General features: G+C 57.2%; 56 protein-coding genes and 1 tRNA gene (2 of these 57 only partly in view). 48 read left to right on the top strand and 9 right to left on the bottom strand.

Annotation, left to right across the window (positions count from 1 at the left end):
• The 11 genes in view from EE949_RS16960 to EE949_RS16910 are tightly spaced (at most 30 nt apart) and all read left to right on the top strand, a layout consistent with a single transcriptional unit that may run on beyond the window.
• On the top strand, positions 1-157 hold the 3' portion of the coding sequence (locus tag EE949_RS16960) for a phage tail tape measure protein (RefSeq protein ID WP_122665328.1). The gene continues 1,844 nt to the left of window position 1, outside the view; only the last 157 of its 2,001 coding nucleotides appear in the window; its start codon lies beyond the left edge, outside the window; the stop codon is at positions 155-157.
• Positions 154-471 (top strand): DUF2590 family protein, encoded by a 318-nt coding sequence (locus EE949_RS16955; protein ID WP_122665327.1) that lies wholly within the window; start codon positions 154-156, stop codon positions 469-471. Before EE949_RS16960 ends, EE949_RS16955 begins: the two co-directional genes overlap by 4 nt.
• Complete coding sequence (locus EE949_RS16950) at positions 468-1,643, top strand: baseplate J/gp47 family protein (RefSeq protein WP_122665326.1); 1,176 nt, start codon at positions 468-470, stop codon at positions 1,641-1,643. The genes EE949_RS16955 and EE949_RS16950 overlap by 4 nt, the downstream gene beginning before the upstream one ends.
• On the top strand, positions 1,636-2,160 hold the full coding sequence (locus EE949_RS16945) for a phage tail protein (protein ID WP_122665325.1): 525 nt from the start codon (positions 1,636-1,638) through the stop codon (positions 2,158-2,160). The genes EE949_RS16950 and EE949_RS16945 overlap by 8 nt, the downstream gene beginning before the upstream one ends.
• Before the next feature lie 8 nt (positions 2,161-2,168).
• Positions 2,169-3,752 carry a phage tail protein gene (locus EE949_RS16940; protein ID WP_122665324.1) on the top strand — a complete coding sequence of 528 codons (1,584 nt, stop codon included), beginning with the start codon at positions 2,169-2,171 and terminating at the stop codon, positions 3,750-3,752.
• Between the two features lie 2 nt (positions 3,753-3,754).
• Positions 3,755-4,321: a hypothetical protein gene (locus EE949_RS16935; RefSeq protein WP_122665323.1), complete on the top strand. Its 567-nt coding sequence runs from the start codon at positions 3,755-3,757 to the stop codon at positions 4,319-4,321.
• Positions 4,318-5,244, top strand: a complete 927-nt coding sequence (locus tag EE949_RS16930) for a hypothetical protein (protein WP_122665322.1) — start codon at positions 4,318-4,320, stop codon at positions 5,242-5,244. Before EE949_RS16935 ends, EE949_RS16930 begins: the two co-directional genes overlap by 4 nt.
• Complete coding sequence (locus tag EE949_RS16925) at positions 5,241-5,774, top strand: DNA-binding protein (protein WP_122665321.1); 534 nt, start codon at positions 5,241-5,243, stop codon at positions 5,772-5,774. The genes EE949_RS16930 and EE949_RS16925 overlap by 4 nt, the downstream gene beginning before the upstream one ends.
• Complete coding sequence (locus tag EE949_RS16920) at positions 5,771-6,481, top strand: hypothetical protein (protein WP_122665320.1); 711 nt, start codon at positions 5,771-5,773, stop codon at positions 6,479-6,481. The genes EE949_RS16925 and EE949_RS16920 overlap by 4 nt, the downstream gene beginning before the upstream one ends.
• Positions 6,454-7,440, top strand: a complete 987-nt coding sequence (locus EE949_RS16915) for a hypothetical protein (RefSeq protein WP_122665319.1) — start codon at positions 6,454-6,456, stop codon at positions 7,438-7,440. Before EE949_RS16920 ends, EE949_RS16915 begins: the two co-directional genes overlap by 28 nt.
• Before the next feature lie 30 nt (positions 7,441-7,470).
• Complete coding sequence (locus EE949_RS16910) at positions 7,471-8,373, top strand: hypothetical protein (protein WP_162874438.1); 903 nt, start codon at positions 7,471-7,473, stop codon at positions 8,371-8,373.
• An 11-nt stretch (positions 8,374-8,384) separates the two neighbouring features.
• Here EE949_RS16910 and EE949_RS16905 read toward each other — a convergent pair whose 3' ends face one another.
• Both EE949_RS16905 and EE949_RS16900 read right to left on the bottom strand, forming a co-directional pair.
• Positions 8,385-9,665 (bottom strand): Y-family DNA polymerase, encoded by a 1,281-nt coding sequence (locus EE949_RS16905; RefSeq protein WP_122665317.1) that lies wholly within the window; start codon positions 9,663-9,665, stop codon positions 8,385-8,387.
• Positions 9,652-10,083 carry a LexA family protein gene (locus EE949_RS16900; protein WP_122665316.1) on the bottom strand — a complete coding sequence of 144 codons (432 nt, stop codon included), beginning with the start codon at positions 10,081-10,083 and terminating at the stop codon, positions 9,652-9,654. Before EE949_RS16900 ends, EE949_RS16905 begins: the two co-directional genes overlap by 14 nt.
• 98 nt (positions 10,084-10,181) lie before the next feature.
• Here EE949_RS16900 and EE949_RS16895 point away from each other — a divergent pair, with 98 nt between their 5' ends.
• Positions 10,182-10,871 (top strand): SOS response-associated peptidase family protein, encoded by a 690-nt coding sequence (locus EE949_RS16895; protein WP_122665315.1) that lies wholly within the window; start codon positions 10,182-10,184, stop codon positions 10,869-10,871.
• A gap of 1,109 nt (positions 10,872-11,980) precedes the next feature.
• Here EE949_RS16895 and EE949_RS16890 read toward each other — a convergent pair.
• Together EE949_RS16890 and EE949_RS16885 are read right to left on the bottom strand one after the other, a co-directional pair.
• A complete protein-coding gene (locus EE949_RS16890; RefSeq protein WP_122665314.1) occupies positions 11,981-12,712 on the bottom strand; it encodes a hypothetical protein in 732 nt (243 codons plus the stop codon).
• A 180-nt stretch (positions 12,713-12,892) separates the two neighbouring features.
• A tRNA-Leu gene (locus EE949_RS16885) sits at positions 12,893-12,977 on the bottom strand.
• A 108-nt stretch (positions 12,978-13,085) separates the two neighbouring features.
• On the opposite strand from EE949_RS16885, the gene queA reads away from it, so the two are divergent.
• From queA to EE949_RS16855, 6 genes are all read left to right on the top strand, one after another.
• Entirely contained in the window at positions 13,086-14,150 is a 1,065-nt protein-coding gene (gene queA, locus EE949_RS16880; protein WP_122665313.1) for a tRNA preQ1(34) S-adenosylmethionine ribosyltransferase-isomerase QueA, read from the top strand.
• Positions 14,151-14,164: 14 nt separating this feature from the next.
• Entirely contained in the window at positions 14,165-15,280 is a 1,116-nt protein-coding gene (tgt, locus tag EE949_RS16875) for a tRNA guanosine(34) transglycosylase Tgt (protein WP_087264944.1), read from the top strand.
• A 51-nt stretch (positions 15,281-15,331) separates the two neighbouring features.
• A complete protein-coding gene (yajC, locus tag EE949_RS16870; RefSeq protein ID WP_032630903.1) occupies positions 15,332-15,667 on the top strand; it encodes a preprotein translocase subunit YajC in 336 nt (111 codons plus the stop codon).
• Between the two features lie 63 nt (positions 15,668-15,730).
• Positions 15,731-17,599, top strand: coding sequence for a protein translocase subunit SecD (gene secD / locus EE949_RS16865; RefSeq protein WP_122665312.1), 1,869 nt, complete (start codon positions 15,731-15,733; stop codon positions 17,597-17,599).
• A 9-nt stretch (positions 17,600-17,608) separates the two neighbouring features.
• Positions 17,609-18,520 carry a protein translocase subunit SecF gene (gene secF / locus EE949_RS16860; protein WP_122665311.1) on the top strand — a complete coding sequence of 304 codons (912 nt, stop codon included), beginning with the start codon at positions 17,609-17,611 and terminating at the stop codon, positions 18,518-18,520.
• Between the two features lie 166 nt (positions 18,521-18,686).
• Positions 18,687-19,229, top strand: coding sequence for a glycine zipper 2TM domain-containing protein (locus tag EE949_RS16855; RefSeq protein WP_027899883.1), 543 nt, complete (start codon positions 18,687-18,689; stop codon positions 19,227-19,229).
• Between the two features lie 117 nt (positions 19,230-19,346).
• Here the strand turns inward: EE949_RS16855 and suhB are convergent, their stop codons facing one another.
• Positions 19,347-20,162, bottom strand: a complete 816-nt coding sequence (suhB, locus tag EE949_RS16850) for a type III secretion system regulator SuhB (RefSeq protein WP_122665310.1) — start codon at positions 20,160-20,162, stop codon at positions 19,347-19,349.
• Between the two features lie 415 nt (positions 20,163-20,577).
• Here suhB and trmJ point away from each other — a divergent pair, with 415 nt between their 5' ends.
• The 22 genes from trmJ to EE949_RS16740 all read left to right on the top strand — a co-directional run bounded on the left by trmJ (position 20,578) and on the right by EE949_RS16740 (position 39,931).
• On the top strand, positions 20,578-21,351 hold the full coding sequence (trmJ, locus tag EE949_RS16845) for a tRNA (cytosine(32)/uridine(32)-2'-O)-methyltransferase TrmJ (protein ID WP_122665309.1): 774 nt from the start codon (positions 20,578-20,580) through the stop codon (positions 21,349-21,351).
• Positions 21,351-22,127 carry a serine O-acetyltransferase gene (gene cysE, locus EE949_RS16840; RefSeq protein ID WP_122665308.1) on the top strand — a complete coding sequence of 259 codons (777 nt, stop codon included), beginning with the start codon at positions 21,351-21,353 and terminating at the stop codon, positions 22,125-22,127. Before trmJ ends, cysE begins: the two co-directional genes overlap by 1 nt.
• A gap of 158 nt (positions 22,128-22,285) precedes the next feature.
• Positions 22,286-22,777, top strand: coding sequence for a Fe-S cluster assembly transcriptional regulator IscR (gene iscR / locus EE949_RS16835; RefSeq protein WP_122665307.1), 492 nt, complete (start codon positions 22,286-22,288; stop codon positions 22,775-22,777).
• Positions 22,778-22,821: 44 nt separating this feature from the next.
• A complete protein-coding gene (locus tag EE949_RS16830) occupies positions 22,822-24,036 on the top strand; it encodes an IscS subfamily cysteine desulfurase (protein WP_122665306.1) in 1,215 nt (404 codons plus the stop codon).
• Positions 24,037-24,119: 83 nt separating this feature from the next.
• Complete coding sequence (iscU, locus tag EE949_RS16825) at positions 24,120-24,506, top strand: Fe-S cluster assembly scaffold IscU (RefSeq protein WP_002552476.1); 387 nt, start codon at positions 24,120-24,122, stop codon at positions 24,504-24,506.
• A 59-nt stretch (positions 24,507-24,565) separates the two neighbouring features.
• Positions 24,566-24,889, top strand: coding sequence for an iron-sulfur cluster assembly protein IscA (iscA, locus tag EE949_RS16820; RefSeq protein WP_122665305.1), 324 nt, complete (start codon positions 24,566-24,568; stop codon positions 24,887-24,889).
• An 8-nt stretch (positions 24,890-24,897) separates the two neighbouring features.
• Positions 24,898-25,416, top strand: coding sequence for a co-chaperone HscB (gene hscB, locus EE949_RS16815; protein ID WP_122665304.1), 519 nt, complete (start codon positions 24,898-24,900; stop codon positions 25,414-25,416).
• A 45-nt stretch (positions 25,417-25,461) separates the two neighbouring features.
• Positions 25,462-27,324, top strand: a complete 1,863-nt coding sequence (hscA, locus tag EE949_RS16810; RefSeq protein ID WP_122665303.1) for a Fe-S protein assembly chaperone HscA — start codon at positions 25,462-25,464, stop codon at positions 27,322-27,324.
• Positions 27,325-27,327: 3 nt separating this feature from the next.
• A complete protein-coding gene (gene fdx / locus EE949_RS16805; RefSeq protein ID WP_122665302.1) occupies positions 27,328-27,669 on the top strand; it encodes an ISC system 2Fe-2S type ferredoxin in 342 nt (113 codons plus the stop codon).
• 14 nt (positions 27,670-27,683) lie between these two features.
• A complete protein-coding gene (gene iscX, locus EE949_RS16800; protein WP_122665301.1) occupies positions 27,684-27,884 on the top strand; it encodes a Fe-S cluster assembly protein IscX in 201 nt (66 codons plus the stop codon).
• A 95-nt stretch (positions 27,885-27,979) separates the two neighbouring features.
• Positions 27,980-28,405, top strand: coding sequence for a nucleoside-diphosphate kinase (gene ndk, locus EE949_RS16795; protein ID WP_002552482.1), 426 nt, complete (start codon positions 27,980-27,982; stop codon positions 28,403-28,405).
• 30 nt (positions 28,406-28,435) lie between these two features.
• Entirely contained in the window at positions 28,436-29,584 is a 1,149-nt protein-coding gene (rlmN, locus tag EE949_RS16790; RefSeq protein WP_122665563.1) for a 23S rRNA (adenine(2503)-C(2))-methyltransferase RlmN, read from the top strand.
• Between the two features lie 26 nt (positions 29,585-29,610).
• Positions 29,611-30,369 carry a type IV pilus biogenesis/stability protein PilW gene (pilW, locus tag EE949_RS16785; protein ID WP_122665300.1) on the top strand — a complete coding sequence of 253 codons (759 nt, stop codon included), beginning with the start codon at positions 29,611-29,613 and terminating at the stop codon, positions 30,367-30,369.
• Positions 30,369-31,358 carry a RodZ domain-containing protein gene (locus EE949_RS16780; RefSeq protein ID WP_122665299.1) on the top strand — a complete coding sequence of 330 codons (990 nt, stop codon included), beginning with the start codon at positions 30,369-30,371 and terminating at the stop codon, positions 31,356-31,358. The genes pilW and EE949_RS16780 overlap by 1 nt, the downstream gene beginning before the upstream one ends.
• A gap of 3 nt (positions 31,359-31,361) precedes the next feature.
• Positions 31,362-32,471 carry a flavodoxin-dependent (E)-4-hydroxy-3-methylbut-2-enyl-diphosphate synthase gene (gene ispG / locus EE949_RS16775; protein ID WP_122665298.1) on the top strand — a complete coding sequence of 370 codons (1,110 nt, stop codon included), beginning with the start codon at positions 31,362-31,364 and terminating at the stop codon, positions 32,469-32,471.
• Between the two features lie 22 nt (positions 32,472-32,493).
• Positions 32,494-33,783 carry a histidine--tRNA ligase gene (gene hisS / locus EE949_RS16770; RefSeq protein ID WP_122665297.1) on the top strand — a complete coding sequence of 430 codons (1,290 nt, stop codon included), beginning with the start codon at positions 32,494-32,496 and terminating at the stop codon, positions 33,781-33,783.
• Positions 33,784-33,822: 39 nt separating this feature from the next.
• On the top strand, positions 33,823-34,464 hold the full coding sequence (locus EE949_RS16765; RefSeq protein ID WP_122665296.1) for a YfgM family protein: 642 nt from the start codon (positions 33,823-33,825) through the stop codon (positions 34,462-34,464).
• Positions 34,457-35,608 (top strand): outer membrane protein assembly factor BamB, encoded by a 1,152-nt coding sequence (gene bamB, locus EE949_RS16760; protein WP_122665295.1) that lies wholly within the window; start codon positions 34,457-34,459, stop codon positions 35,606-35,608. Before EE949_RS16765 ends, bamB begins: the two co-directional genes overlap by 8 nt.
• Before the next feature lie 127 nt (positions 35,609-35,735).
• Positions 35,736-37,208, top strand: a complete 1,473-nt coding sequence (gene der / locus EE949_RS16755; protein WP_027902635.1) for a ribosome biogenesis GTPase Der — start codon at positions 35,736-35,738, stop codon at positions 37,206-37,208.
• A gap of 246 nt (positions 37,209-37,454) precedes the next feature.
• A complete protein-coding gene (locus EE949_RS16750; protein ID WP_122665294.1) occupies positions 37,455-38,603 on the top strand; it encodes a pyridoxal phosphate-dependent aminotransferase in 1,149 nt (382 codons plus the stop codon).
• Positions 38,591-39,382 (top strand): amidohydrolase, encoded by a 792-nt coding sequence (locus tag EE949_RS16745; RefSeq protein WP_122665293.1) that lies wholly within the window; start codon positions 38,591-38,593, stop codon positions 39,380-39,382. Before EE949_RS16750 ends, EE949_RS16745 begins: the two co-directional genes overlap by 13 nt.
• A gap of 126 nt (positions 39,383-39,508) precedes the next feature.
• Complete coding sequence (locus EE949_RS16740; protein WP_122665292.1) at positions 39,509-39,931, top strand: hypothetical protein; 423 nt, start codon at positions 39,509-39,511, stop codon at positions 39,929-39,931.
• An 89-nt stretch (positions 39,932-40,020) separates the two neighbouring features.
• Here EE949_RS16740 and leuA read toward each other — a convergent pair whose 3' ends face one another.
• The 3 genes from leuA to xseA all read right to left on the bottom strand — a co-directional run bounded on the left by leuA (position 40,021) and on the right by xseA (position 44,301).
• Positions 40,021-41,691 (bottom strand): 2-isopropylmalate synthase, encoded by a 1,671-nt coding sequence (gene leuA, locus EE949_RS16735; RefSeq protein WP_122665291.1) that lies wholly within the window; start codon positions 41,689-41,691, stop codon positions 40,021-40,023.
• A 387-nt stretch (positions 41,692-42,078) separates the two neighbouring features.
• Entirely contained in the window at positions 42,079-42,915 is an 837-nt protein-coding gene (locus EE949_RS16725) for a peptidoglycan DD-metalloendopeptidase family protein (protein WP_122665289.1), read from the bottom strand.
• Between the two features lie 6 nt (positions 42,916-42,921).
• Entirely contained in the window at positions 42,922-44,301 is a 1,380-nt protein-coding gene (gene xseA, locus EE949_RS16720) for an exodeoxyribonuclease VII large subunit (protein ID WP_162874479.1), read from the bottom strand.
• 188 nt (positions 44,302-44,489) lie between these two features.
• Between xseA and EE949_RS16715 the strand changes: the two genes are divergently transcribed.
• From EE949_RS16715 to tadA, 7 genes are all read left to right on the top strand, one after another.
• Positions 44,490-45,269: a sulfite exporter TauE/SafE family protein gene (locus EE949_RS16715; RefSeq protein ID WP_122665288.1), complete on the top strand. Its 780-nt coding sequence runs from the start codon at positions 44,490-44,492 to the stop codon at positions 45,267-45,269.
• Positions 45,270-45,337: 68 nt separating this feature from the next.
• Positions 45,338-45,886 (top strand): sugar ABC transporter ATPase, encoded by a 549-nt coding sequence (locus tag EE949_RS16710; RefSeq protein WP_122665287.1) that lies wholly within the window; start codon positions 45,338-45,340, stop codon positions 45,884-45,886.
• A gap of 94 nt (positions 45,887-45,980) precedes the next feature.
• Complete coding sequence (gene guaB / locus EE949_RS16705; RefSeq protein ID WP_122665286.1) at positions 45,981-47,450, top strand: IMP dehydrogenase; 1,470 nt, start codon at positions 45,981-45,983, stop codon at positions 47,448-47,450.
• Between the two features lie 105 nt (positions 47,451-47,555).
• Positions 47,556-49,133 (top strand): glutamine-hydrolyzing GMP synthase, encoded by a 1,578-nt coding sequence (guaA, locus tag EE949_RS16700; RefSeq protein WP_122665285.1) that lies wholly within the window; start codon positions 47,556-47,558, stop codon positions 49,131-49,133.
• Between the two features lie 310 nt (positions 49,134-49,443).
• Complete coding sequence (locus EE949_RS16695) at positions 49,444-50,172, top strand: hypothetical protein (protein ID WP_122665284.1); 729 nt, start codon at positions 49,444-49,446, stop codon at positions 50,170-50,172.
• Between the two features lie 493 nt (positions 50,173-50,665).
• Positions 50,666-52,039 carry a multicopper oxidase family protein gene (locus EE949_RS16690; protein WP_122665283.1) on the top strand — a complete coding sequence of 458 codons (1,374 nt, stop codon included), beginning with the start codon at positions 50,666-50,668 and terminating at the stop codon, positions 52,037-52,039.
• Positions 52,039-52,521 carry a tRNA adenosine(34) deaminase TadA gene (gene tadA / locus EE949_RS16685; RefSeq protein ID WP_122665282.1) on the top strand — a complete coding sequence of 161 codons (483 nt, stop codon included), beginning with the start codon at positions 52,039-52,041 and terminating at the stop codon, positions 52,519-52,521. Before EE949_RS16690 ends, tadA begins: the two co-directional genes overlap by 1 nt.
• Positions 52,522-52,679: 158 nt before the next feature.
• Here tadA and mltF read toward each other — a convergent pair whose 3' ends face one another.
• The gene (gene mltF, locus EE949_RS16680) at positions 52,680-54,140 is read right to left on the bottom strand and encodes a membrane-bound lytic murein transglycosylase MltF (protein WP_122665281.1); all 1,461 of its coding nucleotides are present in this window, start codon (positions 54,138-54,140) and stop codon (positions 52,680-52,682) included.
• Positions 54,141-54,354: 214 nt separating this feature from the next.
• Here mltF and purL point away from each other — a divergent pair, with 214 nt between their 5' ends.
• Positions 54,355-56,528: the 5' portion of a phosphoribosylformylglycinamidine synthase gene (gene purL / locus EE949_RS16675; protein WP_122665280.1), read on the top strand. The gene runs 1,723 nt beyond the window's last position; 2,174 of the gene's 3,897 nt are visible here — the first part of the coding sequence; the start codon lies at positions 54,355-54,357; the stop codon falls past the right edge of the window.

Raw genomic sequence — 56,528 nt, 5'->3', positions numbered from 1 at the left:
GAACGCGGTACCGCCTGGCGGGCTGCTGACCAGCATCCAGAACAACAGCAATAGCCAGAACAAAGGCACGCACATCGAAAACATGAACATCAATACAGCCAAGCCAATGACGCCTCTGGAGCTGGAAAACATGATGGCGATGGGGGTCGGCGGATGAGCGAATACATCGATCTTCTGATCGTCGACAACGACTTGGCACTGGATCTGTCGCAGCAACCCAATCTGGTGGACGACCGCGCCTGTATCGCCCAGGACATCGCGCACATGATCCGCGACAGCGGGCTGCTGGTCACCCTGGTGGCCGAGCGCTCAACGCTGCGTCAGCGTGACTGCATCCAGCAAATGGAGCTGCTGGTGGAGGACGACGAACGCCTGGTACCGGGCACCGCGCAAATCACCCAGGTCGAGCCGGGGCTGTTCCTGGTCACGGCCACGACCCTGAAATTCGGAACCCTTGAGGTGAACCTGTGAGTGACGTTGATTTTAAGCAGGCGCTCACTGACGCCGGCATTCCGACCACCGAGGCCGCCCTGCGTACCGCATGGGAAGCGGAAGTGGTCGCCCAGGGCAGCAAGGTGGCCAACACCAGTGCCTATTCGCCGTTCTGGCGGGTGATCACGGCGCTGATCACCAAGCCGGTGATGTGGATCCTGGACTTCCTGATCGCAACGGTGCTGCCGAATTTCTTCGTCAAGACGGCGACCAGCACTTGGTTGGAAATGCTGGCCTGGGCGGTCAACGTCGAGCGCAAGGGCGCGACCAAGGCCAGCGGCCTGTTGCTGTTCACTCGCACAGCGGCCGGCGGCGCGCTGGTGGTCGAGGCCGGGACCATTGTTCAGTCGGCTTCGATCAATGGACACGTCTACCAACTGGTGACCACCGCCGCCGGCGTCTTTGCTGATGGCCTGATGCAGCTAGAAATCCCGGTCGAAGCGGTGGAAAGCGGATCCGGGTTTAACCTGGCCCCGGGTTACTACGCGATCTTGCCAGTTCCGGTACCGGGCATTGCCCAGGTGGTGAACAACGACGGCTGGCTGGCGGTACCCGGGGCGGATGCCGAACCTGACGACGAGCTGCGCCTGCGCACGCGCAATCAGTTCTCGGCGGTCAACCAGTGGCACACCGATGCAGTTTACAAGGCGATGATCTCGGCGTTCCCCGGCGTGCGTCCGGATGGCGTGTACTTTGAGCATGGGGCCCCACGCGGACCGGGCAGCGCCAATGCCTATGTGTTGTTTGAGGCCGATGTGCCGGCGGCGACTTACCTGGAGCAAATCAACGCCCATATCCGAGACGGGGGCAATCATGGCCATGGCGACGATCTGCTGGTGATGACCATGCCAGAGACCTTGCACGCGCTGCAGCTGGACATCTGGCCCCTGTCGACGCTGACGGACGATCAGCGGGAAACCCTGAAGGCCAACGCCGATCAGTTCATCCGCGCCGCGTTCCGTGAAAGCAGCGCCGCCGATTACCAGCCGACGCTGACCTACCCGCAGTCACGTTTTTCGTTCAGCCGCCTGGGCGAAGAGCTGCACCAGAAGTTCGCCGGCATTGAGTCTCTGAAGTTTGCGAACGAGGACATCATTTCCGAGCTGAGCATTCCCCGCATCCAGTCGCTGCAGGTGAATCTCGTTGATTAAGCTCAATTTGAAATTCTGGCTGGCCGGTACCGAGCTGACCAAGCTCAAGGACGCCGCCCAGTCCTGGTGGGAGCGGGTTGAGCAATGGCTGCGCTGGCCGCTGCTGCAGCTGGATGCCGAGACCTGTCACCTGGTCATGCTCGATCTGCTCGCCTGGCAGCGGGATATCACCCGTTTCAAGGGCGAGCCTGAGAGCCTTTACCGGCTGCGCGTGAAGTACGCCTTTATCAACGCCGTCGACGCCGGCAGCACAGCGGGGATGAAACGCATCCTGGTGCGTCTGGGCGTGGGGTATGTCGAGATCGAGGAGCGCCAGCCCGACCGTGACTGGGATGTGGTGCTGCTGCAGCTGAGCAACACCCAGTTGGCCAGCAATCCGGAACTGCTCCGCGTCCTTATTCAGCAATACGGCCGTACCTGCCGCCGCTACGACTTTGTGACCATCACGCCGCTAAACGCCTATGTGACCGTCGTCGACTTTAACGATAACCAGCAAACGCTGGTTGCCAGCCTGTAGGAGTTCCCATGGGAGCCAGCATTACCCTTGCAGGTGAAAACCTGATTGCCCAAAAACAAGGTGCCAAAGAGGCGCTGCGCATTGCGCGCTTCCTGTTTGCCAACGTCCCCGGGCTGGACGCTAACGCGGTGGTCGATCGGGCAGCCGCCAAGCCAACGGCCGCACAGATCGTCTACACCTACCCATTGCCCGACGAAAACGCGGGCTATGTGAATCCCAACCAGGTGGTGTACAGCTCCCAACTGGGGTCCGACGTCGGCGATTGGGACTTCAACTGGATCGGTCTAGAAAGCGACGAGGGCGTGTTGTTCGCGGTGTCCTATGTGCCGCTGCAGCAGAAGCGCCGCAACATTCCGCCGCTGCAGATCGGCAACAACGTGACCCGTAACTTCCTGGTGGCCTTCGACGGTGCCCAGGCGCTCACCGGCATCACGATCGACGCCAGCACTTGGCAGCACGACTTCACTGTGCGCTTGGCTGGCATTGATGAGCGTGAGCGCGTGAGCAACCGCGACGTGTACGGGCGCGCCTGTTTCTTCAGCAGCTCGCTGCAGCTGGAAAAGGTCGGGACTGCCTATCAGCTCAAGCCCGGTACCGCGTACATCGAAGGTATTCGTCTGGTGCTGGCAGCAGCGCTGCCGGTCGCAGTTGCCGCACTGCCGGCACAGGTCTGGCTGGACGTAGTACTGCAGCGTGAGCTGAATGATGTAGTGCCCACCTGGAAGATGGTTTTCGGTGCTGACAAGGTGGATTACACGGACACACTCGGCGCAAAGCACTACTGCGTACCGATCGCCACGGTCACCGTTGGCGGTGTGGTCGCTGACCTTCGATCAGTAGAGGCAATCAACGGCCCCCTGGTGCAACAATTTGCGCTGCGTACCGGCGATTACGCTGCCTTACGCGCTCGTGCAACCACCAAGGAAGACGTGAAGCTGGGCAACATCCCCAACGCGATCAGCGACGACGCGGAAAAAAACAGCAGCGAGATCCTGGCCACGACCAAGGCGGTCAAGTCTTTGGGCACAGCGATCGGAACTGTTATTGAAAAAATCATTTCCGGCATTACCGAGGTCGGTAAAGCCGCGAAACTTGGCACCGCTCGCAAGATCACTTTGGACGGCGCCGTTACGGGTGAGGTCCTGTTCGATGGTTCGACCGATGTGAAACTCACTGCAGCAGCGGCTCAGGCGACCGAAGTCGTCTCGGGGGGAGCAAAAGTTGCCACCCAGCTGCAGGTCAATACCGGAGAGGATGACACCGCTTATATCACCTCGAAGAAGCTTCGGTGGGGGCTGGTGAAGGGCGTTAAATACATCATTTTCCCCACTTGGATGCTCAGTTTGAAACTGGTCTGGGGGCGTCTGGAGTCGGTGGGTCTGAATCAGTCGTTCTATGCCGTGACATTCCCGATCGCCTTCACCAGTGAGGTTTTCCACATCAATACTGTGATCAGCCGCAGCACTGTGATTTCAGGTGCCGTTGCAACTGTGATCAAGCCTGACCACACCTTGACCGGCTTTGAAGTTGCCGGCGACCAAGACACCAACACCTCAATCGGCGACATCCCCTGGTTCGCCTTCGGAATCTGACTATGACCATGTATGCGACTTGGATTGACGCTGACCAGCGATTCGCCTTTAGCCTGGAGGGTGGTGATCAAATCATCACTGCAGCCCGCCATACGGAGCTTTTGCAGGCTGAGAGCAGGGGCAGCACGCTGCAGCCTGACCCAAAGACGGGTCGCCCCGCCATTGTGGGCCGTGCTGAGACAGCCGTTGAAGAGGTGGCGACCACCAGCTACAACGAGAAAGTCCAAGAAATTAACGCGGCCTGTGAAGCGCAGATCACTGCCGGCTTTTGGTCCTCTGCCCTTGGAACGCCTTATTTCTACGACAGCCAGCTAGAGGACCAGTTGAATCTGACCGGCATCATCCAGGCAAACACTGACAGCGCCTATCCCTGCCGTGATGATCAGGGCGTGAAGGTCTTCCGGGATCACACCGCCGCGCAGCTGCAGCAAGTGGGTGACGACTTCATCAAACTCAAGTTGCAGCTGCTGCAGAAGGCCAATGGACTCAAACAGGTTTTGGACAGCGCACTGGCAGCGCTCGATCTGTCCGCGATCGCCGCTGTGGTCTGGGAGTTTGAGTCGCTATGAACTGGGCACCAGTGACCATGCGCTGGCCCGAGCAGGCCACCCAATGGATGGGCGAACTGACCGCCGCCAAGGATCTGGCCGGCGGTGAGCTGGCCAGCACGGCGCTACGCTTGGCGGGGCTGGATGGGTTGGCCACCACCAGCCCAGGTCCGGTCGGTGCGGCCGCCCAGGGCGTGATCGCTGCCGGTCGCGATGCGATGGCCAGCCAACTGGGCGAAGCGCCGGCGTGCATTACCGTGACGCCGTTTCAATCGGGTATCGGCCAGGGGCAGGGCAGCCAGCGTTTCCTGTCCGCGCCCAATTTGCTGCAGGTGATGGCCGACAAACTCACCGACAGCACGGACGATGCTCGTCCGACCGAGCCGCAATACGCATTGTCGATCCTGTTCCTGGGCACCAACTACGGCCAGCTGGCCAGCACCTTGTCCCGGTTCAATGCGTTGATGCCGGTTCCTGACCTGGTGCGGGCCGAACGGCGCGCACAGCACCTGTCCACGCTCGAGGCAGAAAAGTGGGTGATGCCCAGCGCCGGGCCGTTGCCACGCTGGGCCAGTCTGCCCCTGGAGCGCTGCACCGTGCTCAAGGCAGCCAAACAGGCCATGTCCAGTCAGTTGGCCACGCTGGAAAGCTACGCGGCAGACAGTTCGCCCCTGGGCGATCTCGCTGCGCTGGCAACACGCAAGGCAGCGCAGCAGCAGGGGAGTGACCAGAAGCTGGACGACCTCAAGGCGTTGCTGGCCGGCGGTGTCGAGGACACCACCATGCGCGCACGCCTGTTGGGACCAGGTACGCCGGCCGAGCTGCGCAAGGCGCTGCTGGAGGATGACGACGCCCCGGGGCATGAATGGGTACTGTCCAGCGGCGCAATGCTGGTCGGCTCGCTCCAGGGGCTGAGCTTTGTTCGTGAACTGGTGGGCCTATGACGTTATTGCTCGATGGCCAGCAGGTGCTGGGCAAACGCATGAAGGTCACGGCAAACCTGCGTATTGAAAGCGAGGATCTGTCGGGCCAAACCAGCGGCAGCGAAAAGGCGCACAAGGGCTTCAAGCCCAAGACGCTGGCCGTCTCCCTGCAAATCGCGTTTGTTGACGCGGTCCAACTGAAAACCCTGATGCGCCTGGCAGAAGCCACCGCCAGTGGCGGTGAGCTCAAAACCTACCGGATCGTGAACGACACGGCGTCGGCCTTTGGCATGCGCCAGGTGCAGTTCACCGAGGGCGTGAGCGCCCGGGAAGACGACACGCTCGCCTCCTGGTCGGTCCAGTTCACCTTGACCGAAAAGCAGTCGAACCCGGAGAAGGTCGAGCAGCGCCGAGCGGCCAACGGCACCACAGCGCAATCAGCCGCGGGCACTGGCGTGGCCAGCGAAGATGGGAGCGGGACGGGCACGCCGCTGACCGGCTTTGAAGCCACCTTGAAGAAACTGGACAACTACCTGGGCGGCACCTCATGAGCATGAAACTGCACAAGGTGCTGACGATCGGGGGGGCGGTGTATCCCCTGGTGAAAGATGACGTACGCCTTGAGCTGGCTGGCCCGGGGCGTGCGACGTTCACCGTTCAGGCAGCGGCTGCGCTGAAAGGCCTGGTCACCCTGGACGTGGGTTACAACGACAGCCTACTGCAGCGCCATTTCATAGGCTACGTGGAAACCTCGACCGCCGCTAACGGCACCGAGCAGGTGCTGTTCTGCCGAGAGCTGGCCGCGATCCTTGCCAAGCCGCTGCCCATGAACCTGCGTCACGTTCACCTGCAGGCCGTGCTCGAGGAGGTCAGCACCAAGACCGGTCTGCGCTTTCGTGTTCCGGGCCAGGCCTACGCCCGGGTCAAGGTGCCTTATTTCTACAGCCTGGCTGCCGGATACCAGGCAATGCAAAGCATGGCCGGCGTATTCGGGATCTCCGACTTTATCTGGCAGCAGCAGGGCGACGGTGAGGTGTTCGTGGGCAGTTGGGCCGATAGCTTCTTCGGTACCCGATCGCCGCTGCAGCTGCCCACCGAACTGTTCAACGGTTACCAGGGCAATCAGAGCGCAATGATCGCAGCCTTACCAGGTCTGCGCCCGGGCGCATCATTCAACCAGGGCGAGCGGATCACCAGTGTGACCCTTGCCGGCAGTCAGATGGCAATCAAATGGAAGACGCAATCCGCCGCGCTGTAGAGCGCCAGTTCCCCGAACTTACCGGCGGCTATCACCTGCCGCGCTTTGGCCGTGTGGTCGCGGTACCGGACGCCCCAGCGGCGCAAGGACTGTGCGACGATTTCCGCCCGCGCTTTGGCGTCGACGTTGAGGTGCTGCTGCCCAGTGGCGAGCCGGATCCGGATCTACCGGTACTGACCAGCGTGCCGCTGCCTGCGCCCATGGGCGGCCAGGAAGCTGGCATGTTTGGCTTTCCGGAGGAGGGTACCACCGTGGTGATCAGCTTTGCCTACGGTCTGCCGACCAAGCCTTTTATCACGCAGATCCTGCCGCACGGCCTGAGCCTGCCCCGGGTACCGAAGGGCGATCAGGTCTGGCAACACAGCGAAGCCTGCCAGCAGCGCGTCGACGCCGATGGCAACTGGCTGCGCCAAACGGACGGCAAGATCCAGGACAAGGCCATCGAGCGCGAAGTGGAAGCCCTGGACAACACCGAGAGCTTCCAGAACCACACCAGGACAGTGGACGACCATTCCATCGAGTCAGTGGGCGGCATCAAGAAAATCGAGGCGATGGGCGCGCTCAAGCTTTTGTCAGCCGGATCCGCGAGCCTGGCAGCGGTTGACGATCTGCACCAAGCGACCGGCCGTGATCTCAACCTGGTGGTGGGGCAGAAGCACAACGCCACGGTTGGTGGCGACATGCAGGAGCGGATCGAGGGCTTACGCCGAAGCGTGGCTGGCAGCAGTCAGCACCTGCAGGCCCCGAAAACTTGGCTAGGATCACAAAGCGTTAACGTGCTGCAGGTCCTTTGTGATGTGCTGGACCTCATCGAGCAGATGAATATGCAACTATCCACCCATACGCATCTGCCAGGGCCAGCCCCATCTGTCGCTGACGCCTCAATGTTTATAAAATCTGCAGAAACTTCCTCTTTGCTTTTAACCAAGCTTGCCGCTATAACCATGTCTGGTGTTTAGAGCAAAGTCTGTAATCAAGAGGTGTACTCAATGACAGCTAGCAAGGATGTTGCTGGACTTAATACTAATGAAGATCAACCTAAAATCTCGTCCACACCAGGACCTGCTTGGATTTCCGCACTTCAAAGTCCAGGGATACTAGCGTTGCAGGAAACAATCTCAAAGTTTCGTTCTAAAATGGATTTTATTAATTCAAAGATAAATATCCCTGTTTTCAAGAACATTTCTCTGCTTACTAACACGATTGAACTCATGCGGCGTGCTAACGAGGTTAGATCCGAAAAATATCCACAAATGGCTGAGAATCTGAGAGAGGCAGCCTCATTTAGCTGGTTTTCCAGCATGCTTTTTGATTTTAGAACATGGGAAGAGTTGCCGTTTGTAGCTGATGGTATTGAGGATGCGGCTGAACGTGAAAAACTCATTGAGTCCGCATACGCAGAGGCTTATCGAGACATGATGCCTTATCTTGTGGAACGAATAGCTTCTATGTTCCCCGCTCGATCCTTCGCTGTACTTCCTGCAGCGGCTGCGCACAACCGGGGAGAATATGCATTGTCCGTTCCGGTTTTTTTGTCACAGGCTGAAGGGGTACTAAGGGACTTCACTTCCAGTGAGCTTTTTAGTGAAAGAAAAGACCCTATCACAAAGTATGCAGCTCAGCAGCGTGCGTTAATCGATACGAATGGGAACTGGCTGAACTTATCGGATGATGCCGCGTGGGCTCAGTTGAGTGGTGATCTACCTATTGGCTGGGGGCCAAAGCTTCGGAGTGATAATAACTACTCAGGATTGAATAGAAATACAACACTCCACGGCATCGACTTATATTACGCGACCGAGCGCAACAGTTTGAAAGCTTTCTCCCTGTTATGCCACGTAGCTGGTATCTTTGAGTGGATTAATAGCGATATTGAGGAGGCGCCACAATGAATGCGTCTTGGTTATGTGCATTTGACGGTCCATAACTGGTCAATTTTAGTTGTGTAGCTTTGACTCATCATGTCCCGCCTCATTCCCCAGTCGGGGTTAGTCGGGACAGTTGCTATTCGGAGCGTACCTCTGCCCCACCTAGAATTTATTTCGTCTAGAACGCCCATCACTTTCTCTGCTGCCTGTGGCTGGCAGGACGCGAAGAGGTCATCAGTGAATTCGCCTGGCTGCCGTAAATCCATCAGCAGAACTTCGGCCTTGCTGTATTTGAAGCCAGGTCGGAACAGTCGATTTACTGCCTCGGTCGCAGCCTTGGTCATCAGCCGGACGTCATTCGTGGGATATGGCAACTCAACCAAGGCCCCGTTGGCGTACTTCGCCTCGTCAGGGTTGAACATGCCAGTCCGGATGCTGACCCTGATCTTCTTGCAAAGCGAGTTCTGCGCCCGCAGCTTTTCCGCTGCGCGCTGAACGTACGTCGCCACCGCCTCTTTTATAGGCTCAATGGTGGTCAAGCGCTTGCCGAACATCCGGCTGCTGCAGATCTCCTGCTTTGGCGGTTCCGCTTCGCCCAGCTCCAGGCAGCTGACCCCGGAAAGTTCACGGACCGTCTTCTCGATAACCACACTGAATTTCTTCCCAAGTACCGTAGGGTCGGCTTTGGCCAAGTCCATAGCGGTAAGGATATTCATCGCTTCCAAATGGGCCTTCATCTTGCGACCCACACCCCAGACCTCTGACACGGCAGTGTTTCGCAGCACCCAGGCGCGCTTATGGGGATCGCAGATATCCACTACTCCGCCCGTGTAGGACTGCAGTCGTTTGGCTGTGTGGTTGGCCAGCTTAGCCAGCGTTTTGGTGGGGCCAATGCCTACACCGACCGGAATACCGGTTGATCGGTGCACTGCGGTACGGATCGTTCGGCCAAATGCTGTCAGGTCGCCGGGCATGCCGGTGAGGTCGCAAAACGCTTCGTCGATGCTGTACACCTCCACGGCGGGCACCATGGACTCGATGACAGTCATGACCCGCTCGCTGATATCGCCATACAACGCGTAGTTGCTGCTGAAGGCTTGGACACCGTGCTGCCGCAGCGCGTCCTTGATTTGGAAGTAGGGTGCGCCCATCTTCACAAACGGCTTGGCGTCGTAGCTGCGTGCGATCACACAACCATCGTTATTGCTCAGCACCACGATTGGCGTTTTCGCCAGATCGGGCCTGAATACGCGCTCGCAACTGGCGTAGAAGCTGTTGCAATCGACCAGGGCGAAGACAGGCTCACGAATTGTCATGATCGCGCACGCTGTATTTCACAACGCCCCAGATCACCAACTCGTCGCATTCCATCACATGCCGTGGCGGGTATTTGGTGTTTTCGGAGGTGAGCATGCACACGTTGTCGCGCATATGCAGACGCTTGCACACCGGCTCTGAGTTGAGCGCTGCTATGACGATATCGCCATGCTCTGCGTACAGGCTGCGATCAACGATCACGATGTCACCGCTATAAATGCCCGCCCCTTGCATGCTGTCTCCCTCGATCTTAACCAGGTACACATGCGGCGCTCGAATGTCGAAAAGCTCATCCAAGGAAAGATGCTTTTCGATGTGATCGGCGGCCGGCGACGGGAATCCCGCAGGCACATGGAAAGAATAGAGCGGGAGCTTCTCGCCCCCAGTAGACACTGGGCCAAGGACGGTGATGGTCATGATGCTAACCTAACGCTAAATACTGTATGAACGTACAGTTAACGATTTCGGCTGCTTGCGGTCAATCTCATATGTAGGACATTTCGACGGGTGACATCATGTGCGGACGCTATTCGATCTACGAACCCATGGCCCACTACCTTAAAGAGCTGGGTTCAAAACAGATTGTGATCAACGGCTATGACGAGTGGCCGATTGATCGCTACAACGTCGCGCCGAGCACCCGCGTGGAGGTCATCCGTGGATTGGAACAAGGCCTCAGCGTGGACAAGGTCCGCTGGGGATGGTCGCCTTTCTGGGCAAAGGGGAAAAGGCCTGACCCAATCAATGCCAGGGTAGAGACGGTCACTACGGGAAAGTTCTTTAAGCAGCTCTGGCCGAATGGTCGTGTGCTTGTACCCGCGAACGGTTGGTTTGAATGGGTCAAGGATCCTGACGACCCGAAGATAAAGCAGCCCTACTTCATCAGGCTGAAAAGCAAGGCTCCGATGTTTTATGGGGGGCTGGCTCAGGTAACGCTCGGCCTGGAGCCACACGAGGGGGATGGTTTTGTGATCATCACCGCCGCCAGCGATGAGGGCATGGTCGACATTCACGATCGGCGTCCGCTTGTGCTGACACCCGAATACGCGAACGAATGGCTTGAGCCTGACCTGTCACCCGAACGGGCAGCGGAGATCGCGAAGGAATGCTGTAGGCCGGTGGATGATTTCGAGTGGTACTCAGTGAGCAAGGCAGTGGGGAACGTGAGGAACCAAGGCCCTGAGCTGATAGCACCTCTAAGTTAGGAAGCCGATCCTACCAGGTCAGAAAACTGGGCTGATCCCTCGTGAGCTGTGTGTTCCGGCACTGGGGCGAGGAAAACCCGCCGAGAAACAAAAAAACATCCGAAAAAGCACTTATCCCCCTCCCGCCGACGGGCTTTGTGTCCTTTTTTTGTGCAAATCCTTGAGCAGTGCAAACCAACCTCCAGCCCACGCCGCCCGTGGGCCTCTACAGGCGATCGGCCATTTCATTTTGTGAAAGGTTTTGTAAGGAAATGAAGCGCGGTTGCACAGCGCTGCGCTGACCAGGTGAAAACGGCCAAACGCTGATACCCCCGGATTCATTGGACGAAAAATTGAAAACCGTGGGTTTCGGTGCATTTTCAAAATCTTGATAGATCAGAAAGTGCGGGTGAACTGCAATCAGTCTGGGCGGGACGTTAAGCGGTGTGCGTCAGTCGGGCCGTGGGCTGCAGCGGATATCGGGGCTGCAATCAGTTTTCACGGGGCTGCACATGCTCTGTTGCGTTTGGGAGCCGCTTTCGGACGTTTGAAAAACGGGGTTTTGATGAGATTTGTTCTCAGGGGAGAGGGGGGGAATTCTGAAAACAGCGATATTGGCTATATGACCCATCGAGCTGCGCTGCAGGCCACGTTTTCTGTGGTCTCCCGGTATTACATGGCGAAGTAATATCAAGCGATATGAGACGTAATATTTTCCTCAAACCCCCGGATTCATTGGGTTTTAAGGAATGTAAATATAGCTATTTAGAAAGGTAACAATCTAGCCAATGTATCGCTTCAATATCGCCTTTTTCAGAATTGCTGAAAGCCCAGAAATGCAAGGGTTACAGCCAATTTTCGACAGGCATATTACAGATATCGCTATTTTTTTGGGCCCCCACGGATTTTAGGATTCGGTTTCCTATAGAAGGGGGCAGCCTGGCCATTCGTGTACATCTCCCGCGTTCTGAAGGTCACTCTTGCGGCGTCTAGCAGTGGTGGACTCAAGCAAGCACGGCTACATGCCCAGGAGTGCAGCAGAGTGATGAGGTGAATTACGCATTTGTGGGAAATTGTAGTTTGCAAACTTCTTGATTTTGTACGCTACAGCACGTTGAAGTAAGGAGGTTTCAGAAGTTGTGTTCACTTGTTTTTTTATGGATGGGCAGAATTTTAAAGTTATCCAAATTAGATTTCAAATAAAAATCATGCTTCTCGGTAGATCCCTCCATGATAAGAAATCTATCACCTACCTTCGCTACCAAGCGTCTTTCTTTTGTAGAGCCAAATAATCCCGGCTCCGTCAATACCGGAAAGCGGTCATCGATCCGATCCAAATCTGCGGTGGCTACCATGCTTCCTATTCCTGATGCCAACGTGAATACGGTGAACGCAGAGGATAGCGCCCAGCCGGAAGCCTCTACGAATCCCTTCCTATCCGGGAGGTTGTAAGTATGTAGGGCTTCAACTGAGTAAAATCCAAAGAGCATGCAAAGCCAAATATTCGCTAGCGGTGTAAATACATTAGTTACTGAAATAGTAGTGAAGAACGAGAGTATAAAAGCGCCAGCGATTATTAATAGAGGAATTCCAAGAATGCAGGAAACTTGGGTTTTTACCGATACATTATGTGAAAACAAGAAATAAGCTAGAACAGCGCCAGTGACGATCAATAGTGATGTAGGGAGGGCGTAGGTTAAGGTTTCTTGAAAAGTAAGATAGTCTGCAACCCATGTGCAACCGAGCTCGTTAAAGTATCCAGCGGCATGTTTTTGGCCGAGTAAATACGCAAACGGTGCAGACACAGCTGTCACTTGACCGAGCTCAATCAACGAAGGGGATTGCTGCCTGGCGTCGACCATGGTCAAGCTCCGATCTCTGAGCGTATGGGATTGGAAATCCGTTGGCGGGTTGTGGTTCACGGAAGCATCAAGCGCCTAACCCGCGACAGCATTGGGCTAAGTAAATTTTTCTAGGGTTACGCCATTTTTACGCCAGACGAAAAAAAAGGCCTTGAAAATCAAGGCCTTTCTTTATTGAGCTGGTGCCCCGAGGGAGAATCGAACTCCCACTTCTTTCGAAAACGGATTTTGAATCCGCCGCGTCTACCAATTCCGCCATCAGGGCTCAATGGCGGCGAAGTCTACAGACGGTATTACCGTTGGTCAATCACCTTTCATGGTCAATTTTGTCTCTTTCCGCTAAACTTCGCGGCCCTGCTAGACGAACTCCATCATGCGCGTTGCTGACTTTACTTTCGAGCTCCCTGATTCCCTGATCGCTCGCCATCCTTTGGCCGAGCGCCGCAGCAGTCGTTTGTTGACCCTGGACGGGGTCACGGGCGCGCTGGCTCACGAACATTTTTCCGATTTGCTGGAGCATGTGCGCCCCGGTGATTTGATGGTGTTCAACAATACCCGCGTGATTCCGGCGCGGCTGTTCGGCCAGAAGGCGTCGGGCGGCAAGCTGGAGATTCTGGTGGAGCGGGTGCTGGACACGCACAGCGTGCTGGCCCATGTGCGGTCGAGCAAATCGCCAAAGCCAGGTTCGATGATTGTTATCGATGGTGGTGGCGAAGCCGAGATGGTCGTGCGCCATGACACCTTGTTCGAACTGCGTTTCAGCGAGCCGGTCTTGCCGCTGCTGGAGCGTGTCGGGCACATGCCGCTGCCTCCTTATATAGACAGACCGGATGACAGCGCCGACCGCGAGCGTTATCAGACGGTCTACGCCCAGCGCGCCGGTGCTGTTGCTGCGCCGACGGCGGGTTTGCATTTCGATCAGCCGCTGCTGGATGCCATGCAAGCCAAAGGCGTGGAGATGGCGTTTGTCACCCTGCACGTGGGCGCGGGTACGTTCCAGCCGGTGCGGGTCGAGAAGCTTGAAGATCACCATATGCACAGCGAGTGGCTGGAAGTCGGCCAGGACGTTGTCGATGCAGTGGCCGCATGTCGTGCACGCGGCGGCCGGGTGATTGCGGTGGGTACGACCAGCGTGCGTTCGCTGGAAAGTGCTGCCCGTGACGGTGTGTTGAAGCCGTTCAGTGGCGACACCGACATCTTTATTTTTCCGGGGCGTCCCTTCCATGTGGTCGATGCCCTGGTGACCAACTTTCATTTGCCGGAATCCACGCTGCTGATGCTGGTTTCGGCATTCGCCGGTTATCCCGAAACCATGGCTGCCTACGCGGCGGCGGTGGAAAACGGCTACCGCTTCTTTAGTTACGGTGATGCCATGTTCATCACCCGCAATCCCGCGCCGACCGCTCCCAAGGCATCGGGCCCAGAGGATCACGCATGAGCCGCACCAGTCGTATGTCTTTCGAGTTGTTGGCCACTGACGGCAAGGCGCGTCGTGGTCGTCTGACCTTCCCGCGAGGCGTGGTGGAAACACCGGCGTTCATGCCGGTGGGCACTTATGGCACGGTCAAGGGCATGCTGCCGCGTGACATCGAGGCCACTGGCGCGCAAATCATTCTGGGTAACACGTTCCACTTGTGGCTGCGTCCGGGTACCGAGGTCATCAAGGCTCACGGTGACTTGCACGATTTCATGAAGTGGAATGGTCCGATTCTGACTGACTCGGGCGGCTTTCAGGTGTTCAGCCTGGGCGCGATGCGCAAGATCAAGGAGGAGGGCGTGACCTTCGCCTCTCCTGTGGATGGCGCCAAGGTATTCATGGGGCCGGAAGAGTCGATGCAGGTGCAGCGTGATCTGGGCTCCGACATCGTGATGATTTTCGATGAATGCACGCCTTACCCGGCTGACGAAGACGTTGCCCGTGTGTCCATGGAGTTGTCGCTGCGCTGGGCCAAGCGCTCTAAAGTCGCCCATGGCGAAAGCACTGCCGCGCTGTTCGGAATTGTTCAGGGCGGCATGCATGAAAGTCTGCGCAAGCGTTCGCTGGAAGGCCTTGATCAGATCGGCTTTGATGGCCTGGCCATCGGCGGTTTGTCGGTCGGCGAACCCAAGCACGAGATGATCAAGGTGCTGGATTATCTGCCTGGCCTGATGCCTCCTGAAAAACCTCGTTACCTTATGGGGGTAGGCAAGCCTGAAGATCTGGTTGAGGGTGTGCGCCGCGGAATCGACATGTTCGATTGCGTGATGCCGACCCGCAATGCCCGCAACGGTCATTTGTTCATTGATACAGGTGTATTGAAGATCCGTAACGCGTTCCATCGTCACGATGATTCGCCTCTGGATCCGACCTGCGATTGCTACACCTGTCAGAACTTCTCGCGCGCTTATCTGCATCACCTGGACAAGTGCGGCGAAATGCTGGGAAGCATGCTGAATACGATCCACAATTTGCGGCATTACCAGCGCCTTATGGCTGGTTTGCGCGAGGCTATTCAACAAGGTACATTGGCCGCCTTTGTCGATGCCTTCTATGCCAAGCGCGGGATTCCAACGCCGCCGATGGACTGAGTCAAAACAAGTTTTTCTGCTTTTTACTTAATTATGCAACTGGAGTGCTAAATGAGCTTTTTCATCTCTCCCGCTTTCGCGGACGCTGCTGCACCTGCTGCTGGCCCTATGGGTGGCGGTTTTGAATGGATCTTCCTGGTCGGCTTCCTGGTCATCTTCTATCTGATGATCTGGCGTCCACAGGCCAAGCGCGCCAAAGAGCAGAAGAACCTGCTGGGCAACTTGCAGAAGGGCGACGAAGTGGTTACCACCGGCGGTATCGCTGGCAAGATCACTAAAGTGACTGATGACTTCGTTGTTATCGAAGTTTCCGACACTGTTGAGCTGAAAATGCAGAAGGGCGCTATTGCTGCCACGCTGCCAAAGGGCACCCTGAAAGCGATTTAAGATTCAGACTTTTACCAATCGACGGGGCGCGCAAGGCGCCCCGCGTTATAAGCGGGCGGCGTGATGCTGAACAAATACCCTCTGTGGAAATACGTACTGATCCTGGCGGTGCTGGTGATCGGTTTTATTTATTCCGCACCCAATCTCTACCCTGACGATCCAGCGATCCAGATCAGCGGCGCAAGCACTGCGCTGCAGGTGGGGCAGGCTGATCTGGAGCGGGCGAGCAAAGCGCTTGTTGATTCCGGAATCGCGGTCAAGGCCTCTTCGCTGGCCGAGAATGGCAAAGGCGGTTTGTTGCGTCTGAGCAAGCAGGAAGACCAGCTGCCAGCCAAGGATGTTGTGCGCAAGGCGTTAGGCGATGACTATGTCGTTGCACTGAACCTGGCCCCGACTACTCCGCCATGGTTGCGCAATCTGGGTGCAACCCCGATGAAGATGGGTCTGGACTTGTCCGGTGGTGTGCACTTCCTGCTGGAAGTTGACATGGACAAGGCGCTGGATGCGCGTCTGAAAGTTTATGAAGGCGAAGTCAAAAGCCTGTTGCGCAAGGAAAAGGTGCGTTATCGCAGCCTGCCGCAACTGGGTGGCGCTATTCAATTGGGTTTCAGCGATGATGCTGCCCGTGAAGAAGCCCGTGCTCTGGTTCGCAAGAATTTCACCGATTTCGAAATCACTCCGGCTGAGCTGAACGGCATTCCTGTGCTGCGTCTGGCAATGACCCCGGCGAAGATCAACGAGATCCGCGATTACTCCATCAAGCAGAACTTGACCACGGTACGGAACCGGGTCAACGAGCTGGGTGTTGCCGAGCCTCTGGTTCAGCGTCAGGGTGCCAACCGTATCGTGGTTGAGCTGCCGGGCGTGCAGGACACCGCTGAAGCCAAGCGTATTCTGGGCAAGACAGCCAACCTTGAGTTCCGTCTGGGCGCAGGTCCGGATGACTCCAAAGCCACCACCGAAATGTTCGAGTTCCGCGAAGGCGGTCGTCCGGCAGCACCGGTGGAGCGTGGTCTGATCATCACCGGTGATCAGGTGACTGACGCCAAGGCGAGCTTTGACGAGCACGGCCGTCCACAGGTGAATATCACCCTGGACGGTCACGGTGGCGAGTTGATGAGCCGTGCGACCCGCAGCAACGTGGGTCGTAGCATGGCGGTGATCTTCATCGAGCAGAAACCGACCACTACCTACACCAAACAGACTGTCGACGGCGTCGAGAAAGACGTGCCGGTTCAGACCTTCAAGGAAGAAAAGAAGATCATCAGTCTGGCGACCATCCAGTCGCCACTGGGCGCTCAGTTCCGGATTACCGGCCTGAATGGTCAGGGTGAGTCTTCCGAGCTGGCGCTGTTGCTGCGTGCCGGTGGTCTGGCTGCTCCGATGTACTTCGCTGAAGAGCGCACAATCGGTCCGAGCCTGGGTGCTGACAACATCACCAAGGGTATCGACGCTTCCTTGTGGGGCATGCTGTTCGTTTCGCTGTTCATCATGGCTATCTATCGCTTCTTCGGTTTGATCGCGACAGTTGCTCTGGCACTGAACATGGTCATGCTGCTGGCGTTGATGTCGCTGCTGAGCGCGACGCTGACCCTGCCGGGTATTGCCGGTATCGTCTTGACGATGGGTATGGCGGTGGACGCCAACGTGCTGATCTTCTCGCGGATACGTGAGGAAATCGCTAACGGCATGACCATTCAGCGAGCGATCCATGAAGGTTTCGACCGCGCCTATACCGCGATCCTCGACGCCAACCTGACGACGTTGCTGGTCGGCGGCATTCTCTTCGCAATGGGCACCGGCCCGGTGAAGGGTTTTGCGGTGACCATGTCGCTCGGGATCTTTACCTCGATGTTCACGGCCATCATGGTGACCCGCGCAATGGTCAACCTGATCTATGGCGGGCGTGACTTCAAGAAGTTGTGGATTTAAGGGGCTGCCATGTTACGTACCATTAACTTCATGGGCGTGCGCAATGTTGCGTTCGCCGTCACGATGCTCCTTACCGTTCTGGCGTTGTTCAGCTGGTTCCACAAGGGGCTCAACTATGGCCTGGACTTCACCGGCGGTACGCTGATCGAGCTGACTTACGAGCGTCCTGCCGATCTGGGCAAGGTTCGTGAGGAGCTGGTCAGCTCGGGTTATCACGATGCTGTGGTGCAAAACTTCGGCGCCACTACCGATCTGCTCGTGCGTATGCCGGGCGAAGATCCGCAGTTGGGTTCCCAGGTTGCCGATGCTCTGCGTAAAGCGGGCGGCGACAACCCGGCTACCGTCAAGCGCGTCGAGTTCGTAGGGCCGCAGGTAGGTGAAGAGCTGCGCGACCAGGGTGGCCTGGGCATGCTTCTGGCTCTGGGTGGTGTATTGATCTACCTGGCCTTCCGCTTTCAGTGGAAGTTCGCGGTCGGTGCGATCATCTCCCTGATCCACGACGTGGTCGTGACGATGGGTATCCTGTCGTTCTTCCAGATCACCTTCGACCTGACGGTGCTGGCGGCAGTGCTCGCCATCATCGGCTACTCGCTCAACGACACCATTGTGGTATTTGACCGTGTGCGGGAAAACTTCCGTTTGCTGCGCAAGGCATCGTTGATCGAAAATATCAACATCTCCACGACTCAAACGCTGCTGCGTACCGTTGCAACGTCGGTTTCGACCTTGCTGGCGATTGCGGCCTTGTGGGTGTTTGGTGGTGACAACCTTGAAGGTTTCTCCATCGCGCTGTTCGTCGGTGTAGTGGCGGGTACTTACTCTTCCATCTATATCGCGAACGTGGTGCTGATCTGGCTGAACTTGACCACAGAGGATCTGATTCCTCCTGTAGTCGCCGAGAAGGCTGACGATCTTCCCTGATCGCTGTGCTTCCCGAGAGTGATACAAAAAGGGCATGAGTTTTGAACTCATGCCCTTTTTTGTGCTCCAAGGCTTGGGTTCGTGGATTGCCGACGCTTGCGCTGAAACGGTGACGATCCCAAGTACTGCGTAGGAAAACTACGTTTGAGATGGTCAGGAGGTTCACGTGAACAAATCGTTGCTTGTTGGTGCTGTGCTGGGCGCTGCCGTTGTTACGGCTGGCGGTGCTGTTGCCACCTACAGCCTCGTTAAAAGCGGCCCGGAATATGCGGATGTGCTGGCAGTCGAGCCGGTTAAACAGCAAATAAAAACGCCGCGTGAAGTTTGCAAAGATGTCACCGTAACCAAACGTGCTCCGGTCAAGGATGAGCACCAGATTGTGGGCAGTGTGATCGGTGCTGTTGCGGGTGGCTTGCTGGGTAACCAGGTGGGCGGCGGCAATGGCAAGAAGATCGCTACCGTAGCGGGCGCTGTTGGCGGCGGCTATGCCGGTAACAAGGTTCAGGAAGGCATGCAGAACCGCGACACTTACACCACCACCGAGACTCGCTGCAACACGGTCAATGACATCAGCGACAAGGTCGTGGGTTATGACGTGAAGTACAAGCTTAACGACAAGGTGGGTCAGGTACGCATGGATCGTGATCCGGGCGGTCAGATTCCAGTCAACAAGGAAGGCCAGCTGATTCTGGGTCAAAACCAGCAATAAGTCTTGAGTCTGCGTTGATCAGAAAAAGCACCTTCGGGTGCTTTTTCTTTTCTGTGTGGCGGAAAGTGGCAGGCACAAAAAAACCGGCGCTTGGCCGGTTTTTTATGGGGCTGAATCTTAACGCTTCATCGTGGCCGGCAAGTGCGGTGCGATGGAGGTCAGAACAGCTTTGAAGCACTTGGTGTTACCAGCAACGATGTGGCCTTTCTCCAGGAAGTCGTGACCGCCTGTGAAGTCGCTGACCAGGCCGCCTGCTTCTTGAATCAGCAGTGCGCCTGCAGCCATGTCCCACTCGGACAGGCCTGATTCCCAGAACGCGTCGAAACGGCCTGCTGCTACATAAGCCAGGTCCAGGCTGGCAGCGCCTGCGCGACGGATGCCTGCGGTCTGGCCTACCAGGCTACGGAACATGCCCAGGTAGTTTTCCAGGTTGTCCATCTGGTTGTCGCGGAACGGGAAGCCGGTGCCGAGCAGGGCGCCGTCAAGGCTGGTGCGCGGGCTGACGCGCATGCGGCGACCGTTAAGCTGCGCGCCATTACCTGCGCTGGCGGTGAATTCTTCCTGACGAACAGGATCCAGAACCACTGCGTGAGCCAGACGACCTTTGTGTTTGCAGGCAATGCTGACCGCGAAGTGCGGAATGCCGCGAAGAAAGTTGGTGGTGCCGTCCAGTGGGTCGATGATCCACAGGTAGTCAGCGCCTTCACCGCTGCCTTCGTGCATGCCGGTTTCTTCACCAAGAATGCCGTGAGTCGGGTAGGCCTTGCGCAGGGCGGTGATGATCAGTTGCTCGGCCGCGCGATCGATTTCGCTGACGTAATCCTTCGCGCCTTTTTCATCGACCTTGATGGTATCCAGGCGCTCGATGGAGCGGAAGATCAATTCGCTGGCGCTGCGGGCGGCGCGCAGCGCGATATTCAGCATGGGCTGCATGGACGTTTCACCTAGGTCGTTAAAGAAAGCCGAACATTGTATTGGCTGTGTCGGAATTTTTCCAGCGCTGGTGCGAGTAATGTTGGAACGAACGGGCGTATATCTGACATTCGCGGTGTGCTCGTCGCGGGCAAGCACTGCTCCCACAGGTTGGTCGTGATCTCAAGCTCATGATGGAACTGTGGGACCGAATTCATTCGGGAAGGCGGTATTTCTGGCTACACAAAGGCTGCGAATGTCCCGTCCTTTTCTCTAATGAATTCGCTCCCACGGGATCCGGTTTGGCAGGCCGGTATAGAGTCTCCCACGTAGGCGTCCGGGTTGGCTGAGTGTCGCCCGCCGCAACCGTTCATAGCGTTCACTCCGCCTGTTCTGTAAGATTTCACCCCCTCCTACTTATCTGTGAGCGCTCCCATTGCTGCAAAACATTCGTGTTGTCCTGGTCGGTACCAGTCACCCCGGTAATATCGGTGGGGCTGCTCGTGCCATGAAAAACATGGGGCTTTCGCGCCTGGTGCTCGTTGATCCGCAGTTTTTCCCTCACCATGAAGCTGATGCTCGTGCTTCTGGTGCTGGCGATATTCTGGAAAAGGCTCAAGTGGTTGCGACCCTGGAAGACGCCTTGGTGGGGTGCAACCTGGTGTTGGGTACCAGTGCTCGCGACCGCCGCATCCCGTGGCCGCTGCTTGATCCGCGTGAGTCCGGTGTGATGGCTGCCGAGCAGGCCGGGCAGGGGGCAGAGGTCGCGTTGGTGTTTGGTCGTGAATACGCCGGCCTCACCAACGAGGAGCTGCAGCGATGTCATTACCACGTACATATCCCATCCGATCCCGAGTTCAGTTCGCTGAATCTCGCAGCGGCGGTGCAAGTGCTCAGTTACGAGGTTCGCATGTCGTGGCTGGCCGCTCAGGGGCAGCCCACCAAGGTAGAGAAAGTTGAAGTGACCTCGGTGCGCAGTGCTGACCTGGCAACCATGGATGAGATGGAAGGCTTCTATGGTCATCTGGAGTCAACGCTGGTGGCTATCGGCTTTCTTGATCCGGAAAAACCTCGCCATTTGATGGCTCGGCTGCGTCGTCTGTATGGGCGTAGCGAGGTGAATCGTTCCGAGATCAGTATTTTGCGCGGCATCCTTACCGAAACCCAGAAGGCTGCGCGTGGCGAACCTTATAAGCGGAAGGAACAATGATGTTCGAGCGTCTGCGAGAAGATATTCAAAGTGTGTTTCATCGTGATCCTGCTGCGCGCAACTCCTTCGAGGTACTGACTTGCTACCCCGGCATGCATGCCATCTGGTTGCACCGGCTGGCACACATCCTGTGGCGCAACGGCTGGAAGTGGCCTGCGCGTGTGGTTTCCAATTTTGGTCGCTGGATGACCGGGATCGAAATTCATCCGGGCGCCAAGGTGGGGCGGCGCTTCTTCATCGATCACGGTATGGGCATTGTGATTGGCGAGACGGCTGAAATCGGCAATGACGTGACGCTTTATCAGGGTGTGACGCTCGGTGGTACCAGCTGGAATGCCGGCAAGCGCCATCCGACCCTTGAGGATGGTGTTGTGGTCGGCGCGGGTGCCAAGGTGCTTGGGCCGTTTACGGTGGGTGCCGGTGCCAAGATCGGCTCCAATGCGGTGGTGACCAAGGCTGTGCCCGCAGGTGCTACCGCAGTCGGGATTCCGGGGCGGATCATTATCAAGTCCAGTGATGATGTGGAGGCCAAGCGCAAGGCAATCGCCGAGAAGCTGGGTTTCGATGCCTATGGGGTCAGTGAAGACATGCCAGACCCGGTTGCCCGCGCGATCGGTCAATTGCTGGATCACCTGCAGGCTGTGGACGGGCGTCTGGAGGGAATGTGCGAAGCCCTCAAGGGTCTGGGCAGCGACTACTGCGCCAAAGAGCTGCCCGAGTTGCGCGATGAGGTCTTTGATTGCGTAAAGGACAAGAGTGAAAGCAAAGTCGGCTGACCGGCCTTGAATCTGGGGCGTGTCATGCGCCCCAGTGTTTGCTATGATGCGGCCGCTCTTTTGTGCTTAATCCCGACTGTTTTGCTAGGTCTTATAGTTGACTTAAATACTCGGGAATAGCATACTCGCCTCTATTCCGAACCTCTGCGGTACACGCCATGCGACTGACAACTAAAGGCCGATACGCGGTAACTGCCATGCTTGACCTGGCGTTACATGCGCAGAACGGGCCAGTGTCTCTGGCCGATATTTCCGAGCGCCAGGGTATTTCCCTGTCTTACCTTGAGCAGCTGTTTGCCAAGCTGCGCCGTGGCAATCTGGTTTCCAGTGTTCGTGGTCCCGGCGGCGGTTACCAGTTGTCCCGTGACATGCACGGCATCAAGGTTGCTCAGGTTGTCGATGCGGTCAACGAGTCTGTCGATGCAACGCGTTGTCAGGGGTTGGGTGATTGCCATGCCGGTGATACCTGCCTGACTCACCATTTGTGGTGTGACCTCAGTGAGCAGATTCACGAATTTCTAAGCGGTATCAGTCTGGCCGACCTTGTCACTCGCCGTGAGGTACAAGAAGTTGCCCAGCGCCAGGATCTGCGTCGCACCAGCGCCAAGACCCAGTACCTGGATAAGATTGAAACGTCCGCCGTTGAATGAGCGTAGATGAATCAGCGGTGCGCCTGCCTGATAGGAGAGATTCAATGAAGTTGCCGATTTACCTTGATTACTCCGCGACGACCCCGGTCGATCCGCGTGTCGCTCAGAAAATGATTGAGTGCCTGACCGCTGACGGAAACTTCGGTAACCCGGCATCGCGCTCCCACGTCTTCGGCTGGAAAGCTGAAGAGTCGGTCGAGAACGCTCGCCGTCAGGTAGCCGATCTGGTTAACGCCGATCCGCGTGAAATCGTCTGGACCTCGGGTGCAACCGAGTCCGACAACCTGGCAATCAAGGGTGTCGCGCACTTCTACGCCAGCAAAGGCAAGCACATCATCACCAACAAGATCGAGCATAAAGCGGTGCTCGACACCACGCGTCAGCTTGAGCGTGAAGGTTTTGAAGTTACCTACATCGAGCCTGGTGAAGACGGCCTGATTACTCCGGCATTGGTAGAAGCCGCGCTGCGAGACGACACTATCCTGGTTTCGGTCATGCACGTGAACAACGAAATCGGCACCGTGAACGACATCGCTGCAATCGGCGAACTGACCCGCTCCCGCGGCGTGTTGTTCCATGTCGATGCTGCCCAGTCCACCGGTAAGGTCGAGATTGATCTGGCCAACCTCAAGGTTGACCTGATGTCGTTTTCTGCACACAAGACTTACGGTCCTAAAGGTATCGGCGCACTGTACGTCAGCCGCAAGCCGCGTGTTCGCATCGAAGCGGCCATGCACGGCGGCGGTCACGAGCGTGGCATGCGTTCCGGTACCCTGGCAACGCACCAGATCGTCGGCATGGGTGAAGCATTTCGTATCGCCAAGGAAGAAATGGCCGCAGAAAACGTGCGTGTCAAAGCCCTGAGCGATCGTTTCTACAAGCAGGTTGAGCATCTGGAAGAGCTGTACGTCAACGGCAGCCTGACTGCTCGTGTGCCGCACAACCTGAACCTGAGCTTCAACTACGTCGAAGGCGAGTCGCTGATCATGGCGCTCAAGGACCTGGCTGTATCGTCAGGTTCCGCTTGCACCTCCGCGTCGCTTGAGCCGTCTTATGTGCTGCGCGCCCTTGGTCGTAACGACGAACTGGCACACAGCTCGATACGCTTCACCTTCGGTCGTTTCAGTACCGAAGAAGAAATCGATTACGCCGCGCAGAAGGTTTGCGAAGCGGTCACCAAGCTGCGTGCACTTTCGCCGCTATGGGACATGTACAAAGACGGCGTCGACATTTCCAAGATCGAGTGGGCGGCGCACTAATTTAAAGCCGCCTTACCGACAGGCCATGTTTAACCTGTAGTTGCATGGCTTGCAGAGCGGCTCCCTGATAGAGGAATAGCATCATGGCTTACAGCGAAAAGGTCATTGACCACTACGAAAACCCGCGCAATGTCGGCAAGATGAACGCGGAAGACCCAGATGTTGGCACCGGCATGGTCGGCGCTCCTGCTTGCGGCGACGTCATGCGTCTGCAGATCAAGGTCAACGAGCAGGGCGTCATTGAAGACGCCAAGTTCAAGACTTATGGCTGCGGTTCGGCTATCGCTTCCAGCTCTCTGGCGACCGAGTGGATGAAAGGCAAGACTCTGGATGAAGCAGAGACCATCAAAAACACTCAGTTGGCTGAAGAGCTGGCGCTGCCACCGGTGAAAATTCACTGCTCCGTACTCGCTGAGGACGCCATCAAGGCGGCCGTTCGTGACTACAAGCAGAAGAAAGGCCTGCTGTAATAGCAGCGTCTTTTTCAAGAGGCTGGTGTTAAGTAACTGGTGTGAGGTAAGGAGTTCCGATGGCTATCAGCATGACAGAAGCTGCCGCTAAACACGTACGACGCTCCCTTGATGGGCGCGGCAAAGGTGATGGCGTTCGTCTGGGTGTTCGCACCACAGGCTGTTCAGGTCTCGCCTATGTGCTTGAGTTCGTCGATGAGGCGCAAAGCGAAGATTCCGTGTTTGAATTGCACGGCGTCAAGGTGATCATTGACCCGAAAAGCCTGGTCTATCTCGATGGCACCGAGCTCGATTTCGTCAAGGAAGGGTTGAACGAAGGCTTCAAGTTCAACAACCCCAACTCGCGCGGTGAATGTGGCTGCGGCGAAAGCTTCAACGTCTGAGGCTTATTGTGGGTACTCCTTGTCATTTCGCTCTATTCGAGCTTCAGCCGAGCTTTCGCCTCGACCTCGATCAGTTGGCGACTCGCTACCGTGAGCTTGCTCGTGAGGTTCATCCCGACCGTTTTGCTGACGCCTCTGAGCGTGAGCAGCGGTTGGCGCTTGAGCGCTCCGCCAGTCTTAACGACGCCTATCAGACGCTCAAGAATGCTCCGAAACGGGCGCGCTATCTGTTAGCGATGCGCGGCGAAGTGCCTCTTGAAGTCACTGTTCACGATCCTGAGTTTCTTCTGCAGCAGATGCAATGGCGCGAAGAGCTTGAGGATCTGCAGGACGAGGCTGATCTGGCGGGTGTCGCGGTTTTCAAGCGTCGCCTCAAGACTGCTCAGGAAGAACTGAACGAAAGCTTTGCGGCCTGTTGGGATGATGCTGCGCAACGCGACCAGGCCGAGCGCCTGATGCGGCGCATGCAGTTCCTCGACAAGCTCTCTTACGAAGTGCGCCAGCTTGAAGAGCGCCTCGACGATTAACTCCGTGCTGCTTCTGGCCGCACGCCTGTGAAATTCTGATAAAGCATGGCTCTACTGCAGATCGCCGAACCCGGTCAAAGTCCTCAACCTCACCAGCGCCGTCTGGCAGTTGGTATTGACCTGGGCACAACCAATTCGCTGGTCGCTGCGTTGCGCAGTGGCCTTTCCGAACCGCTGGCTGATGCAGATGGGCAAGTCATTCTGCCCTCTGCTGTGCGCTACCATGCCGATCGCGTCGAGGTGGGGCAGGCTGCAAAAGCCGCCGCCTCGACAGATCCATTCAACACCGTGCTGTCGGTCAAGCGCTTGATGGGTCGTGGTCTGTCCGACGTCAAGCAATTGGGCGAGCAGTTGCCTTACCGCTTTGTAGGCGGCGAGTCGCACATGCCGTTCATCGAGACTGTTCAGGGGCCGAAAAGCCCGGTGGAAGTCTCTGCCGATATCCTGAAGGTTCTGCGTCAGCGTGCTGAGCAGGCGTTGGGTGGTGATCTGGTCGGGGCGGTCATCACTGTTCCGGCTTATTTCGACGACGCTCAGCGTCAGGCCACCAAAGACGCCGCCAAATTGGCGGGTCTTAACGTGCTGCGTCTGCTCAATGAGCCGACCGCTGCGGCCGTGGCTTATGGTCTGGATCAGAGCGCCCAGGGCGTTGTTGCGATTTATGACTTGGGCGGCGGTACGTTCGACATCTCTATTCTGCGTCTCACTGGCGGCGTGTTCGAAGTCCTGGCAACTGGCGGTGACACTGCGCTGGGCGGTGATGACTTCGATCATGCAATTGCGGGCTGGATTGTCAGTGAGGCAGGTTTGTCTGCCGATATCGACCCTTCTGCTCAGCGAAGCTTGTTACAGGCGGCTTGCACGGCTAAAGAAGCACTGACCAGCGAGGCTTCCGTCGACGTCGAGTACGGCGACTGGAATGGCACGCTGACGCGACAAGCTTTCGAAACCCTGATCGAGCCAATGGTTGCGCGCAGCCTCAAGTCTTGCCGTCGTGCCGTGCGTGACGCCGGTATCGAGCTGGATGAAGTGGAAGCGGTGGTCATGGTCGGCGGCTCGACGCGCGTCCCGCGTGTGCGTGGCGCTGTAGCTGAGTTGTTTGGTCGTCAGCCATTGACGGATATCGACCCGGATCAAGTGGTCGCCATTGGTGCGGCGATCCAGGCTGATACCCTGGCTGGCAACAAGCGAGATGGTGGTGAGTTGCTCCTGCTTGATGTGATTCCACTCTCGTTGGGACTGGAAACCATGGGCGGCCTGATGGAGAAGGTGATTCCGCGTAACACCACGATCCCGGTTGCGCGTGCTCAGGAGTTCACCACTTACAAAGACGGCCAGTCCGCAATGATGATTCACGTGCTGCAAGGCGAGCGTGAGTTAATCAGTGACTGTCGCTCGCTGGCTCGTTTTGAGTTGCGCGGCATTCCGGCCATGGTGGCGGGTGCTGCAAAAATCCGCGTGACGTTCCAGGTGGATGCTGATGGCCTGCTGAGTGTCTCTGCCCGCGAGCTGGGCTCAGGCGTTGAGTCGAGCATCCAGGTCAAGCCGTCCTATGGGCTGACCGATGGCGAAATTGCCCGGATGCTCACGGATTCTTTCGCCAACGCCAGCGATGACAAGGTTGCCCGCGTATTGCGCGAGCAGCAGGTCGATGCCCAGCGCCTCGTCGAGGCAGTCGAAGCTGCGCTTGAAGTTGATGGTGAGCGCTTGCTGGATACCGAAGAGCGCATGGTGATCGACCTGCAGTTGCAGGAATTACGTGAATTGATGCAAGGCACCGATGGCCCTGCCATCGAGCAGCAGACCAAGCGTCTCTCGCAGGTGACCGATGCATTTGCAGCCCGCCGCATGAATATGACGGTAAAAGCCGCTCTGGCGGGGCGCAACCTGAATGACATTGAGGAATAACTGATGCCGCAGCTGATTTTTCTGCCCCATGCCGTGTTGTGCCCGGAAGGGCTGGTTCTGGAGGTTGAGCCTGGCACTTCCATCCTCGAAATTGCCCATGAGCATCACATCGAGATTGAAAGCGCCTGTGGCGGTGTCTGTGCCTGCACTACCTGTCATTGTGTCATTCGCGAGGGTTTTGGCTCTCTGAATGAAGCAGACGAGCTGGAAGAAGACATGCTGGACAAGGCTTGGGGGCTGGAAGCTCAGTCCCGTCTGTCCTGTCAGGCAGTCGTCGGAAATGAAGACCTCACCGTTGAAATTCCGAAGTATTCGCTTAACCATGCGGCTGAAGCGCCGCACTGATTCAAGGAAGTCTCATGAGCCTTAAATGGGTTGATGTGCAGGAAATAGCGATCCAGCTTGCCGAATTACACCCGGATGTCGATCCGCTGTCGGTGAATTTCGTCAAGCTGCGCAATCTGGTTATGAATCTGCCCGAGTTCGACGATATCCCGGACCGCGGCGGGGAAAAGGTCCTTGAAGCCATTCAGGGCTTGTGGATCGAAGAAGCAGACTAAGCTCTGTTACTTATGCAGTTAGGAAATCCCCCAGAACCCGCGTATAATTCGCGGGTTTAATTTTTCGCTTTAATCATCGTTTCTGGAGTTACACCATGGCTGTTCAACGTACTTTCTCCATCATCAAGCCTGACGCCGTTGCTAAAAACGTAATCGGCGAGATCACCACTCGTTTTGAAAAAGCCGGTCTGCGCGTCGTTGCTTCGAAACTGAAGCAGCTGTCCAAGGCTGAAGCTGAAGGTTTCTACGCTGAGCACAGCGCTCGTGGCTTCTTCGGCGACCTGGTTGCTTTCATGATCTCCGGTCCTGTTGTTGTTCAGGTTCTGGAAGGCGAAAACGCTATCGCTCTTAACCGTGAGCTGATGGGCGCTACCAACCCTAAAGAAGCTGCTGCTGGCACCATCCGTGCTGACTTCGCTGATTCCATCGATGCCAACGCTGTTCACGGCTCCGATTCCGAAGCGGCCGCTGCTCGCGAGATTTCTTACTTCTTCGCAGCTACAGAGGTAACCGCTCGCTAAGTCCTGGACTAACGAGTGAAGGGTGAATTCATGATTGCAACGACTGGCAAAACAAACCTGTTGGGTCTTACCCAGCCGGAAATGGAAAAATTCTTCGATTCAATCGGGGAGAAGCGCTTCCGTGCCGGTCAGGTCATGAAGTGGATTCACCACTTTGGCGTCGACGATTTCGACGCCATGACGAATGTCAGCAAGGCCCTGCGCGAAAAGCTCAAGGCCTGTGCTGAGGTTCGCGGTCCTGAAGTCGTCAGCGAGGACATCTCCACCGATGGCACCCGTAAATGGGTGGTACGTGTGGCGTCCGGCAGCTGCGTCGAAACCGTTTATATCCCCCAGGGCAAACGCGGCACCTTGTGTGTTTCGTCCCAGGCGGGCTGTGCGCTGGATTGCAGCTTCTGCTCTACCGGCAAGCAAGGCTTCAACAGCAACCTTACCGCCGCCGAAGTGATCGGTCAGGTGTGGATTGCCAACAAATCCTTTGGCAGCGTCCCGGCTACCGTCGACCGTGCCATCACCAACGTGGTGATGATGGGCATGGGTGAGCCGCTGCTGAATTTCGATAATGTCATTGCCGCCATGCATCTGATGATGGATGACCTGGGGTATGGCATTTCCAAGCGCCGGGTGACCTTGTCTACCTCCGGCGTGGTGCCGATGATCGACGTGCTTGCCGAGCACATCGACGTTTCGCTGGCCTTGTCGCTGCACGCGCCCAACGACGCGCTGCGCAACCAGTTGGTACCGATCAACAAGAAATACCCCTTGAAGATGCTGCTCGAATCCTGCCGTCGCTACATGGCGACGCTGGGTGAGAAGCGCGTTCTGACCATTGAGTACACCATGCTCAAGGATGTCAACGACAAGGTCGAGCACGCCGTTGAGATGATCGAGTTGCTCAAGGACACGCCTTGCAAGATCAATCTGATCCCGTTCAACCCGTTTCCGCACTCTGGTTACGAGCGTCCGAGCAACAATGCAATTCGTCGCTTCCAGGATCAGCTGCACCAGGCTGGATACAACGTCACCGTACGCACCACCCGCGGTGAGGATATCGATGCCGCCTGTGGTCAGTTGGTCGGGCAGGTCATGGACCGTACACGCCGCAGTGAGCGTTATATCGCTGTACGTGAATTGAGTAGCGAGGCGAGTGTGGCTCAAAGCGCTGCGACTCGAACCTGATCGCGAACCTGGCCGAGAGAATCTCAATGTCCGTGCGTGCCGCCCTGCTGCTCTGCTTTTTGACCGCGCTGGCTGGTTGCGTGACCACGGGTAATGTCGATCCGATGAGCACCAGCAAAGGTCGCGACGCTGCACGTCAGGCTTATGTGCAGCTGGGTATTGGTTATCTGCAGCAGGGGCAGACCGAGCGCGCCAAGGTGCCATTGAAAAAGGCGCTGGAACTGGACAGTTCAGATGCGGATGCCAATGCCGCACTGGCTCTGGTCTTTCAGGTCGAGATGGAGCCCGAGCTGGCTGACCAGCATTTCCAGAAAGCGCTGTCCTCGCGCCGGGGCGACGCACGTATCCTCAACAATTACGGCAGTTTTCTTTACGAGCAGAAGCGCTACAAAGAAGCGTATGAGCGTTTTGAACAAGCTGCCGCCGATAACCTTTATCCTGAGCGTTCGCGAGTATTCGAAAATCTGGGCATGACTGCCGTTATGCTGGGTGACCGCGAAGCTGCCGCTGCTCATTTCACCAAAGCCTTGCGCATGGATCGTCAATTGCCCCGCGCATTGCTGGAAATGGCTGAGTTGTCTTACGAAGACAGGCATTATGTGCCCTCGCGTGATTATTACGACCGGTTTAGCCAACTGAGCGAGCAAAATGCACGTAGTCTATTGCTCGGTACGCGGTTGGCAAAAATCTACGAAGATCGCAACAAGGCAGCCAGTTTTGGCCTGCAACTCAAAAGACTCTATCCCGGTACGCCGGAATATCAGCAATACCTGTCGGAGCAATGATGAAAGCGGTGCATCCCGAAGTCGTAGCAGCCACTCGCGTCAATCCTGGCGATACCTTGCGTCAGGCTCGTGAGAGTAAAAACTGGTCGCTGCCAGACGTCGCCCTGAGGCTGAATCTCACCGTAACCTCGTTGAGTAACCTCGAGGCTGGCCACTTTGAAAAACTGCCGGGTCATACGTTCGCCCGCGGTTATGTTCGTGCATACGCCAAGGTGCTGGAGCTGGATCAGGCCGCGCTGGTCACTCAATTCGATCAGTACACCGGCACGGACAGCGCTGGCAGTTCGGTGCATGCATTGGGTCGTATCGAGGAGCCGGTGCGTCTCTCCCACAATATTCTGCGGATCGTCAGCCTGTTGTTGCTGGTGGTACTGGTCGGTGGTGGTTTTTTCTGGTGGCAGGATCAGACGTCCATGCGTGGCAAGGACTCAGGTCTGAGCCTTGAGCACGTTGAAGTCGAAAGCGCTGATGGCACCACCCAGATTCATCCGCTGGACGAGCCTGAAGATCAGGCCGTTGCTGAAGCGCAGACGTCCGACTCGGCGCCGCTGGCCCTGAATCCTTCTACGCCCCCAGTACAGGCACCTGCTCAGGCCCCGGTTCAGACGCCTGTTACCCCGTCGTCGGCTACGCCTCCTGCAGCTTCGCCGACGCATAGCGCGCCTGCGACCGCTCCAGCGCCATCAGCTCCGGTAGTTGCGCCAGCCCCTGCTGCTCCTGCTGTCGCCGCTGAGGCTCCGGTTGCTGGTGCTGGCCAGTTGAGCATCACATTCATCGCTGATTGCTGGACTCAGGTCACTGACGCTGGTGGCAAGGTTTTGTACAGCGGTTTGAAGCGCAAGGGCGACACTCTGGACGTGAATGGCAAGCCACCTCTGAATGTGCGCCTGGGTGCGGCAGCTGGCGCTCAGGTCAGCTACAACGGCATGCCGGTCGATGTAGCTCCGTTCACAACTGGCGCGACTGCTCGCCTGAAGCTGGGACAATAAGTCATGCACGGTGAATCTCCGATCAAGCGTCGCGAATCCCGGAAAATCTGGGTAGGTTCGGTACCGGTAGGCGGCGATGCGCCTATCGCGGTGCAGAGCATGACTAACAGCGACACCAATGATGTCGCGGCGACGGTTGCGCAAATCAATCGTCTGGAAGCTGCTGGCGTGGACATCGTCCGGGTTTCGGTTCCGGACATGGACGCCGCTGAGGCTTTCGGTCGTATCAAACAATTGGTGAAGGTCCCGCTGGTTGCCGACATTCACTTTGATTACCGGATTGCCTTGCGGGTTGCCGAACTGGGTGTCGATTGCCTGCGTATCAATCCGGGCAACATCGGTCGCGAAGACCGGGTGAAGGCTGTGGTTGATGCCGCTCGTGATCGTGGCATTCCTATTCGCATTGGCGTCAACGCCGGTTCGCTGGAAAAAGACCTTCAGAAGAAGTACGGCGAGCCCACGCCTGCAGCGCTTGTAGAGTCGGCGCTGCGCCACGTCGAGCACCTCGAACGCCTGAACTTCAAAGACTTCAAGGTCAGCGTGAAAGCCTCGGATGTGTTCATGGCCGTAGAGGCCTATCGCTTGCTGGCCAAGGAAATTGTCCAGCCGCTGCACCTGGGTATCACCGAAGCGGGTGGTTTACGCTCAGGCACGGTGAAATCAGCCGTTGGCCTAGGTATGCTGCTCGCCGAGGGAATTGGCGATACTATCCGCATCTCGCTGGCCGCTGATCCGGTTGAAGAGGTGAAAGTCGGCTACGACATCCTTAAATCGCTGCGCCTTCGTTCTCGTGGGATCAACTTCATCGCCTGCCCGAGTTGCTCGCGGCAGAACTTCGATGTGGTCAAGACCATGAATGAACTGGAAGGGCGGCTTGAGGATTTGCTGGTGCCGCTGGATGTTGCGGTCATCGGTTGTGTGGTCAACGGCCCGGGTGAAGCCAAAGAGGCGCATGTAGGTCTGACGGGTGGCACGCCGAACCTGATCTATATCGACGGCAAACCGGCACAGAAGCTGACCAATGACAATCTGGTGGATGAGCTGGAACGCTTGATTCGCCAGAAAGCGGCCGAAAAGGTCGAAGCTGACGCAGCCCTTATCGCGCGCGGCTAAACAGAATTGCTAAGGATTTTTTGTGAGTAAGTCTCTGCAAGCCATTCGTGGCATGAACGACATTTTGCCCGATCAGACCCCGCTGTGGCGTCACTTCGAAGGCACGGTCTCGCGTCTGCTGGATAACTACGGTTACCGTCAGATTCGCATGCCTATCGTGGAATTCACCGATCTGTTCAAGCGTTCCATCGGTGAAGTGACCGATATCGTCGAAAAAGAGATGTACACCTTTGCCGATCGCAACGGTGACTCTCTGACCCTGCGCCCTGAAGGCACCGCAGCTTGCGTGCGTGCTGTGCTTGAACACGGTATTACCGGTGGCGGTCAGGTGCAGAAACTGTGGTACATCGGTCCGATGTTCCGGCACGAGCGTCCACAGAAAGGCCGTTATCGTCAGTTTCACCAGATCGGTGTCGAGGTGTTCAACCTTGATGGTCCGGACATCGACGCAGAACTGATCGTCCTGACCTGGCGTCTGTGGGGCCTGTTGGGTATCCGCAACGCAGTCAAGCTCGAACTCAACAGCCTGGGCACCAGCGAGGCGCGAGCGCGTTACCGCGATGCACTGGTCGAGTTTCTGTCCGCACGCCTCAGCGAGCTGGATGAAGACAGCCAGCGTCGCCTGAAGACCAACCCTTTGCGCGTACTCGACACCAAGAACCCTGAAACCCAGGCCCTGCTGGTCGATGCGCCGAAACTGGCGGATTACCTGGACGACGAGTCTCGCATCCACTTCGAAGGCCTCAAGGCGCGTCTGGATGCTGCGGGTATTCCGTATGTGATCAATCCGAAGCTGGTTCGTGGTCTCGATTACTACAGCAAAACCGTTTTCGAGTGGGTAACAGATCAACTGGGAGCCCAAGGCACTGTATGCGCGGGCGGCCGTTATGACGGTCTGGTCGAGCAAATGGGTGGCAAGCCTACCAGTGGCGTCGGTTTCGCCATGGGTATCGAGCGTCTGGTGCTGCTGCTTGAAACACTTGAGCAGGTCCCTGAGGAGATATCCCGTCAGGTTGACGTGTACCTGTGCGCCTTCGGCGAAGCGGCGGAGCTGGCAGCACTTGCGCTGACCGAGCGTGTGCGTGATGAACTGCCGAACCTGCGCTTGCAGGTAAACGCGGGAGCTGGCAGTTTCAAAAGTCAGTTCAAGAAAGCCGACAAGAGTGGTGCGCTGTTCGCGTTGATCCTTGGGGAAGAGGAACTGGCGCAGCAGATCATCGGCGTCAAACCCCTGCGTGGTCAGGGTGAACAACAAAATATTGCATGGGATGCTCTGTCCGAGCACCTGGCCTCCTGCGTTGTGCAGGGTTGAAGCTGATTTACAGCCGATTTAGCGAATAGGAGTATTGGGGTGTCAGGTACTGAAGATGATGAACTGGCGGCAATGAAGGACTGGTGGCAGCGTAATGGTAAACCTCTGGTAACAGGTGGTTTGCTGGCGCTGGTAGTGGTGCTTGGCTGGCAGGCCTGGACCAGATACGAAAGCAATCAGTCGCAAGGTGCTTCGGCGCTTTACCAGCAGTTGCTGGAAACCGCCCTTACGCCGAGTGGCCAGGCAGACACGGCCCGTGTTGCTGAAATCGCCCACAAGCTCAAAACCGAGTTCGGTGGGTCTGCCTATGCTCAATACGGCAGCCTGTTCGTGGCCAAGGTGGCCGTCGATAACGGCAAGCTCGATGATGCAGCGGCCGAGTTGAAACTGGTAACCGACAAGCCTGCCAGCGACACGTTGGGCGAAATCGCCCGTCAGCGTCTGGCGCGTGTATTGGCTGCACAGAACAAGGCCGACGACGCGCTCAAGCTGCTCAACGGCGATGCCGACAAGGCGTTCCTGGCCAGCCGCGAAGAGCTCAAGGGCGACCTGCTCGTACAGCTGGGCCGCACTGACGAGGCCCATGCTGCATACCAAAAAGCCAAATCCGCGCTGTCTGAAGAAGCGGCCGTAGGTGGCTTACAAATGAAGCTCGACGACTTGGCCAAAGGGGATGCGTGACGTGATCCGTTGGAAACATGCAGCATTGCTGGCTCTGGCCATTTTGGCCGCGGGTTGCAGCAGCAACAGCAAAAAGGAATTGCCACCGGCCGAGCTGACCGACTTCAAAGAAGAAGTTGTGCTGCAAAAGCAGTGGAGCCGCTCTATCGGTGAGGGCCAGGGCGAAACCTACAACATGTTGGTTCCGGCCATTGATGGCGACCGTATCTTCGCCAGCGACGTTGAAGGCTTCATTGTCGCGATGGACCGAATGAACGGTAAGGTCATTTGGGAAAAAGATCTTGAGTTGCGTGTATCCGGTGCCGTTGGCGTGGGTTACGGCATGCTCATGGTGGGAACCCTGAAAGGCGAAGTCGTCGCTCTGGACTCCAGCACCGGTGAAGAAAAATGGCGCTCTCGCGTGACCAGCGAAGTGCTGGCTCCGCCTGCCACCAACGGTGATGTGGTCGTGGTGCAGACTCAGGATGACCGTATTGTCGGCCTGGATGCAGCGACCGGTAATCAGCGCTGGATCTACGAAAGCACCCCGGCTGTACTGACCCTGCGCGGTACTGGCGCGCCGATCGTGACCAACCGCCTGGCGGTGGCTGGCCTGTCGACCGGTAAAGTGGTTGCACTGGACACCTCCAACGGCGTGCCGGTCTGGGAGCAACGTGTTGCTGTTCCGCAAGGTCGCTCCGAGCTGGATCGTGTCGTTGATATCGACGGCGGTTTGCTGCTGTCCGGTGGTACTTTGTACGTCGCTACCTATCAGGGCCGGGTTGCCGGTCTTGAGCTGGAAAGCGGCCGTGTGATCTGGCAGCGCGATGCATCGAGTTACTCTGGCGTAGCCCAGGGCTTTGGCAGTGTTTATGCCAGCCTGGCCTCCGGCACCGTCGAGGGTATCGATGAGCGTTCGTCCTCTGCCTTGTGGAGTAACGAAGCGCTGGCCCGTCGTCAGCTGGGTTCCCCGGAAGTGTTTTCCAGCTATGTAGCTGTTGGCGACATGGAAGGCTATCTGCACCTGTTGAGCCAGGTTGATGGTCGTTTCGTGGGCCGCGAGCGCATCGACAGTGACGGCCTGCGTGCTCGTCCGCTGGTGGTTGGCGACATGATTTACGTCTATGGCAACAGCGGCAAGCTGGAAGCCCTGACGATCAAGTAATGGATGTCTATGCTTGATTACGACCCCGCTTCGGCGGGGTTTGCAGCACTCTGAGTGCTGCCCCGAACTCCGGCCGCTGCCCTGCAGCGGCTTTTGTATTTTCTGAAATAACGAAGTGGAGAGCCGCATGGTTCCCGTAATCGCCCTGGTGGGTCGACCGAACGTCGGCAAGTCCACCTTGTTCAACCGCCTGACCAGGACTCGCGACGCCATCGTCGGCGATCTGTCCGGTCTGACCCGTGATCGCCAATACGGTGAGGCCAAGTGGCAAGGGCGCTCCTACATTCTGATCGACACCGGCGGTATTTCCGGTGACGAACACGGCATGGACGAAAAGATGGCCGAGCAGTCACTGCTGGCTATCGAAGAAGCCGATGTCGTGCTGTTCCTTGTTGATGCCAAAGCCGGTTTCACTGCAGCTGACCAGATGATCGGCGAGCACTTGCGCAAACGTGGCAAGCGCTCTTATGTGGTAGCCAACAAGGTCGACAACATCGACCCTGAAATGGCCCGCGCCGAGTTCGCACCATTGGGTATGGGCGATGCTATTCCGGTAGCCGGTGCTCACGGTCGCGGCATCAGCCAGATGCTGGAAATCGCCCTCAGCCAATTCCCGAAAGATGAAGGGGAAGAGGACGAGGAAGGTGAAGCCGAGGTTGTTGCTGAAGGTCAGGAAGCCAAGCGCATTCCGGGTCCGAGTGAAAAAGACGGCATCAAGATCGCCATCATCGGTCGTCCTAACGTCGGCAAGTCGACCCTGGTCAACCGTATGTTGGGTGAAGACCGGGTTATCGTCTATGACGAGCCGGGCACGACGCGTGACAGCATCTACATCCCGTTTGAGCGCAACGACGAGAAGTACACCCTGATCGACACCGCCGGTGTGCGTAAGCGCGGCAAGATCCACGAGGAAGTTGAAAAATTCTCCGTGGTGAAAACCCTGCAAGCCATCAAGGACGCCAACGTGGTGATCTTTGTGATGGACGCTCGCGAAGGTGTGGTTGACCACGACTTGAACCTGTTGGGCTTCGCCCTCGAAGCCGGTCGCGCATTGGTTATCGCCCTGAACAAATGGGACGGCATGGTCCCAAGCGAACGTGATTACGTGAAGACCGAGCTTGAACGCCGGTTGTTCTTCGTTGACTTCGCCGATATCCACTTCATCTCGGCGCTGCACGGCACAGGTGTGGGCAACCTGTATCAGTCGGTGCAGAACTCCTTCAAGTCCGCGGTAACCCGTTGGCCAACCAGCCGCCTGACGCAGATTCTTGAAGATGCGGTCAGCGAGCACGCTCCACCGATGGTCGGCAGTCGTCGCATCAAGCTTCGTTACGCTCACTTGGGTGGTGCTAACCCGCCGCTGATCGTGATCCACGGTAACCAGGTCGAGAAAGTACCCAAGTCCTACGTCCGTTACCTGGAAAACACTTACCGTCGTGTACTCAAACTGGTCGGCACACCGATCCGTATCGAGTTCAAAGGCGGCGAGAACCCTTACGAGGGTAACAAGAACACGCTCACAGACCGTCAGGTCAACAAGAAGCGTCGGATGATGTCGCACCACAAGAAAGCCGACAAGAAGCGTAGAGACAAGCGCTGATCTAACTCTGTTGGAGCCGGGCTTGCCCGCGAACCAGACGCTGCGGTGTGTCAGATTCGGCGGCGTCATCGTTCTTCGCGGGCAAGCCTCGCTCCAACAGGATCTTCATCAGTGGCTATCCTCCATCGGTAAAAAGCTTTCTCAGGAAAAGGCGCTAATAGCGCCTTTTTTTATGCGCGCGCTATGGGCTATCCTGCCTGACCCCGTGCCGCTGTGGAGCCGGGCGTAGAGCAGGAAACAGGCCCGATGATTGACAGCAAGTTGCCCAATGTTGGCACTACTATTTTTACCGTCATGTCTCAGCTCGCAGCCGAGACGGGCGCGATCAACCTGTCCCAGGGTTTCCCCGATTTCGATGGTCCCCAGGCGCTGCGCGATGCATTGAGCCGCCACGTTGCTGAAGGGCACAACCAATACGCACCCATGACCGGTTTGCCTGCGCTTCGCCAACAGGTCGCGACCAAGATTGCGCGCAGCTATGGCCGCCAGGTCAACGCTGAAACTGAAATCACTATTACTCCGGGCGCTACCCAGGCGATTTTCTGTGCAGTCCAGGCCGTGATTCGTCCGGGTGACGAAGTGATCGTTTTTGATCCTTGCTACGACAGCTACGAGCCCTCGGTTGAGCTGGCCGGCGGCCGTTGTGTTCATGTGCAACTGGATGCAAACGACTTCTCCATCGACTGGCAGAAACTGCGTGATGCGCTGAGCCCCCGGACCCGGATGATCATCATCAACAGCCCTCATAACCCGAGTGGCGCGTTGATCAGTCGTGCCGAACTGGACCAACTGGCTGCGCTGATCGCCGAGCGTGATATCTACCTCGTCAGCGACGAGGTCTATGAGCATCTGGTATTCGATGGTGTTCAGCACGTCAGCATCCTGAGCCACGAAGAGTTGTATCAGCGCGCCTTTGTGGTCAGCTCGTTCGGTAAGACCTATCACGTCACCGGCTGGAAAACCGGTTACGTGGTTGCGCCGCCAGCATTGAGCGCCGAGTTGCGAAAGGTTCACCAGTACGTCAGTTTCTGCGGCGTCACGCCACTGCAATGGGCACTGGCTGATTTTATGGCCGAGCACCCTGAGCACGTTGAAGAGTTGCCTGCGTTCTATCAGGCCAAACGTGATTTCTTCTGCGATCAATTACAGGGCTCGCGCTTCACGTTTGATCGTGTTGGCGGTACCTACTTTCAGCTTGTGAACTACGCGCAAATCCGACCGGACCTCAACGACGTGGAGATGTCGCTGTGGATGACTCGTGAGCATGGCGTGGCGAGTATTCCTGTCTCTGTGTTCTATCAGAAACCACCTGAAGGCCAGCGGCTGATCCGGCTGTGCTTCGCCAAGCGTGAGGAGACGTTGCGTCAGGCAGCGGAAAAATTATGCGCGATCTGAGTGAGCTACCAAACCTGAAGGTGGCGTTGGTCCAGACCTCGCTGGTCTGGCATGACCGCAAGGCTAATCTTGAGCACTTCGCCATGCTCCTGGCTCCCATCAAAGGCGCCGATCTGGTGATTCTGCCGGAGATGTTCACAACGGGCTTTTCCATGGCGTCTGAAACCCTCGCCGAACCAGAAGCAGGTCCCACATCCAAATGGATGCTTGAGCAGGCCAGGCTGCTCAACGCGGTGATTACCGGTAGCGTCATCGTCAAGGATGCTGATGGCAGTCACCGCAACAGGCTGTTGTGGGCTCGTCCGGACGGCGAGATGCTGCATTACGACAAGCGCCATCTGTTTCGCATGGCGGGTGAGCACGAGCATTACAGCCCTGGTGAACGGCAAGTGCAGTTCGAACTCAAGGGTTGGCGCATTCGTCCGCTGATTTGCTACGACTTGCGCTTTCCTGTCTGGAGTCGTGACGCGCAGCACACCGATCTGTTGCTCTACACCGCAAACTGGCCGGGCGCTCGACGCATGCACTGGAACCGGCTACTCCCGGCACGGGCCATTGAAAACCTGTGTTACGTCGCTGCAGTCAATCGCACCGGCACCGACGGTAAAGGCTTTGCCTACACCGGTGACAGTCAGGTGCTGGATTTCCAGGGAGAGAGCCTGTTCAACGCCGGAGAGGCTGACGGCGTTTTTGAGGTATCGTTGAACGCTGCGGATCTTGCGGCTTACCGGACAAAGTTTCCGGCTCATCTCGACGCCGATACATTCGAGATTCGCTAACCCCGCGTCGCACGCTTCCTGAGCGTAGTCTTCGGTTGCTTGAACACATGTTTCAGAATATTTCATCGAGTAGCTGAAGTTTTGATAGATACGGCCGATATGGCTGTATCAATCCAGGAGTTGGCCATGACTACCATCAATACAAGCTCGCTTGGCGTTTATTCCAGCGGTTATACAGCTGCGATCAAAACCAGCACAGACTCCAAAACCTCCGACACCAAGTCGGATGAGGCTACTTCGGTTGATGTGAACCTTCGTGGCACTGTGTATCAGACCGGCGACGAAGCGAAAGCGGGTGCCGCAGCTCCGGCAAGTCCTGCAGAGGAACAAATCGAGCGGATCCAGAAGGAGATCAAAGACGTCCAGAAGCAGCTCCTGCGTCAGCAACAGCAGCTGGCCTCGGCTCAGGCGAGCAAAAGCTCGGATCAAGAAAAGGCCGTGCAAGTCATGTCCATCCAGCAGCAGATAGCGGGTACCCAAGCCCAGCTGGCCACCCTGCAGGCTGCGTTGATTACGTTGATGAAAGGCAGTGTAAACACGACGGCCTGATTCTCGCGCAAACAAAAAGGCCCTGAAGCTTTCACTTCAGGGCCTTTTTTTGTTCGTCTGGCGTCGTTACAGGTGCAGCGCCAGGCGAATCAGGCGGCTTTCGCTTCAGCCTGACTCAGCGAGCGGTTCAGCGCGCTGAACAGTGCCTTGAAGCTTGCCGTAGTGATGTTTTCATCGACCCCTACGCCGTGGACCGCACGATCGCCGTTAACTCGCAGTTCGATGTAGGCAGCTGCTTTGGCGGTGGTACCGGCACCGATCGCATGCTCGTTGTAATCCATGATTTCCACGCCAACCGGCAGGCTTGATACCAGCGCTTCGAGCGCGCCGTTGCCTTTGCCTTTCCAGCGTTGGGTTTCGTCGTTGACGCTGACTTCGGCATCCACTGCGCTGGTGTTGTTTTCTTCCTGCAGGCGATGGCTGATCAGTGCATAAGGTTTGTTGGCCTGCAGGTATTCACGCTTGAACAGCGCGTAGATCTGCTGGGCGCTCATTTCCAGGCCGAGGCGATCGGTTTCACCCTGAACCACCTGGCTGAACTCGATCTGCATGCGACGCGGCAGAGAGATGCCGTATTCCTGTTCCAGCAAATAAGTGATGCCGCCCTTACCGGACTGGCTGTTGACACGAATCACCGCCTCATAGCTGCGGCCAATGTCTGCCGGGTCGATTGGCAGGTAAGGCACTTCCCACAGAGCGTCGTCTTTCTGTTGGGCGAAGCCTTTGCGGATTGCATCCTGGTGCGAGCCGGAGAACGCGGTGTGAACCAGGTCGCCCACGTAAGGAGCGCGGGGATGGACCGGGATCTGGTTGCATTCCTCAACGACTTTACGCACGCCATCAATGTCGGAGAAGTCCAGTTGCGGGTCCAGGCCCTGGGTGTACATGTTCAGTGCCACTGTCACCAGGTCAACGTTACCGGTGCGCTCGCCGTTACCGAACAGGCAGCCTTCAACGCGATCTGCGCCAGCCATCAGGCCCAACTCGGTGGCCGCGATACCGGTGCCACGGTCGTTGTGGGTATGCAGGCTGATGATCACGCTGTCACGACGATTGATGTTGCGACAGAACCATTCGATCTGGTCGGCGTAGATATTCGGGGTAGCGACTTCAACCGTGGCGGGCAGGTTGAGGATGACCTTGTTCTCAGGCGTGGCGTTCCAGACTTCGATGACCGCGTCGCAGACTTCCTTGGCGAATTCCAGCTCAGTCGCGCTGAAGGTTTCCGGAGAGTATTCGAACGTCCACTGGGTCTCAGGCTGCTCTGCTGCGTACTTCACAAACAGCTTGGCTGCACTGACCGCGATTTCTTTCACGCCAGCCTTGTCCTGATTGAAGACGATGCGGCGGAAGGAAGGGCTGGTGGCGTTGTAGAGGTGAACGATTGCCTTCTTGGCGCCGCGCAGGGATTCGAAGGTGCGCGCAATCAGGTCTTCACGGCCTTGGGTCAGCACTTGAATAGTGGTGTCGTCCGGGATGTGGCCGTCTTCGATCAGCGTGCGTACGAAGTCGAAGTCGGTCTGTGAAGCCGCAGGGAACGATGCCTCGATTTCTTTCACGCCAACGGCGACCAGAGTCTTCCAGAAGCGCAGCTTCTTCACCGCATCCATTGGCTCAATCAGCGACTGGTTACCGTCACGAAGGTCCGAGCTGCACCAGATAGGCGCCGCAGTGATGGTCTTTGAAGGCCAGGTGCGGTCAGGCAGGTCGATGGTCGGAAAAGCGCGGTACTTCTTCGAGGGATCTTTGAGCATGGGCATTGGAGCGAATCCTTTGGGTACTTATTTTGTCTGGGCCGGGAGAAGGCGGCCAACCGATGAAGCGAGAGGCGGGGTGAGGCACAGCGATCTAGCTTGGCAGTCGTGCACTGACCAGGCTGAGACAGCGATGTTGCCGCAACAGAATGAGGGTTTGAGAGGTTTTCATAAGGCCAACCGTAACCATTGGGGTGAAAGTTGGCAAGAGGTTGAAAAAAATTGAGATAAGTTCTCTTGAAACGTTTTCTTGTGGTTATTTATAGCTTTAATCTTTAGTTAATAAGTTAATAATTGCGCGAGTTCGTTTTCTTGTAGGAGCTATCGCAGGCTGCGAAGCGATGTGGCAGACAAAATCGCTTCGCAGCCTGCGACAGCTCCTACAGAAAATTCCTAAGGCTGGAACGCGCCAATGAATATCGCCGGATCAACCCGTGCGTCATTAAGGCTGACATTCCAGTGCATGTGCGGACCCGTTGCCCGACCGGTCGAACCCACACGACCGATAACACCACCACGAGGTACTGCATCGCCAACCTTCACGTCAATCTTCGACATGTGGCAGAACATGCTGATGAAGCCCTGACCATGGTCAACAAACACGGTATTGCCGTTGAAGAAGTAATTACCGGTCAGGATCACTTTACCGGCTGCGGGGGCCTTGATGGGTGTGCCCGCCGGAACCGCAAAGTCCAGACCGGAATGCGGGTTGCGCTCCTCACCATTAAAGAAGCGGCGCACGCCGAACTTACTGGAGAGCGGGCCTGCTACCGGTTTGTCCAGCGCCAGATTGCTCGGTGTGCCCGGGCTGAAACTGCGGTAGGCCTTGAGCTGCTCGGCCAGCTCACCGTCAATGCGCTTCAGGTCATCCGGGTTTGGATTGACCTGTCTCTGGTTTTTCAGGGTGATACGTTGTTCGGGGTATTTCTTGCTACCGACCGCGAAGTTCAGGGTGCGGCTGCCACTGGCATCCTTGGCGACCAGTTGCTGAGTGCCCGGTTTTACGGTCAATGGCACGCCGACAATCGCCAGCCAGCGCACGCCCTGCTCCTTGACCACCAGCACCGGTTTGCCGTCGTACGTGGCTTTTGGCGCTTGTGCGGCATTGCCCAGATCGATCACTGCGACGCCACCGGGCACCGGCTTGTTCAGCAGGCGTGTGATGTAACTGTCAGCGTGGGCAGGCAGGCACAGAAAAGCAGCGAGCAGCGGGGCGATAAAACGCAGCATCAGTATTCAATCCAGAAGAGAAAGGGTGACAGGCGTCAAGTGGTTGTCCTCGACGCGCACTTGCAGTTCGCCTTCGCCAAGCCGAGCGGTCAGCCGCTGGCCGGTTCGGGTTTGTGCCGCGGTGCGAATCGCATGGCCGCGTTCGTCGAGCAATATGCTATAGCCTCGTCCCAGCGTCGCCAGCGGGCTGACCACTTGCAGGGTTTGCACTTGGGTCTGCAATTGCAGGCGGCGGGTTTTGAGCGCATCGCGCATCGCCTTGGGCAAACGCTCGGCCAGAACGTCCAGACGCTGGCGCAGAAACGCCAGTGTCCGGCCCGGATGCTGTGCGGCCAGGCGGCTTTCCAGGTGTGCAAGTCTGACCTGTCGCTTGTGGGTTTGCTGCTCGAATGCACGGCGCATACGCATGTCCAGATCATCCAGACGTTGCGATTGCTGGCGTAGACGTTCCCCTGGGTGGCGCAGACGGCGGGAGATTCCCTCAAGGCGCAGCCGTTCGCGCATCAGTTTGTCTTGTATGCGACTGACCAGTCGGCGATGCAGGCTGTCCACCCGACGATGCAGATCGCTAGAGTCGGGCGCCAGCAGCTCGGCCGCGGCGGAGGGCGTGGGTGCGCGGACGTCGGCCACGAAGTCGCTGATCGAGACATCGGTTTCATGGCCAACGGCGCTGACGATTGGCGTTACACAGGCATCAATGGCACGGGCCACGGCTTCTTCGTTGAAGCACCAGAGATCCTCCAGCGAACCACCACCACGGGCCAGAATCAGTGCATCGAAACCACGCGCATCCGCCAGCTTCAGAGCGCGAACGATCTGGCTGATGGCTTCGCGGCCCTGAACAGCTGTAGGGATCAGCGTCAGTTCGACTTGAGGTGCACGGCGGCGAAACACGCTGATGATGTCGCGGATCACGGCGCCGGTCGGCGAACTGATAATGCCGATGCGTTGCGGGTGAAGGGGTAGGGCGATTTTACGCTCGGCACTGAACAGGCCTTCGGCGCTGAGCTTCTCTTTCAGTGCATCGAAGGCCAGGCGTAGCGCGCCGTCACCGGCGGGCTCCACCGTGTCGAGGATCAACTGATAGTCGCCGCGACCTTCAAATAAAGAAACCTTGCCGCGAACCTTGACCTGCAAACCATCCTTGAGCGCCTGGCGGACTCGCGCTGCACTCTGCCGGAACAGTGCGCAACGGACCTGAGCCCCGGAGTCCTTCAATGTGAAGTACACATGACCGGACGCCGGGCGCGAGAGATTGGAGATTTCCCCCTCGACCCAGATATTGCTGAACACATCCTCCAGCAACACCCGGGCGCGGCCGTTGAGCTGGCTGACAGTAAGGATTTCCCGGTCGAGGCCGAGTCTTGCGAAGGGGTCTTTGATCATGGGGGGCATGATAAAGGCAATGCGCAACAAGCGCACGGCGGGAAATTTATCTGTCCCTGCAGGAGCGCACAAGCAGCGCAAGGCCGCGATGGCGGTCTGCCCGATACGCCGCAATCGCGGCCTTGCGCTGCTCGTGCGCTCCTACGGGAAATGCATTAGATTCAGGCGAAGCTCAAGGAAGAAGATCAATGGGCAACATCAATGTCATCGAAGCCTTCACTCAACTGGGCTTTACGCCCCTGAACTGGCTGCTCATCGTGCTGGGTATCGTCGCGGCTTATATAGTTTTTGGCATTGCAGGCTTCGGCACCGCGTTGGTCGCTGGTCCGATCCTGATCAACTTCATGCCGCTGTCGCAGATCATTCCTTTATTGGTACTGCTCGACTTCATCGCTGCATTTGGCAATCTGCTGCCTTCGCGTCAGTCGGTGGTCAAGTCCGAGCTCGTACGTCTGCTGCCGTGCATGGCGCTCGGGTGCAGCCTTGGCGTGGTATTTCTGCTCAACCTGAAGTCCGATCTGCTTCTCCTGTTAATGGGCGTGTTCATCACCTGTTATGCGCTTTATACCCTGGCGGTCAAAGCAAGGCCGACGCAACTGGCCGCAGGTTGGGCCATTCCGATGGGGACGGTCGGCGGGCTGTTCGGTGCGTTGTTCGGCAGTGGTGGCTTTCTATATGCGATCTACCTGAACAGCCGGCTGGAATCCAAAGAGCAGGTCCGCGCGACACAGAGTGCCTTGATCAGTTGCAGCACTATCGTGCGCCTGAGCCTGTTTCTGATCGCCGGGGTGTATGCGCAAATTCCGCTGCTGCTTCTGGCATTGTGCTTGCTACCCGCCATGGCGCTGGGATCGTGGATCGGCCGGCGGTTGACCCTGCGCATGTCGCGGGAAACGTTCGTCAGGCTGGTCACCTGGCTGGTGCTGGTCAGCGGTATCGTGCTGATAGGGCGCTATTTTGCACATTGACTCCGACTTGACCTGAGCCGCTGGGGCATTAAGCTGCCGACCCTCGAACACATTAGCCAAAGAGCATCATGAGCAGCCAAAGTATTATCGTCCCGCAGATTTCCGGTTTCCCTGGTCGTGAGGCCCGGGCACGTCTGATTCTGCGCTGGCTGGTCAAGCTCAACGTGGTTGAGCCAGAGTTGACCACCTGCGGGCGAACCTACAACAAGATGGCTTACGCCATTGCGCCCGGTGCTCGTGCCGTGGTCGAGCATCCGGAGGCGCTGCCCTTTGGTCAGCCGGTCAATGGTCTGGAGATCGTTACCAAGCGCTGCATCTACACGCCACTCAAGGATTTCGCCGAAGAAGCCGGTTGCCCTGAATGCCGCAAGGAAATCGGCGAGGCGCTGTTCGACAGTCTCGAAGAGTGGATGCCTGGTCACACTGACAACTTCATCTGCCCTGAATGCCGCCATGAAGACGACATCAACGGCTTTCTGTTCCTGCAGCCATGCGGCTTCTCGAACCTGGGTTTCATCTTTAACGACTGGCTCGACGCTTCGTTCAAACAGACCTTTCTGGATGACTTCGCCGAACGTCTGGATCGTCCGGTTTCCTTCGTCAAAGTACGTCTATAACGTCGTGTGATAATTGCCTAAGGTTTACATTGAGCCGACGGGGGTGTCTGGGTATAATGGCGCGCTTCCAATTTCCCGCTCGGGAGCCCCCGCGATGCTGCGTATCAGCCAAGAAGCACTTACTTTCGACGACATTCTCCTTGTGCCCGGTTATTCCGAGGTACTTCCTAACGAAGTCAGTCTGAAAACCCGTTTGACCCGTGGCATCGAATTGAACATTCCGCTGGTCTCCGCTGCCATGGACACCGTGACTGAAGCCCGTCTGGCAATTGCCATGGCTCAGGAAGGCGGTATCGGTGTCATCCACAAGAACATGACCATCGAGCAGCAAGCTGCCGAAGTCCGCAAGGTCAAGAAGTTCGAAGCCGGTGTCGTGAAAGACCCGATCACCATCGAGGCTGACGCCACGGTTCGTGACCTGTTCGAACTGACCCGCCTGCACAATATTTCTGGTGTACCTGTCCTGCACAATGGCGACCTGGTCGGCATCGTGACGTCCCGTGACGTGCGCTTTGAAAACCGTCTGGACGTGCCTGTTCGCGAAGTGATGACGCCTAAAGAGCGTCTGGTCACTGTTCGTGAAGGCGCTGACAAGAACGAAGTACGCGAGCTGCTGCACAAGCACCGTCTGGAAAAAGTCCTGATCGTCGACGCCAAGTTCGCGCTCAAAGGCATGATGACCGTCAAGGACATCGAAAAAGCCAAGGCTTATCCGCTGGCCAGCAAGGACGACCAGGGTCGTCTGCGCGTGGGTGCTGCTGTCGGCACCGGTAAAGACACTGGCGAACGCGTTACTGCGCTGGTTGCTGCAGGTGTTGACGTAGTGGTGGTCGACACCGCTCACGGTCACTCCAAAGGCGTGATCGACCGCGTACGCTGGGTCAAAGAGAACTTCCCTGAAGTACAGGTCATTGGCGGCAACATCGCCACTGGCGCTGCTGCCAAGGCACTGGTTGCCGCTGGCGCTGATGCAGTCAAGGTCGGTATCGGCCCTGGTTCGATCTGCACCACGCGTATCGTTGCTGGTGTGGGCGTGCCGCAAATCAGCGCTATCGCCAACGTCGCCGCTGCCCTTGAGGGTACTGGCGTTCCATTGATCGCCGACGGCGGTATCCGTTTCTCCGGTGACCTGTCCAAGGCCATCGTAGCCGGTGCGTCCTGCGTGATGATGGGCTCGATGTTCGCCGGTACTGAAGAAGCACCAGGCGAGATCGAACTGTTCCAGGGCCGCTCCTACAAGGCTTACCGCGGTATGGGTTCGCTGGGTGCCATGTCTCAGGCGCAGGGCTCGTCCGACCGTTACTTCCAGGACTCGTCCGAAGGTGCCGAGAAGCTGGTGCCGGAAGGTATTGAAGGCCGTGTTGCCTACAAAGGCTCGCTGGCCGCAATCATCCATCAACTGATGGGCGGCCTGCGTTCTTCCATGGGTTACACCGGCAGCGCTGACATTGAAGAGATGCGCACCAAGCCTGAATTCGTGCGTATCACCGGTGCCGGTATGGCTGAATCCCACGTCCACGACGTGCAGATCACCAAGGAAGCGCCGAACTATCGCGTTGGTTGATCCGGATTGCATCGTGGTTTGCGCCACGATGCAGCCCAACGAATTTTATAGCCGGGGCTGTTGACGCAGCCCCGTGTCGTTTCTGTTTATTGACGAGAATGAGTCATGGCCCTCGACATTCACGCCCACCGTATCCTGATCCTCGACTTCGGTTCCCAGTACACCCAATTGATCGCCCGTCGCGTGCGTGAAATCGGCGTTTACTGCGAGCTGCACCCGTTCGACATGGACGACGAAGCCATTCGTGAGTTCGCTCCAAAAGGCGTGATTCTCGCCGGCGGTCCCGAGTCCGTACACGAAGCCAACAGCCCGCGCTGCCCGCAAGCGGTATTCGATCTGGGCGTGCCGGTTTTCGGTATCTGCTACGGCATGCAGACCATGGCCGAGCAGTTGGGCGGCAAGGTTGCAGGCTCTGAACTCCGCGAGTTCGGCTACGCCCGTGTTGACGTAGTCGGCAAAAGCCGTCTGCTGGATGGTATCGAAGACCACATCGACGCCGACGGCCTGTTCGGCCTCGACGTGTGGATGAGCCACGGTGACAAGGTCACCAAACTGCCTGAAGAATTCCACATTCTGGCCAGCACCCCGAGCTGCCCGATTGCCGGTATGGCAGACGACGCTCGCGGTTACTACGGCGTGCAGTTCCACCCGGAAGTGACCCACACCAAGCAGGGCGGTCGCATCCTGTCGCGCTTTATCCTCGACATCTGTGGTTGTGAAGCGCTGTGGACCCCGTCGAAGATTGCTGAAGACGCCATTGCTCAGGTCCGTGCTCAGGTCGGTACTGACAACGTATTGCTGGGCTTGTCCGGCGGCGTTGACTCATCCGTTGTTGCTGCTCTGTTGCATAAGGCCATCGGCGATCAACTGACCTGCGTATTCGTCGATAACGGCTTGCTGCGCCTGCACGAAGGCGAGCAGGTGATGGCTATGTTCGCTGAGAACATGGGTGTCAAAGTGATCCGCGCCAACGCTGAAGACCAGTTCCTGAACAATCTGGCTGGCGAAAGCGATCCGGAGAAGAAGCGCAAAATCATCGGTCGTACCTTCATCGACGTGTTTGATGCCGAGTCCTGCAAGCTGGACAACATCAAGTACCTCGCCCAAGGCACCATTTACCCGGACGTGATCGAGTCGGCTGGCGCGAAAAGCGGCAAGGCTCACGTGATCAAGTCGCACCACAACGTGGGCGGCCTGCCGGAAGAAATGAACCTCAAGCTGGTCGAACCTCTGCGTGAGCTGTTCAAGGACGAAGTACGTCGCCTCGGTCTGGAACTGGGTCTGCCGTACGACATGGTTTACCGTCACCCATTCCCAGGCCCTGGCCTTGGCGTGCGGATCCTTGGTGAAGTGAAAAAGGAATACGCCGACCTGCTGCGTCGCGCTGACCACATCTTCATCGAAGAGCTGCGCAAAGCCGACTGGTACCACAAAGTCAGCCAGGCGTTCGTCGTGTTCCAACCGGTTAAATCGGTTGGCGTCGTAGGCGATGGCCGTCGTTACGCATGGGTCGTTGCACTGCGCGCCGTGGAAACCATCGACTTCATGACCGCACGTTGGGCGCACCTGCCTTACGAGCTGCTGGAAACTGTCAGCGGCCGGATCATCAACGAGATCGAAGGCATTTCCCGCGTGACTTACGACGTGTCGAGCAAGCCGCCGGCGACGATTGAGTGGGAATAATCCCCTACAGCGCAGCATGAAAAAACCGGCTTCGGCCGGTTTTTTTATGCCTGCGATAACGGCTAACTCTTGCTATAGAAGAGCCCGCCAGAAAATCGAAAAGTCGCGTGCTTATATTTTGAGATATTCATCACATAAACACTGCAAGTCATTATGCGTCAACGCACCTTTCACTAATCGCAGTGGTCCAACCTGCGGCTTCATGCGTACACAAGAAAATTCTCACCTATTAATCGGGCAGTGAACGACCAGCCGCAAAAGCCGGCCGCATGCTCTATGGAAATGATGCTCTTATCAGGGACCCGTCTTTATGCGCTCTTACCTTTCTGTTGTCGCCGCTTCTCTCGCCACGCTTACCTGCCTGACCGCCATGGCAGCAGACGATATTTCGGGCGTGACGCTTGGTTCCTCGTTAGCTGATGCCAAAGAAGCCATCGCCAAGGCAAACCCCGACTTGAAGCTTTCTCCGCTCATGTTGAGAAACGGCAATGAGGGAGGGGTAACAGCGGTGAGTCCGGACCTGATACCTGAGGCAGGTGTGGGTAGCGTGAAACGTCCTTCTGACGAGTTTGCAGCACTTCAAACTGACTCAGGCAAGGTTTGGTTCATCGCTCGCGTTCAGCGTCTTGAGCAGGGTGCGCGCATCAAGACCGATACGCTTGAGGCTTCATTGACGGAAAAATTTGGTAAGCCTTCCTCCCCCGGCTTGGGCTACGGTTTTGTCTGGCAATTCGACCGCGAAGGGAAACAGTACTTCGGTCCTGGTACAGCGGGGCCTTGCGATAGCATGATGCGGGGCGGTAGCAATCTTCCCGGCGTAACAGTGGGTGCACCTGAGTCGTTCAGTCCGACATGCGGGAAGTTGATTGTCGTATCAACGACGGAACAGCCTGACGGCATGGTGCCCTATTACACCGTCTCCCTTATCGACGCCAAAACAATGTTTGACGAGCTGGCCGCGCGTGATGCTCAGGCAGAAACTGAGCGTGCGAAAAAGCTTTCGGATGAGCAAGCCAAAGGTGTGAAGCCTAAAATCTGATAGCAGCAGATATCTGGCACAAAACTGGTGTTCCAGAAAAAAGATGCCGACGCGAGCTGATCGATCAGGGGTTCGCTGTTGTTTGAGTGAGTGGAATAGATAGAAAAGCCGGTGTCGTCTAGCAGCAGGCGCACCGGCTTTTTTATTGTGAGCAATTGACCTGTACAGCCAACAAATTAGCTCCCATCGAAACACAACACGTAACGTTCTGAGTTTACGCAAATCCTGTGGGACCGAATTTATTCGGGAAGAGGTCGGTACATCCGTCACATCATTGTCGTCGGGAATGCCGCCTTCCCGGCTAAAGCCGGTCAAACTGGTTCTCTGTTTGCTGCGCGACAGCGCGGTGGCTCGGAAACCGGGACGACTTCTGCATGGGCCGCCGCTCCAACAGGTTCGGTGTTTTGATTTTGGAAATGCAGGTGTATCGTATTCGCCCCTCGCATCGACTCTCGGATGCGACTCGTGTCTGGTTTTTGAGGTGTTCGCGTTTATGTCTTTTACCCGTCGACAAATACTCGGAGGCCTTGTCGGTCTTGCTGCGGTGGGGCTGGGCGCGGGCGGTGCTTCCCGGTATTGGCTGGGCCGTCGTGGGCCGGGTGAGGGGCATGATTTCGAGCTGATCGCCGCGCCGCTGGACGTCGAACTGGTCGCGGGGCATCAAACGCCGGCGTGGGCGTTTGGCGGATCTGCGCCCGGGACCGAGTTGCGGGTGCGACAGGGCGAGTGGCTGCGCTTGCGCTTTATCAATCATCTGCCGGTTGAAACCACGATCCACTGGCATGGCATTCGCTTGCCGCTGGAAATGGATGGCGTGCCCTATGTGTCGCAGCTACCCGTCAAGCCGGGCGAGTATTTCGATTACAAGTTTCTGGTGCCGGATGCAGGCAGCTACTGGTATCACCCGCATGTCAGCAGCAGCGAAGAGCTGGGGCGCGGCCTGGTCGGGCCGCTGATCATTGAAGAGCGCGAGCCCACTGGCTTCAAACATGAGCGCACGGTCAGTCTGAAAAGCTGGCATGTGGACGAAGAGGGCGCATTCACTGAGTTCAGCGTGATTCGCGAGGCTGCTCGTGAAGGGACGGCGGGGCGTCTCTCTACTATCAATGGTATCCCTCAGGGCGTTATCGAGTTGCCTGCCGGGCAGATCACTCGGGTGCGAATTCTCAACCTTGATAACACCGTGACCTACCGTCTCAATCTGCCGGGAGCCGAGGCACAGATTTATGCGCTGGACGGCAATCCGATCAAGCCTCGGCCGTTGGGCAAGGATTATTGGTTGGGACCGGGTATGCGCCTGTGTCTCGCGATCAAAGCGCCGCCTGCAGGTGAAGAGTTGTCATTTCGAAATGGCCCGGTGCGCTTGGGTACTTTCCGTTCGGTCGCCAATAATGATGCGCCAGGCGAATGGCCGCCGGAGCTGCCAGCCAATCCGATTGCCGAGCCGGACATTGAAAATGCCGAAAAGCTTAACTTCAACTTTGAATGGGTCGGATCGGTCTCCGTCAATGTCGATAACGGCAAGCCGCCAAGTCTGTGGCAGATCAATGGCGAGGCCTGGGATATCACCGACAAGACCTGCGCCGACCGGCCTATCGCGAAACTGGTATTGGGCAAGAGCTACATCTTTGAGCTCAAGAACATGACCCAGTATCAGCACCCGATTCACTTGCATGGGATGAGCTTCAAGGTGCTGGCGTCGGATCGCAGGAAGATTATTCCGTATTTCACCGATACGTTCCTGTTGGGCAGAAACGAGCGCGCACGTGTGGCGCTGGTGGCGGATAATCCCGGCGTGTGGATGTTCCACTGCCATGTGATTGATCACATGGAAACCGGACTTATGGCAGCAATAGAGGTTTCTTGATGCGGCAGCCGCAAATCATTGATCGCAGTCGCGATCAGGACTTCATGCGCGAAGCGTTGTCACTGGCGGCTCAAGGGGCTGCGCTGGGTGAAGTACCCGTGGGCGCGGTGCTGGTACAGAATGGCGAGATCATCGGTCGAGGCTTCAATTGCCCTATCAGTGGCAGTGATCCCAGCGCTCATGCGGAGATGGTCGCTATACGTGCTGCGGCGCAGGCGGTCAGCAATTACCGGCTGCCGGGCAGCACGCTGTACGTCACGTTAGAGCCGTGCAGCATGTGCGCGGGGCTGATCGTCCATTCGCGTATTGCACGCGTGGTCTACGGCGCACTTGAACCCAAGGCTGGCATTGTTCAGAGCCAGGGGCAGTTTTTCACTCAGGGCTTTCTCAACCATCGTGTTTTGTTTGAAGGCGGGGTGCTGGGTGAGGAGTGCGGCACGATGTTGAGCGAGTTTTTCAGGATGCGACGGGCGAAGGGCTAACGCTGAGCTGCTTGATTTGAAATGAGACCCCCTGTGGGAGCGGTGCTTGCCCGCGATAAGGCCGGACTCGATCTAAAGCGAACCGTGTTAAGCCTTATCGCGGGCAAGCACCGCTCCCACAGGGACCGTATTTCAATTCGGCTAAGCGAGGAAGTCTTTTAAAGCGGAGGATTTTCTTCAGCAGGCTTGGTCTTGTTCATGCCCGGCACATGCAGATTGCTCTCTGCAACCTGGCTGCCTTCCAGCTGCGGCTGCGTGGCCCAGGTAAGGATGTCGTAGTAGCGGCGGATGTTGGCCACAAAGTGCACCGGCTCGCCGCCTCGGGCATAGCCGTAGCGGGTCTTGCTGTACCACTTTTTCTGCGAAAGACGCGGCAGCATCTTTTTAACGTCGAGCCATTTGTTTGGATTCAGGCCCTCGTTCTCAGCCAGTTTCCGCGCATCTTCCAAATGTCCGCCACCAATGTTGTAGGACGCGAGAGCAAACCACGTACGATCCGGCTCTAAAATCGTGTCGTCCAACTGCTCCTTAACGTAGGCAAAGTACTTGGCACCCCCCTGAATGCTCTGTTTGGCATCCAGGCGGTTGGACACGCCCATGGCCTGCGCCGTGTTTTGAGTCAGCATCATCAAGCCGCGTACACCGGTCTTGGAGGTAACGCCCGGCTGCCAGAGTGATTCCTGATAACCGATAGCCGCCAGCAAGCGCCAGTCCACCTGTTCCTTCTTGGCAGACGCCTGGAAGTGTTTCTCGTACTTGGGAAGGCGTTCCTGCAAATGCTGGGCAAAGGTATAGGCGCCCACATAACCAAGCACATCGACGTGCCCGTAATAGCGATCTTTCAAGCGCTGCAGAGTGCCGTTCTTGTTGACCTTGTCGAGATAAGCGTTGATTTCGTTAAGCAGGCTGTTGTCTTCGCCCGGCGCTACCGCCCAGCGTTGTCCCTTGCCTTCACCCAGATCGAACGCGACACGCACGTTGGGGAAGTAAACCTGATTCATCGCCAACTCGTTGGAGTCCACAAGGGTGATGTCAGTTTGGCCTTCATCGACCATGCGCAGCAGGTCGACTACCTCAACAGCGTCGGATTCTTCGTACTCAATTGCAGGATTTTGCGCTTTCAGTGTAGCCATTTGCTCGGCATGACTGCTGCCTTTAAGGACAGTAATGCGTTTTCCCACCAGATCCGAAGGCTCCGTTGGGCGTGACTGGCCATTGCGATAGATGACCTGCGGAGTGACATCAAGGTAGGAGTGAGAGAAGCGAGCCTGCTTTTTGCGTTCTGCAGTATCAATCAAGCCAGCGGCTGCGAGGACCGGGCCGCCGGGTTTCTGGATCTGCTCGAAGATGTCGTCAAGATTGTCGGCTGTTTCGATCTTCAGCTCTACGCCGAGATCTTCGGCGAAACGCTTGACCAATTCGTACTCGAAACCGGTTTCCCCGTTGCGATCCTGGAAGTAGGTCGCGGGGCTGTTGCGAGTGACCACGCGCAGCACGCCGTCCTCCTTTACTCGCTCCAGTGTGTTGGGTTTATCCACACAGGCGCCGAGCATCAGGAAGAGTCCGGTTGCGATGAGCCATCTGGCACAACGAGGGCGGAAGTCTGATTGGGAAAACATCCGGGCAGTATACGCAAAGCGCACCCGTCGCCATATCTCGACAGCGACGCTCGGGTCTGCTAGAGCGCGGCCTTTCTAATGGGTAACTTGGGGGGCAACTCGGGCTGCCGATATTCGGGCACTGTCAATCTGGCCGTTTTGGGTGCTCAAACAGTACGTTTAGGCTAGAATGCACGGCCTCAAAGCACACCCCCTTCCCGAGGCTGTCCCGAAGATGTTGATCCTGCGCGGTGCTCCTGCCCTTTCTGCCTTTCGCCACAGCAAATTACTGGAACAACTGAAACAGAAAGTTTCAGCTGTCAGTGGCTTGTATGCCGAATTTGCCCACTTTGCCGAAGTCGCTGGCGATCTGACTGGCGAGGAACAGGAAGTTCTCGTTCGCATCTTGAAATACGGCCCGAGTGTGCCGGTTCAAGAGCCGACCGGCCGGTTGTTCCTGGTGTTGCCACGTTTCGGCACTATTTCGCCATGGTCCAGCAAAGCCAGCGATATCGCCCGTAACTGCGGTCTGGCCAAAGTTCAGCGCATTGAACGCGGTATTACCTTCTATGTAGAAGGCCAGTTCAACGAAGCTGAAGCCCAGATCATTGCCGGCTGCCTGCATGACCGCATGACACAAATGGTGCTGGGTTCCGTTCAGGAAGCCGAAGGCCTGTTCACTCACGCCGAGCCCAAGCCGCTGACTGCGATTGATGTGCTGGGTGGCGGTCGTGCTGCACTGGAAAAAGCCAACGTCGACCTCGGTCTGGCGCTGGCTGAAGACGAAATCGATTATCTGGTCACCAGCTTCAATGGTCTGGGGCGCAACCCTCACGACATCGAACTGATGATGTTTGCCCAGGCGAACTCCGAGCACTGCCGTCACAAGATCTTCAACGCCAGTTGGGATATCGACGGCGAGAGCCAGGAAAAAAGCCTGTTCGGCATGATCAAGAACACTTACCAGATGCACAGCGAAGGCGTCCTGTCTGCTTATAAGGACAACGCTTCGGTGATCGTCGGCAGTGTGGCAGGGCGTTTCTTCCCGGACCCTGAAACCCGCCAGTACGGTGCGGTACAGGAGCCAGTGCACATTCTGATGAAGGTTGAGACTCACAACCACCCGACTGCGATTGCCCCGTTCCCGGGCGCATCGACTGGTTCGGGTGGCGAGATTCGCGACGAAGGCGCAACCGGTCGCGGTGCCAAGCCTAAAGCTGGCCTGACCGGTTTCACCGTTTCCAACCTGCAGATTCCAGGCTTCGAACAACCGTGGGAAGTGAACTACGGCAAGCCTGAGCGCATCGTGACTGCGCTGGATATCATGCTTGAAGGCCCATTGGGTGGCGCAGCGTTCAACAACGAATTCGGCCGCCCGGCACTGACCGGTTATTTCCGTACCTTCGAGCAATCCATCAGCACGCCGCACGGTGATGAAGTTCGCGGTTACCACAAGCCGATCATGCTCGCCGGCGGTATGGGTAACATCCGTGCCGAACACGTACAGAAAGGCGAAATCACCGTTGGCTCCAAGCTGATCGTACTCGGCGGCCCGGCGATGTTGATCGGTCTGGGCGGCGGCGCGGCTTCTTCGATGGCCACCGGTACCAGCTCGGCGGATCTGGATTTTGCTTCGGTTCAGCGTGAAAACCCTGAAATGGAGCGTCGTTGTCAGGAAGTCATCGACCGTTGCTGGCAGCTGGGTGACAAGAACCCGATCAGCTTCATTCACGACGTAGGCGCGGGTGGTTTGTCCAACGCCTTCCCGGAACTGGTCAATGACGGCGGCCGTGGTGGTCGTTTCGAATTGCGTAATGTGCCAAACGACGAGCCGGGCATGGCCCCGCTGGAAATCTGGAGCAACGAATCCCAGGAACGTTACGTGATGGCTGTGGGCGCCGAAGACTTCGAGCGTTTCAAGGCTATTTGCGAACGTGAGCGCTGCCCGTTCGCGGTAGTGGGTGAGGCGACTGCCGAGCCACAGTTGACCGTGACCGACAGCCATTTCGGCAACAACCCGGTTGATATGCCGCTCGAAGTCCTGCTGGGCAAGGCTCCGCGCATGCACCGCAGTGCTGATCGTGAAAACGAACTGGGCGACGACTTTGACCCGAGCGTGCTCGACATCGAAGAAAGCGTACAGCGCGTTCTGCACCATCCGGCCGTAGCCAGCAAAAGCTTCCTGATCACCATTGGTGACCGCAGCATTACCGGTCTGGTCGCTCGTGATCAGATGGTAGGCCCTTGGCAGGTGCCGGTGGCTGACGTCGCCGTGACCGCAACCAGCTTCGACGTCAATACCGGTGAAGCCATGGCGATGGGCGAGCGTACTCCGCTGGCACTGCTGGACGCTCCTGCTTCAGGCCGTATGGCCATCGGCGAGACGCTGACCAACATCGCTGCCTCGCG

Origin of the sequence: Pseudomonas viridiflava, assembly GCF_900602065.1 — a bacterium.
In the GTDB taxonomy this organism is placed as follows: Bacteria; Pseudomonadota; Gammaproteobacteria; order Pseudomonadales; family Pseudomonadaceae; genus Aquipseudomonas.
This window is presented reverse-complemented; position numbering and strand designations above follow the sequence as displayed.

Excerpts from the sequence above, each read along its gene's own strand:
- EE949_RS16955 (WP_122665327.1), top strand. The coding sequence starts at position 154 with ATGAGCGAATACATCGATCTTCTGATCGTCGACAACGACTTGGCACTG.
- EE949_RS16940 (WP_122665324.1), top strand. The coding sequence starts at position 2,169 with ATGGGAGCCAGCATTACCCTTGCAGGTGAAAACCTGATTGCCCAAAAA.
- EE949_RS16935 (WP_122665323.1), top strand. The coding sequence starts at position 3,755 with ATGACCATGTATGCGACTTGGATTGACGCTGACCAGCGATTCGCCTTT.
- EE949_RS16930 (WP_122665322.1), top strand. The coding sequence starts at position 4,318 with ATGAACTGGGCACCAGTGACCATGCGCTGGCCCGAGCAGGCCACCCAA.
- EE949_RS16925 (WP_122665321.1), top strand. The coding sequence starts at position 5,241 with ATGACGTTATTGCTCGATGGCCAGCAGGTGCTGGGCAAACGCATGAAG.
- EE949_RS16920 (WP_122665320.1), top strand. The coding sequence starts at position 5,771 with ATGAGCATGAAACTGCACAAGGTGCTGACGATCGGGGGGGCGGTGTAT.
- EE949_RS16915 (WP_122665319.1), top strand. The coding sequence starts at position 6,454 with ATGGAAGACGCAATCCGCCGCGCTGTAGAGCGCCAGTTCCCCGAACTT.
- EE949_RS16910 (WP_162874438.1), top strand. The coding sequence starts at position 7,471 with ATGACAGCTAGCAAGGATGTTGCTGGACTTAATACTAATGAAGATCAA.
- EE949_RS16905 (WP_122665317.1), bottom strand. The coding sequence starts at position 9,665 with ATGACAATTCGTGAGCCTGTCTTCGCCCTGGTCGATTGCAACAGCTTC.
- EE949_RS16900 (WP_122665316.1), bottom strand. The coding sequence starts at position 10,083 with ATGACCATCACCGTCCTTGGCCCAGTGTCTACTGGGGGCGAGAAGCTC.
- EE949_RS16895 (WP_122665315.1), top strand. The coding sequence starts at position 10,182 with ATGTGCGGACGCTATTCGATCTACGAACCCATGGCCCACTACCTTAAA.
- EE949_RS16890 (WP_122665314.1), bottom strand. The coding sequence starts at position 12,712 with ATGGTCGACGCCAGGCAGCAATCCCCTTCGTTGATTGAGCTCGGTCAA.
- queA (WP_122665313.1), top strand. The coding sequence starts at position 13,086 with ATGCGCGTTGCTGACTTTACTTTCGAGCTCCCTGATTCCCTGATCGCT.
- tgt (WP_087264944.1), top strand. The coding sequence starts at position 14,165 with ATGTCTTTCGAGTTGTTGGCCACTGACGGCAAGGCGCGTCGTGGTCGT.
- yajC (WP_032630903.1), top strand. The coding sequence starts at position 15,332 with ATGAGCTTTTTCATCTCTCCCGCTTTCGCGGACGCTGCTGCACCTGCT.
- secD (WP_122665312.1), top strand. The coding sequence starts at position 15,731 with ATGCTGAACAAATACCCTCTGTGGAAATACGTACTGATCCTGGCGGTG.
- secF (WP_122665311.1), top strand. The coding sequence starts at position 17,609 with ATGTTACGTACCATTAACTTCATGGGCGTGCGCAATGTTGCGTTCGCC.
- suhB (WP_122665310.1), bottom strand. The coding sequence starts at position 20,162 with ATGCAGCCCATGCTGAATATCGCGCTGCGCGCCGCCCGCAGCGCCAGC.
- cysE (WP_122665308.1), top strand. The coding sequence starts at position 21,351 with ATGTTCGAGCGTCTGCGAGAAGATATTCAAAGTGTGTTTCATCGTGAT.
- iscR (WP_122665307.1), top strand. The coding sequence starts at position 22,286 with ATGCGACTGACAACTAAAGGCCGATACGCGGTAACTGCCATGCTTGAC.
- EE949_RS16830 (WP_122665306.1), top strand. The coding sequence starts at position 22,822 with ATGAAGTTGCCGATTTACCTTGATTACTCCGCGACGACCCCGGTCGAT.
- iscU (WP_002552476.1), top strand. The coding sequence starts at position 24,120 with ATGGCTTACAGCGAAAAGGTCATTGACCACTACGAAAACCCGCGCAAT.
- iscA (WP_122665305.1), top strand. The coding sequence starts at position 24,566 with ATGGCTATCAGCATGACAGAAGCTGCCGCTAAACACGTACGACGCTCC.
- hscA (WP_122665303.1), top strand. The coding sequence starts at position 25,462 with ATGGCTCTACTGCAGATCGCCGAACCCGGTCAAAGTCCTCAACCTCAC.
- fdx (WP_122665302.1), top strand. The coding sequence starts at position 27,328 with ATGCCGCAGCTGATTTTTCTGCCCCATGCCGTGTTGTGCCCGGAAGGG.
- iscX (WP_122665301.1), top strand. The coding sequence starts at position 27,684 with ATGAGCCTTAAATGGGTTGATGTGCAGGAAATAGCGATCCAGCTTGCC.
- ndk (WP_002552482.1), top strand. The coding sequence starts at position 27,980 with ATGGCTGTTCAACGTACTTTCTCCATCATCAAGCCTGACGCCGTTGCT.
- rlmN (WP_122665563.1), top strand. The coding sequence starts at position 28,436 with ATGATTGCAACGACTGGCAAAACAAACCTGTTGGGTCTTACCCAGCCG.
- pilW (WP_122665300.1), top strand. The coding sequence starts at position 29,611 with ATGTCCGTGCGTGCCGCCCTGCTGCTCTGCTTTTTGACCGCGCTGGCT.
- EE949_RS16780 (WP_122665299.1), top strand. The coding sequence starts at position 30,369 with ATGAAAGCGGTGCATCCCGAAGTCGTAGCAGCCACTCGCGTCAATCCT.
- ispG (WP_122665298.1), top strand. The coding sequence starts at position 31,362 with ATGCACGGTGAATCTCCGATCAAGCGTCGCGAATCCCGGAAAATCTGG.
- bamB (WP_122665295.1), top strand. The coding sequence starts at position 34,457 with ATGCGTGACGTGATCCGTTGGAAACATGCAGCATTGCTGGCTCTGGCC.
- der (WP_027902635.1), top strand. The coding sequence starts at position 35,736 with ATGGTTCCCGTAATCGCCCTGGTGGGTCGACCGAACGTCGGCAAGTCC.
- EE949_RS16750 (WP_122665294.1), top strand. The coding sequence starts at position 37,455 with ATGATTGACAGCAAGTTGCCCAATGTTGGCACTACTATTTTTACCGTC.
- EE949_RS16745 (WP_122665293.1), top strand. The coding sequence starts at position 38,591 with ATGCGCGATCTGAGTGAGCTACCAAACCTGAAGGTGGCGTTGGTCCAG.
- EE949_RS16740 (WP_122665292.1), top strand. The coding sequence starts at position 39,509 with ATGACTACCATCAATACAAGCTCGCTTGGCGTTTATTCCAGCGGTTAT.
- leuA (WP_122665291.1), bottom strand. The coding sequence starts at position 41,691 with ATGCCCATGCTCAAAGATCCCTCGAAGAAGTACCGCGCTTTTCCGACC.
- EE949_RS16725 (WP_122665289.1), bottom strand. The coding sequence starts at position 42,915 with ATGCTGCGTTTTATCGCCCCGCTGCTCGCTGCTTTTCTGTGCCTGCCT.
- xseA (WP_162874479.1), bottom strand. The coding sequence starts at position 44,301 with ATGATCAAAGACCCCTTCGCAAGACTCGGCCTCGACCGGGAAATCCTT.
- EE949_RS16715 (WP_122665288.1), top strand. The coding sequence starts at position 44,490 with ATGGGCAACATCAATGTCATCGAAGCCTTCACTCAACTGGGCTTTACG.
- EE949_RS16710 (WP_122665287.1), top strand. The coding sequence starts at position 45,338 with ATGAGCAGCCAAAGTATTATCGTCCCGCAGATTTCCGGTTTCCCTGGT.
- guaB (WP_122665286.1), top strand. The coding sequence starts at position 45,981 with ATGCTGCGTATCAGCCAAGAAGCACTTACTTTCGACGACATTCTCCTT.
- guaA (WP_122665285.1), top strand. The coding sequence starts at position 47,556 with ATGGCCCTCGACATTCACGCCCACCGTATCCTGATCCTCGACTTCGGT.
- EE949_RS16695 (WP_122665284.1), top strand. The coding sequence starts at position 49,444 with ATGCGCTCTTACCTTTCTGTTGTCGCCGCTTCTCTCGCCACGCTTACC.
- EE949_RS16690 (WP_122665283.1), top strand. The coding sequence starts at position 50,666 with ATGTCTTTTACCCGTCGACAAATACTCGGAGGCCTTGTCGGTCTTGCT.
- tadA (WP_122665282.1), top strand. The coding sequence starts at position 52,039 with ATGCGGCAGCCGCAAATCATTGATCGCAGTCGCGATCAGGACTTCATG.
- mltF (WP_122665281.1), bottom strand. The coding sequence starts at position 54,140 with ATGTTTTCCCAATCAGACTTCCGCCCTCGTTGTGCCAGATGGCTCATC.